The 56,504-nt window shown below is 67.1% G+C and carries 52 protein-coding genes and 1 riboswitch (1 of these 53 running past the window's edge); of the genes, 25 read left to right on the top strand and 27 right to left on the bottom strand.

Annotated features, from left to right (window positions below; all coding sequences use genetic code 11):
- Nucleotides 1–166, bottom strand: the 5' end (the start) of a protein-coding gene (locus tag LDO11_RS14885; protein ID WP_232142236.1) for a LemA family protein. It extends 437 nt beyond the left edge of the window; 166 of the gene's 603 nt are visible here — the first part of the coding sequence; the start codon lies at nt 164–166; its stop codon lies off the left edge, out of view.
- Between the two features lie 81 nt (nt 167–247).
- Here LDO11_RS14885 and LDO11_RS14880 point away from each other — a divergent pair, with 81 nt between their 5' ends.
- Entirely contained in the window at nt 248–1,636 is a 1,389-nt protein-coding gene (locus tag LDO11_RS14880; protein ID WP_232142235.1) for a serine hydrolase domain-containing protein, read from the top strand.
- 73 nt (nt 1,637–1,709) lie between these two features.
- Here LDO11_RS14880 and LDO11_RS14875 read toward each other — a convergent pair whose 3' ends face one another.
- From LDO11_RS14875 to LDO11_RS14855, 5 genes are all read right to left on the bottom strand, one after another.
- Complete coding sequence (locus LDO11_RS14875; RefSeq protein ID WP_129137182.1) at nt 1,710–2,243, bottom strand: histone H1-like repetitive region-containing protein; 534 nt, start codon at nt 2,241–2,243, stop codon at nt 1,710–1,712.
- 790 nt (nt 2,244–3,033) lie between these two features.
- Complete coding sequence (gene gcvH / locus LDO11_RS14870; protein WP_129135166.1) at nt 3,034–3,426, bottom strand: glycine cleavage system protein GcvH; 393 nt, start codon at nt 3,424–3,426, stop codon at nt 3,034–3,036.
- Nucleotides 3,427–3,533: 107 nt separating this feature from the next.
- Entirely contained in the window at nt 3,534–4,640 is a 1,107-nt protein-coding gene (gcvT, locus tag LDO11_RS14865; RefSeq protein ID WP_232142234.1) for a glycine cleavage system aminomethyltransferase GcvT, read from the bottom strand.
- A 98-nt stretch (nt 4,641–4,738) separates the two neighbouring features.
- Nucleotides 4,739–5,188: an NfeD family protein gene (locus tag LDO11_RS14860; RefSeq protein ID WP_232142233.1), complete on the bottom strand. Its 450-nt coding sequence runs from the start codon at nt 5,186–5,188 to the stop codon at nt 4,739–4,741.
- A gap of 4 nt (nt 5,189–5,192) precedes the next feature.
- A complete protein-coding gene (locus tag LDO11_RS14855) occupies nt 5,193–6,155 on the bottom strand; it encodes an SPFH domain-containing protein (protein WP_232142232.1) in 963 nt (320 codons plus the stop codon).
- 120 nt (nt 6,156–6,275) lie between these two features.
- Between LDO11_RS14855 and LDO11_RS14850 the strand changes: the two genes are divergently transcribed.
- The 3 genes from LDO11_RS14850 to LDO11_RS14840 are packed head-to-tail and all read left to right on the top strand — an operon-like array spanning nt 6,276 to nt 8,499.
- Complete coding sequence (locus LDO11_RS14850) at nt 6,276–6,905, top strand: RNA polymerase sigma factor (RefSeq protein WP_232142231.1); 630 nt, start codon at nt 6,276–6,278, stop codon at nt 6,903–6,905.
- Nucleotides 6,902–7,432 (top strand): hypothetical protein, encoded by a 531-nt coding sequence (locus LDO11_RS14845; protein ID WP_232142230.1) that lies wholly within the window; start codon nt 6,902–6,904, stop codon nt 7,430–7,432. The genes LDO11_RS14850 and LDO11_RS14845 overlap by 4 nt, the downstream gene beginning before the upstream one ends.
- 32 nt (nt 7,433–7,464) lie before the next feature.
- Nucleotides 7,465–8,499, top strand: coding sequence for a PDZ domain-containing protein (locus tag LDO11_RS14840; RefSeq protein ID WP_232142229.1), 1,035 nt, complete (start codon nt 7,465–7,467; stop codon nt 8,497–8,499).
- Between the two features lie 3 nt (nt 8,500–8,502).
- Here LDO11_RS14840 and hemP read toward each other — a convergent pair whose 3' ends face one another.
- The gene (gene hemP, locus LDO11_RS14835; protein WP_232142228.1) at nt 8,503–8,712 is read right to left on the bottom strand and encodes a hemin uptake protein HemP; all 210 of its coding nucleotides are present in this window, start codon (nt 8,710–8,712) and stop codon (nt 8,503–8,505) included.
- Nucleotides 8,713–8,811: 99 nt separating this feature from the next.
- Nucleotides 8,812–9,783: an aldo/keto reductase gene (locus LDO11_RS14830; protein ID WP_232142227.1), complete on the bottom strand. Its 972-nt coding sequence runs from the start codon at nt 9,781–9,783 to the stop codon at nt 8,812–8,814.
- 90 nt (nt 9,784–9,873) lie between these two features.
- Here LDO11_RS14830 and LDO11_RS14825 point away from each other — a divergent pair, with 90 nt between their 5' ends.
- The 5 genes from LDO11_RS14825 (at nt 9,874) to LDO11_RS14805 (ending at nt 15,394) form a co-directional block, all read left to right on the top strand.
- Nucleotides 9,874–11,001, top strand: a complete 1,128-nt coding sequence (locus LDO11_RS14825) for a GGDEF domain-containing protein (RefSeq protein ID WP_232142226.1) — start codon at nt 9,874–9,876, stop codon at nt 10,999–11,001.
- 99 nt (nt 11,002–11,100) lie between these two features.
- Entirely contained in the window at nt 11,101–12,396 is a 1,296-nt protein-coding gene (locus LDO11_RS14820) for a NupC/NupG family nucleoside CNT transporter (RefSeq protein WP_232142225.1), read from the top strand.
- A 7-nt stretch (nt 12,397–12,403) separates the two neighbouring features.
- Nucleotides 12,404–13,366: a ribokinase gene (locus LDO11_RS14815; protein ID WP_232142224.1), complete on the top strand. Its 963-nt coding sequence runs from the start codon at nt 12,404–12,406 to the stop codon at nt 13,364–13,366.
- 47 nt (nt 13,367–13,413) lie between these two features.
- A complete protein-coding gene (gene dusB, locus LDO11_RS14810) occupies nt 13,414–14,427 on the top strand; it encodes a tRNA dihydrouridine synthase DusB (protein ID WP_232142223.1) in 1,014 nt (337 codons plus the stop codon).
- 133 nt (nt 14,428–14,560) lie between these two features.
- Entirely contained in the window at nt 14,561–15,394 is an 834-nt protein-coding gene (locus tag LDO11_RS14805) for a class I SAM-dependent methyltransferase (protein WP_232142222.1), read from the top strand.
- On the opposite strand, the gene LDO11_RS14800 is transcribed toward LDO11_RS14805, so the two are convergent.
- Together LDO11_RS14800 and LDO11_RS14795 are read right to left on the bottom strand one after the other, a co-directional pair.
- Nucleotides 15,388–16,443 carry a metal-dependent hydrolase gene (locus LDO11_RS14800; protein WP_232142221.1) on the bottom strand — a complete coding sequence of 352 codons (1,056 nt, stop codon included), beginning with the start codon at nt 16,441–16,443 and terminating at the stop codon, nt 15,388–15,390. The genes LDO11_RS14805 and LDO11_RS14800 overlap by 7 nt on opposite strands.
- A gap of 6 nt (nt 16,444–16,449) precedes the next feature.
- The gene (locus tag LDO11_RS14795; protein WP_232142220.1) at nt 16,450–17,193 is read right to left on the bottom strand and encodes a UPF0149 family protein; all 744 of its coding nucleotides are present in this window, start codon (nt 17,191–17,193) and stop codon (nt 16,450–16,452) included.
- A gap of 127 nt (nt 17,194–17,320) precedes the next feature.
- Between LDO11_RS14795 and metK the strand changes: the two genes are divergently transcribed.
- Nucleotides 17,321–18,547: a methionine adenosyltransferase gene (gene metK / locus LDO11_RS14790; protein WP_232142219.1), complete on the top strand. Its 1,227-nt coding sequence runs from the start codon at nt 17,321–17,323 to the stop codon at nt 18,545–18,547.
- 77 nt (nt 18,548–18,624) lie between these two features.
- On the opposite strand, the gene LDO11_RS14785 is transcribed toward metK, so the two are convergent.
- The gene (locus LDO11_RS14785) at nt 18,625–20,343 is read right to left on the bottom strand and encodes a LysM peptidoglycan-binding domain-containing protein (protein ID WP_232142218.1); all 1,719 of its coding nucleotides are present in this window, start codon (nt 20,341–20,343) and stop codon (nt 18,625–18,627) included.
- A 220-nt stretch (nt 20,344–20,563) separates the two neighbouring features.
- Nucleotides 20,564–23,071: a S9 family peptidase gene (locus LDO11_RS14780; RefSeq protein WP_232142217.1), complete on the bottom strand. Its 2,508-nt coding sequence runs from the start codon at nt 23,069–23,071 to the stop codon at nt 20,564–20,566.
- A gap of 471 nt (nt 23,072–23,542) precedes the next feature.
- A riboswitch (S-adenosyl-L-homocysteine riboswitch) is annotated at nt 23,543–23,656 on the top strand.
- Between the two features lie 37 nt (nt 23,657–23,693).
- Between LDO11_RS14780 and ahcY the strand changes: the two genes are divergently transcribed.
- A complete protein-coding gene (gene ahcY, locus LDO11_RS14775) occupies nt 23,694–25,151 on the top strand; it encodes an adenosylhomocysteinase (RefSeq protein ID WP_232142216.1) in 1,458 nt (485 codons plus the stop codon).
- A gap of 187 nt (nt 25,152–25,338) precedes the next feature.
- On the opposite strand, the gene LDO11_RS14770 is transcribed toward ahcY, so the two are convergent.
- The 3 genes from LDO11_RS14770 to LDO11_RS14760 all read right to left on the bottom strand — a co-directional run bounded on the left by LDO11_RS14770 (nt 25,339) and on the right by LDO11_RS14760 (nt 27,613).
- A complete protein-coding gene (locus LDO11_RS14770; protein ID WP_232142215.1) occupies nt 25,339–25,749 on the bottom strand; it encodes a hypothetical protein in 411 nt (136 codons plus the stop codon).
- A 26-nt stretch (nt 25,750–25,775) separates the two neighbouring features.
- A complete protein-coding gene (locus LDO11_RS14765) occupies nt 25,776–26,936 on the bottom strand; it encodes a zinc-dependent alcohol dehydrogenase (RefSeq protein WP_129135146.1) in 1,161 nt (386 codons plus the stop codon).
- Nucleotides 26,937–27,055: 119 nt separating this feature from the next.
- Complete coding sequence (locus LDO11_RS14760) at nt 27,056–27,613, bottom strand: DUF3228 family protein (protein WP_232142214.1); 558 nt, start codon at nt 27,611–27,613, stop codon at nt 27,056–27,058.
- A 97-nt stretch (nt 27,614–27,710) separates the two neighbouring features.
- Here LDO11_RS14760 and LDO11_RS14755 point away from each other — a divergent pair, with 97 nt between their 5' ends.
- From LDO11_RS14755 to LDO11_RS14740, 4 genes are all read left to right on the top strand, one after another.
- On the top strand, nt 27,711–28,034 hold the full coding sequence (locus LDO11_RS14755) for a BolA family protein (protein WP_232142213.1): 324 nt from the start codon (nt 27,711–27,713) through the stop codon (nt 28,032–28,034).
- A gap of 64 nt (nt 28,035–28,098) precedes the next feature.
- On the top strand, nt 28,099–28,923 hold the full coding sequence (metF, locus tag LDO11_RS14750; protein WP_232142212.1) for a methylenetetrahydrofolate reductase [NAD(P)H]: 825 nt from the start codon (nt 28,099–28,101) through the stop codon (nt 28,921–28,923).
- A gap of 191 nt (nt 28,924–29,114) precedes the next feature.
- Entirely contained in the window at nt 29,115–29,657 is a 543-nt protein-coding gene (locus LDO11_RS14745) for a DUF4124 domain-containing protein (protein WP_232142211.1), read from the top strand.
- Nucleotides 29,658–29,731: 74 nt separating this feature from the next.
- Complete coding sequence (locus LDO11_RS14740; protein ID WP_232142210.1) at nt 29,732–30,643, top strand: branched-chain amino acid transaminase; 912 nt, start codon at nt 29,732–29,734, stop codon at nt 30,641–30,643.
- 227 nt (nt 30,644–30,870) lie between these two features.
- On the opposite strand, the gene LDO11_RS14735 is transcribed toward LDO11_RS14740, so the two are convergent.
- Nucleotides 30,871–31,458: an alpha-ketoglutarate-dependent dioxygenase AlkB family protein gene (locus LDO11_RS14735; protein ID WP_232142209.1), complete on the bottom strand. Its 588-nt coding sequence runs from the start codon at nt 31,456–31,458 to the stop codon at nt 30,871–30,873.
- Nucleotides 31,459–31,552: 94 nt separating this feature from the next.
- On the opposite strand from LDO11_RS14735, the gene LDO11_RS14730 reads away from it, so the two are divergent.
- Nucleotides 31,553–33,184 (top strand): electron transfer flavoprotein-ubiquinone oxidoreductase, encoded by a 1,632-nt coding sequence (locus tag LDO11_RS14730; RefSeq protein ID WP_232142208.1) that lies wholly within the window; start codon nt 31,553–31,555, stop codon nt 33,182–33,184.
- Between the two features lie 50 nt (nt 33,185–33,234).
- Nucleotides 33,235–35,289, top strand: coding sequence for a glycoside hydrolase family 99-like domain-containing protein (locus LDO11_RS14725; protein WP_232142207.1), 2,055 nt, complete (start codon nt 33,235–33,237; stop codon nt 35,287–35,289).
- On the opposite strand, the gene LDO11_RS14720 is transcribed toward LDO11_RS14725, so the two are convergent.
- From LDO11_RS14720 to rfbB, 7 genes are all read right to left on the bottom strand, one after another.
- Nucleotides 35,286–36,623: a UDP-glucose dehydrogenase family protein gene (locus LDO11_RS14720; RefSeq protein WP_232142251.1), complete on the bottom strand. Its 1,338-nt coding sequence runs from the start codon at nt 36,621–36,623 to the stop codon at nt 35,286–35,288. The genes LDO11_RS14725 and LDO11_RS14720 overlap by 4 nt on opposite strands.
- Nucleotides 36,624–36,675: 52 nt before the next feature.
- Nucleotides 36,676–37,302 (bottom strand): CoA transferase subunit B, encoded by a 627-nt coding sequence (locus LDO11_RS14715; RefSeq protein ID WP_232142206.1) that lies wholly within the window; start codon nt 37,300–37,302, stop codon nt 36,676–36,678.
- A complete protein-coding gene (locus tag LDO11_RS14710; RefSeq protein WP_232142205.1) occupies nt 37,302–38,045 on the bottom strand; it encodes a CoA transferase subunit A in 744 nt (247 codons plus the stop codon). The genes LDO11_RS14715 and LDO11_RS14710 overlap by 1 nt, the downstream gene beginning before the upstream one ends.
- Before the next feature lie 70 nt (nt 38,046–38,115).
- Nucleotides 38,116–39,021, bottom strand: a complete 906-nt coding sequence (gene rfbD, locus LDO11_RS14705; protein WP_232142204.1) for a dTDP-4-dehydrorhamnose reductase — start codon at nt 39,019–39,021, stop codon at nt 38,116–38,118.
- Nucleotides 39,018–39,578 (bottom strand): dTDP-4-dehydrorhamnose 3,5-epimerase, encoded by a 561-nt coding sequence (gene rfbC, locus LDO11_RS14700; RefSeq protein ID WP_129135134.1) that lies wholly within the window; start codon nt 39,576–39,578, stop codon nt 39,018–39,020. Before rfbC ends, rfbD begins: the two co-directional genes overlap by 4 nt.
- A complete protein-coding gene (rfbA, locus tag LDO11_RS14695) occupies nt 39,575–40,462 on the bottom strand; it encodes a glucose-1-phosphate thymidylyltransferase RfbA (RefSeq protein WP_129135133.1) in 888 nt (295 codons plus the stop codon). Before rfbA ends, rfbC begins: the two co-directional genes overlap by 4 nt.
- Complete coding sequence (gene rfbB / locus LDO11_RS14690; protein ID WP_232142203.1) at nt 40,459–41,514, bottom strand: dTDP-glucose 4,6-dehydratase; 1,056 nt, start codon at nt 41,512–41,514, stop codon at nt 40,459–40,461. Before rfbB ends, rfbA begins: the two co-directional genes overlap by 4 nt.
- Nucleotides 41,515–41,703: 189 nt before the next feature.
- Here rfbB and LDO11_RS14685 point away from each other — a divergent pair, with 189 nt between their 5' ends.
- Complete coding sequence (locus LDO11_RS14685) at nt 41,704–42,450, top strand: electron transfer flavoprotein subunit beta/FixA family protein (protein WP_232142202.1); 747 nt, start codon at nt 41,704–41,706, stop codon at nt 42,448–42,450.
- 107 nt (nt 42,451–42,557) lie between these two features.
- Entirely contained in the window at nt 42,558–43,499 is a 942-nt protein-coding gene (locus LDO11_RS14680) for an electron transfer flavoprotein subunit alpha/FixB family protein (RefSeq protein WP_232142201.1), read from the top strand.
- An 80-nt stretch (nt 43,500–43,579) separates the two neighbouring features.
- On the opposite strand, the gene LDO11_RS14675 is transcribed toward LDO11_RS14680, so the two are convergent.
- On the bottom strand, nt 43,580–43,945 hold the full coding sequence (locus LDO11_RS14675) for an EamA family transporter (RefSeq protein WP_232142200.1): 366 nt from the start codon (nt 43,943–43,945) through the stop codon (nt 43,580–43,582).
- Between the two features lie 86 nt (nt 43,946–44,031).
- Here LDO11_RS14675 and LDO11_RS14670 point away from each other — a divergent pair, with 86 nt between their 5' ends.
- Together LDO11_RS14670 and LDO11_RS14665 are read left to right on the top strand one after the other, a co-directional pair.
- On the top strand, nt 44,032–46,287 hold the full coding sequence (locus tag LDO11_RS14670) for a DUF7657 domain-containing protein (RefSeq protein ID WP_232142199.1): 2,256 nt from the start codon (nt 44,032–44,034) through the stop codon (nt 46,285–46,287).
- On the top strand, nt 46,284–47,330 hold the full coding sequence (locus LDO11_RS14665) for a glycosyltransferase family 2 protein (protein WP_232142198.1): 1,047 nt from the start codon (nt 46,284–46,286) through the stop codon (nt 47,328–47,330). Before LDO11_RS14670 ends, LDO11_RS14665 begins: the two co-directional genes overlap by 4 nt.
- Nucleotides 47,331–47,367: 37 nt before the next feature.
- On the opposite strand, the gene LDO11_RS14660 is transcribed toward LDO11_RS14665, so the two are convergent.
- The 3 genes from LDO11_RS14660 to LDO11_RS14650 form a co-directional block, all read right to left on the bottom strand.
- Nucleotides 47,368–49,635 (bottom strand): glycosyltransferase family 2 protein, encoded by a 2,268-nt coding sequence (locus LDO11_RS14660; RefSeq protein WP_232142197.1) that lies wholly within the window; start codon nt 49,633–49,635, stop codon nt 47,368–47,370.
- A 155-nt stretch (nt 49,636–49,790) separates the two neighbouring features.
- Entirely contained in the window at nt 49,791–51,581 is a 1,791-nt protein-coding gene (locus LDO11_RS14655) for a sulfotransferase family protein (protein ID WP_232142196.1), read from the bottom strand.
- A gap of 35 nt (nt 51,582–51,616) precedes the next feature.
- Nucleotides 51,617–52,924 carry an ABC transporter ATP-binding protein gene (locus LDO11_RS14650; RefSeq protein WP_232142195.1) on the bottom strand — a complete coding sequence of 436 codons (1,308 nt, stop codon included), beginning with the start codon at nt 52,922–52,924 and terminating at the stop codon, nt 51,617–51,619.
- Nucleotides 52,925–53,020: 96 nt separating this feature from the next.
- Here LDO11_RS14650 and LDO11_RS14645 point away from each other — a divergent pair, with 96 nt between their 5' ends.
- The 4 genes from LDO11_RS14645 (at nt 53,021) to LDO11_RS14630 (ending at nt 56,377) form a co-directional block, all read left to right on the top strand.
- Nucleotides 53,021–53,815 (top strand): ABC transporter permease, encoded by a 795-nt coding sequence (locus LDO11_RS14645; protein WP_164972106.1) that lies wholly within the window; start codon nt 53,021–53,023, stop codon nt 53,813–53,815.
- Nucleotides 53,816–53,907: 92 nt separating this feature from the next.
- Nucleotides 53,908–54,765: a glycosyltransferase gene (locus tag LDO11_RS15885; protein WP_232142194.1), complete on the top strand. Its 858-nt coding sequence runs from the start codon at nt 53,908–53,910 to the stop codon at nt 54,763–54,765.
- Nucleotides 54,762–55,607, top strand: coding sequence for a sulfotransferase (locus LDO11_RS14635; protein WP_232142193.1), 846 nt, complete (start codon nt 54,762–54,764; stop codon nt 55,605–55,607). Before LDO11_RS15885 ends, LDO11_RS14635 begins: the two co-directional genes overlap by 4 nt.
- On the top strand, nt 55,604–56,377 hold the full coding sequence (locus LDO11_RS14630; protein ID WP_232142192.1) for a sulfotransferase family protein: 774 nt from the start codon (nt 55,604–55,606) through the stop codon (nt 56,375–56,377). The genes LDO11_RS14635 and LDO11_RS14630 overlap by 4 nt, the downstream gene beginning before the upstream one ends.
- The last annotated feature ends 127 nt before the right edge of the window (nt 56,378–56,504 follow it).

Below are 56,504 nucleotides of genomic sequence, written 5' to 3'. Positions count from 1 at the left end.
GGTTGGGGATCAGGTCGAAGCGACGCTGCAGCTGCACGTCGATCTGGGCGAAGGCGTTCTTGAATGCGTTGCGGGCGGTGACAAGGCTGTTGTAGATGCCCACACCCCACACCGCGACAACCACTGCCAGGCCGACAATTACCAGCAGGATCAGCATGCTACCCATCAAAGCTCCCCTTATTCATGCAAGACAGGAATCAGGCGTTATGATCGGCCCGCAAGCAAGCATACGCAGGGGACAGACCCGATGAAAGACAAGGTGCTTCGCCGTCGGTGGGGACGCGCATGGCAACTTGGGCTGGTCGGCATGCTGATGCCGCTGGCCCTCGGCACCACCGCACAGGATCTCCCGCAGCACGCGCAGGTCCTTCCGTCCGCTGCGGAACCGATGCCGGTATTCCCGCGTCCGACCGACGGCCGTCCCGAACAGCGGCCACCGCCGGTGGATGCGAAGCCGCTGCCAGCGTCCTTCAATGTGCGTGAATTCGAGGCGATGGCGCAGGCACTGGTGGCCGACCAGCGCGTGCCCGGACTGGCCATGGCCATCGTCCACAACGGCCGCGTGCTCAGCGCGCGCGGTTACGGCATCACCGACGTGCGCGCCGCCGAGCCGGTGGATGCACACACCGTGTTCCGGCTGGCATCGCTGTCGAAGTCGTTCGCCGGCACCATTGCCGGCGTGCTCGTGTCCGAAGGCGCGCTGCGCTGGGACAGCAAGGTGGTCGACTACATGCCGGGCCTGCGCTTGGCCGACCCCAATGCGGCCCAGCAGGTCACCGTTGCCGACGTGCTGAGCCACCGCGTCGGCCTGCCGCGCCATACCTACGACCGCGACATCGAGGCCGGCACCGACTACACCACCCTCGTGCAGCGGCTGTCGTCGGCCAACATGGCCTGCGCGCCGGGCGACTGTTACGGCTACCAGAACGTCGCCTTCAGCCTGGTCGGCGACGTGGTGTTCGCGACCTCCGGGCAGTTCTTCAGCGAAGCGGTATCACGGCGCCTGTTCAAGCCGCTCGGCATGAACGATGCCAGCTATGGCCTCGACGGCATCCAGGCAAGCCCGCGCTGGGCCAAGCCGCACGTGCGCGCCAACCGCGGCTGGACATCGCTGATGCCCAAGCCCACCTACTACCGGGTGGCGCCCGCCGCAGGCGTCAACGCCAGCATCAGCGACATGGCGCAGTGGCTCATCGCGCATACCGGCCATCGCCCGGACGTGCTGCCTGCACCGCTGCTGGCAACGCTGCATTCGCCGATCGTCGGCACGCCCGGCGAAATGCGCAGCCGCGCGGGATCGTGGCGCAGCGAACGCCTCAATGCCGCCGGCTACGGGCTCGGCTGGCGCGTCTACGATTACGCCGGCCATCGCGTGGTCTTCCATGGCGGTGCGGTGCAGGGCTACCGCGGCGTGATGGCGATGGTGCCGGAGAGCGACTTCGGCATGGTGGTGCTGTGGAACAGCGAGAGCAGCTTGCCGTCCGGCCTGATGCCCACCATCCTCGACCGCGCGCTCGGCCTGCAGCACCACCGCTGGCTGGATGTCGATATCGACGACCTGCTCTACGCCGACCGCGCCGGCGACAGCACCGCACCAGGTGCGGCAGCGTCCAGCGCACACGCCCGGCCGCACTGACCCGCATAAACAAGAACCCCCTCCGCCTGGGCAGCGGAAGGGGTCCGGGATGACGCCGCCTTCTGGGTGCGGCTTACATCAGCGGAGCCGGTGCTGCCGGGATGGCAACCGGCGCAGGCTTCTTGGCCGCACGACGCGGCATCTTCTTGGCAACGGCCTTGCGCGGCGCCGCCTTCTTGGCGGTTGCCTTGCGCGCGGTCTTCTTCGCAGGCGTCTTGCGGGTCGCGGCCTTCTTCGCCGTCGACTTGCGTGCGGTTGCCTTCTTCGCTGCCGGACGCTTGGCGACGGCCTTCTTCGCGGTCTTGCGGGTCGCCGCCTTTTTCGCGGTCGACTTGCGGCCGGTCGCGGCCTTGCGGGCCGTCGACTTCTTCGCTGCCGCCTTGCGCGCGGTGGTCTTCTTGGCTGCCGACTTGCGGGCCGTGGTCTTCTTGGTTGCGGCCTTGCGTGCGGTGGTCTTCTTGGCTGCAGCCTTGCGCGCGGTGGTCTTCTTCGCCGCCGCCTTGCGGGCGGTTGCCTTCTTGGCAACCTTGCTCACGCGCTTGGTGGCCGCGGCTTTCTTGGCAGTCTTCTTGGTTGCCGATTTCTTGGTGGCTTTCTTCGTGGCCATGGGATGGCTCTCCTCGTCAATGGAACTTCGGGTACTACGTGCCCAGTTCGCGAACGCCGCGGGGATCGGACCCGCGACCAACCGCCGACGCGCGACGCGCATCGGAACGGATACCTGCGTCGCGACCCGGCCGGCACGCACTGCCGATTCGATGTCCGACGCACCCGCAGGAAAACGCCCGTGCCTGGATGGCGCGGGCGTGTCCGAAACGGGGTGCTGTTTTTGCATGGGAGACGAGGACCGGTTCCACCTTCTGGAATTTCTGGGCGGAAGGTTGCGTTGTCGCGTGCGATGTCGTCCCGGCCTTGATCACTCGTCCCTGCGGTTGCGTGGTTTCGGCGAAACCTAATCACGCTTTTTTTAACTGTCAACACCTGTCGTTGCATGTGCCCGCGCACGTCTGCACGCGTTCTCGACATCGGGCATCACGCTGCCGGCGCGGCGGGTCCCCGACATGCGTGCGCGCAGCGCACGTCGAGCGCGACACGTTGTCGGCCGATGCTGTTTTCAAGTGCTTTTCGGATGCACGCCGCATTGCATGCGTACATCGCCCATCGCGCGTCATGCCGGCGATCGGCAACGGCAACGTCGTCGTGCAGCCGGTCATGCCATTGCGGAACAACTCAGCGAAAGGATGCATCTTGCGCGCTGCAGCGACACCTTTGCGCGGAACTGCGCGAACAGAAACCGCGCTTGCGCGGTCATGCATGCCCGCACGCACGTCGAACGCGGCAACGAAAACGCCGCCTCGTGGGCGGCGTTTCGATGCAGCGTCCAGTGCTTTCGCCGATCAGTCGGCGTCATCGAGCAACGACGCGTAGTCGTCGGGATCGAGCAGTTCGTTGAGCTGTTCGCTGTCCTCGATTTCCACCGCGAAGATCCAGCCTTCGCCGAACGCATCCTCGTTGATCGTCTCCGGCTTGTCGGCCAGATCGGAGTTCACCGCGACCACGGTGCCAGTGACCGGCGAATAGACATCGGAGGCGGCCTTGACCGACTCGACCACGGCGGCACCGGTGCCGGCTTCGACGCGATCGCCGACGCTGGGAAGGTCGACATAGACGAGGTCACCCAGCAGGCCCTGGGCATGGTCGGAGATGCCGACCGTGACCCTGCCGTCGCCCTCGACGCGGGCCCATTCGTGGGATTTGAGGAACTTCAGGTCGCCGGGAATCTCGCTCATGTCGGGGCTCCGAATCAGGGGGTGGTGAGTGCGGCCAAGTGTAGCCGGGGAGGCGCGCGACGCGCAGGCCGTTCGCGTCGTACGCCAGGGTGTGCAGGAGCCGCGCGTCAGTCGAGGATGCCCGGCTGCGGCTGGCCGTCGCGCACGAACGGGAACTTCACCGTGCGCACCGGCACCTCGCGGCCGCGGATATCCACGCGCACCTGGCCGGCGTCTCCAGCGGGGACGCGCGCGAACGCGATCGCCTTGCCCAGGGTCGGCGAGAACGTGCCGGACAGGATCTCGCCGTCACCGGCATCGCTGAGCACGCGCTGGCCATGGCGCAGCACGCCCTTCTCGTCCATGACCAGACCGATCAGCTGACGCGCATCGCCATCGGCCTTCTGACGCTCCAGGCGCTCGCGCCCGATGAAGTCACGGCCGTCGTCGAGCGAGACCGTCCAGCCGAGTGCGACCTCGTACGGGGTGACCGATTCGTCCATGTCCTGGCCGTACAGCGCCAGCCCGGCTTCCAGGCGCAGCGTGTCGCGCGCACCCAGCCCGGCAGGCTTCACTCCTGCGCCCAGCAATGCATCCCACAGCGCGACGGCGCCACCCTGCTCCAGCACGATCTCGAATCCGTCCTCACCGGTGTACCCGGTGCGCGCGACGAACAGTGCGGTGCCCTGCGCGGAGCGCACGTCGATCGCGGCGAAGCGGCCAAGTCCGGCCAGCGCATCGCGGTCGGCGGTATCGACGAGACCGAGCACGCGCTCGCGTGCGTTCGGGCCCTGCACGGCGATGATCGCAAGTTCGGAGCGTTCGGCCACCTCGACGCCGAAGGCTTCGGCATGGCGGCCGATCCACGCCAGGTCCTTGTCGCGGGTGCCGGCATTGACCACCAGCCGGTACCAGCCGTCGTCCATGTAATAGACGATGAGGTCGTCGATCACGCCGCCGTTGTCGTCGAGCATGCAGCTGTAGATCGCCTTGCCCTTCTTCTTCAGCTTGTCGACCGAATTGGCCAGCAGGCGGCGCAGGAAGTCGCGCACGCGCTCGCCGCGCAGGTCGACCACGGTCATGTGGCTGACATCGAACATGCCGGCATCGCGGCGCACCTGGTGGTGCTCCTCGATCTGCGAACCGTAGTTGAGCGGCATGTCCCAGCCGCCGAAATCCACCATGCGCGCACCGAGGGCGCGATGGCTGTCGTTGAGGATGGTCTTGCGGGTCATGGGGGGACGCCTTCGCTGCGAAAGAGCCCGATTATCCCAGACCGGTCGCGGCCGTGCCCCGGGCCGTTGGTCTACCCCCGGGGCACGCCCGTGGTCGTTTACCCGGTGTGTTCCGGGCCCGCGTACTCGACCAGCAGCACCAGCCCGTCGGCGCCGGTCACCCGCACCGGCGTGCCGACCGGCAGGTCCGGCCCGGCAACCACCCAGAAGGCGTCGCCGATCTTGACGCGTCCGCGCCCATCGACGATCGCGGTTTCCACCGGCACCACGCGCCCGAGGTGATGGGCCGCACGGCGGTTGAGCGTGGGGTGGTCGCTGACGCGCCCGCGGCCGCGGAACCAGGTGCGATAGACCTGGATCGACACGAAGCACAGGACGACGAAAGCCACGACCTGCCACAGCAGGTCGATGCCCGGCACCAGCAGCACGCCGAGGAACACCGCGGCCGCGGCGAAGCCCATCCACAGCATGAAGGCACCCGGCGCGAGTGTCTCCGCCGCGAACAGCAGCAGCGCCACCGCCGCCCATGCCACCACTTCCCAGCGCATGGGCTCAGCCCCCGCGCGGCGTCTGCACGCCGCGCGCCACCGCACCGGCCTGCTGCTTGCCGAGCGCTTCGCGCGCGAGCTCGGCAATGCCGCCGATCGACCCGATCACGCCACTGGCTTCCATCGGCATCAGCACGAACTTCTGGTTGGGCGCGGTGGCGAGCTCGCGGAATGCCTCGACGTACTTCTGTGCGATGAAGTAGTTGATCGCCTGCACGTCGCCATTGGCGATGGCATCCGACACCATCTGCGTGGCCTTGGCTTCCGCCTCGGCAAGGCGCTCACGCGCCTCGGCTTCGCGGAACGCGGATTCCTTCTGGCCTTCGGCCTGCAGGATCGCCGCCTGCTTGTCGCCCTCGGCGCGCAGGATCTCCGACTGCCGATGGCCCTCGGCCTCCAGGATCACCGCGCGGCGCTCGCGCTCGGCCTTCATCTGCCGGGCCATCGAGTCGACCAGGTCACGCGGCGGCTGGATGTCGCGGATCTCGATGCGGGTGACCTTGATGCCCCACGGGTTGGTGGCCTGGTCGACCACGTTGAGCAGCTGCGCGTTGATGGTCTCGCGGTTGGACAGCGATTCGTCCAGGTCCATCGAGCCGATCACGGTACGGATGTTGGTCTGCACCAGCGCGATGGTGGCGATCTCGAGGTTGGCGACCTCGTAGGCGGCCTTGGCCGCATCGAGCACCTGGAAGAACACCACCCCGTCCACGCGCACCACCGCGTTGTCACGGGTGATGACGTCCTGGCTGGGCACGTCCAGCACCTGCTCCATCATGTTGACCTTGCGGCCCACGCCGTAGACCACCGGGACCAGGAAGTGCAGGCCCGGATCGAGCGTGTGGGTGTACTTGCCGAAGCGCTCGACGGTCCACTCGTAGCCCTGCGGCACCATGCGCACGGTCTTGAACAGCACGATGATGCCGGCCAGCAACAGGACCGCGGTGAGAAAACCGGTCGCTCCCATGTGTATCTCCTCGCTGTGATTGTTCCCCGGGGACGGAGTATAGGGGTCGGGTGTGACCCGGCGTCCGCGGTTGCGACGCTTTCTCCAGCTGCCGCATCTAACCCTTCGATGCCACTGACCATGCACTCACTGCAGGCCACGCCCGCACCCGCACCCGGGCCGCCGCCGGCCGCGCCGACCTCGGCGTCCGGCTTCGCGATCGAGGTGCCCGGCACGTTGCTGCAGCGCGCGCGAGCCGGCGAACGGGCGGCGTTCGAGCAGCTGTATCGCTGGTTCGAACGTCCCACGTTCACGCTGGCGCTGCGCATCTGCGGCGACCGCGACACCGCCGCGGATGTGCTGCAGGACACCATGCTGAAGATGATCGACCGCATCGGCGACTTCCGCGGCGCCTGCCCGTTCTGGGGCTGGCTGCGGCAGATCGCGGTCAACGAGGCACTGATGCGCCTGCGTCGCGGGCGTCGTTTCGAGGGGCATCTGGATGTCGACGAGCACGAGCCCGCCGGCGACACCCCGCCACCGAGCGCCGCTGCCGACGCCGCGGCACTGCAGCGTGCGCTGGCCGGGCTTCCGGTGATCACCCGCAGCGTGCTGTGGCTGTACCACGCCGAAGGCTTCACCCATGAGGAGATCGGCACGCTGATGGAACGCACGCCGAGCTTCTCCAAATCACAGGTCTCGCGCGGCACCCGCCGCCTGCGTGAACTGCTCGATACCCCCAATCCCACCCTCACCGGAGCGTCGCCATGACCGACCCCCGCACGCCCCCGCCCGCGACCTGGCAGGAGGCGTTTTCGCGCCTTCCGCTGGCCAGCCCGCCGGCGCAGGGCTGGGACGCGATCGCCGCACGGCTGCCGCAGCCATCACGACCGCGCCGCTGGCCGGTGTGGACCGCGCTCGCGGCGTCGCTGCTGCTGGTGGTCGCGCTGCCGCTGCGCTGGCTGGCACCCGATGCACCTGTCGGCACCGCGCCAGCGGACGACAGCGCGGTCGCCGCGTTGCAGGACGAATCCGCCCGCCTCGAGGCGCTGCTGCCGCTGCTGGCCGACGACCGCGTGGCGAGCGGCAGCGCGGCACTGATGTCCGGCGAACTCGAGTTGCGCTTGGCTGCGATCGACGCCCGTCTGCGCGACCCGGCGCTAGATGCACGCGCCCGCGAGGAACTGTGGCGCTCGCGCGTGGACACCCTGCTCGCGCTGGTGCAGTTCGAAGGCGAACGCTCGTGGCTTGCCGCACAGGGCTCGCGCTTCGACACCGCACTGGTCCAGATCGACTGACCTCCCAACCAACCGCCTGCTGGAGAACCACCATGATCCGCCGCCCCCCCGCCCTCGCCATGCTTGCGCTCGCCGTTGCGCTGGCCACCGGTACCGCCAGTGCCCAGGGCACCGACAACCGCAGCCTCGAGCAGGCGCGTGCCGACCTGCAACGCGCCGCCGCGCGGGTCGCGGAGCTGTCCACCGACAGCGCCGCGGATGTCGTGCACCGGCGCACGCGGCCGGTGCTGGGCGTGGTGCTGGCAGCCGATGCCGATGCGGGCGTGCGCATCGCCGCGGTCACCCCCGGCAGCGCCGCCGACGATGCCGGGCTGCGCAGCGGCGACCGCATCGTCGCCATTGGCGGCACCTCGATCCTCGGCCGCGACGGCGAGCTGCGACTGGACAACGCACGCGGATTGTTGCGCGGGATGGCCGGCGGCACACCGGTGCGGGTGGACTACGAGCGCGGCGGGCGCCGCGCGTCGGTGGACATCACCCCGCGCCCGGGGACCGGGGTTGCGGTGCTGTCGGGCGCCGATCTGGCACGCACGCTTGAAAACGTACGCGAAGGGATCGATGGCGTGGACATGCAGCGCATCGGCGAGCAGGTGCGCATCGCCACCAGTGGGATCGGCGCAGAGGTCGAACGTGCGCTGGCAGCGGCGGGGCTCGACGCCAACTGCGAAGGCACGGCCTGCGGCACCCCGCGGCTGCTGTCGGCGATGCGCTGGAGCGGGCTCAACCTCGCGGCGCTGGATGGCGACCTCGGCCGCTACTTCGGCACCGACCGCGGCGTGCTGGTGTTGTCGACCGGCAATATCGACGGCCTGCGTGCCGGCGACGTGATCCAGCGAGTGGATGGCCAGGCGGTCGCCACCCCGCGCGACGTGATGCAGCGCCTGCGCGGCCGCGACGAAGGCGAACGGGTGACGATCACCTACCTGCGCGACCGCAGGAGCGGCACTGCCCAGGTGATGGTCCCCGCGCAGCGCTCGCTGCGGCTGGTGGCGCCGCCGGCACCTCTGGCGCCGCCACGGCCACCCGCGCCACCGAAGGCGCCGGCCGCTCCTCCGGAGGCGGCCTGAGGGCTACTTGGTCAGGATCAGCTTGTCGTTGCGGGTATGGCGCAGCCGGTAGAGCTCGTTGCCATGGCGGATGCAGATCTCGCGCTGGCCGGCCAGCAGGCCCGCGCTGTCGACCAGCACCTGTGCCGGCGCTGTCTGCGTCGCGGTGCAGGAGGTCGGGCGGGTTGCGGACGGATCGGCGGGGAGAGGGTCGTGCGAGCGATCGAGCGACATTCTGCTGCCTCGGGACGGGGACGCCGCAACAGTAATGATTCTCATTAACCAGTCAAGGGGTGGCGTCGTCCCGGGCGAGCAGGGGCGGACCCGCAGGTGTCAGCGCTCCTGCGTCACCGCCTCGATCCGCCGCCACACCGACGGCTCGAGGCGCTCGAGCAGATCCAGCGCCTGCAGATTTTCCAGCAGCTGCGACACCCGGCTGGCACCGGTCAGCACGGTCGACACATGCGGGTTGCGCAGGCACCAGGCGATCGCCAGCGGCGCCGGTGCAACGCCCAGCTCCGTCGCCAGCGCGGTGAAGGCGCGCGCACGCTCCAGCCGCGACGGGTCCTGCAGCAGCAGTTCGCGCAGCCACGCGTAGCCGGGCTGGCCGAGGCGGCTGTCGTCACCGATGCCATCGTTGTACTTGCCGGTCAGAAGCCCGGAGCCCAGCGGCGACCACACCGTGGCACCGAGGCCCAGTTCGCCGTAGAGCGGCGCGTATTCCAGCTCCACGCGCCGGCGGTGCAGCAGGTTGTACTCGGGCTGCTCCATCGTCGGCGGGTGCAGCCGGTGCCTGCGGGCGAGATCGGCGGCTTCCATCACCCGCTCTGCCGGCCATTCCGAAGTGCCCCAGTACAGCACCTTGCCCTGGCGGATCAGCGTATCCATCGCCCACACGGTCTCGGCCACGGGGGTGTCCGGGTCCGGGCGGTGGCAGAAGAAAAGATCGAGATAGTCGACGCGCAGCCGCCGCAGCGCGGCATGGCAGGCGTCGTGCACGTGCTTGCGCGACAGCCCGCGCTGGGTCGGGCGCGGATCGGCGGCGGAACCGAAATACACCTTGCTGGAGACGCAGTAGCCATCGCGCGGCAGGCGCAGGTCGGCAATGACGTCGCCCATGATCCGCTCGGCGTCGCCATGGGCATACCCTTCGGCGTTGTCGAAGAAGTTGATGCCGTGGTCCCACGCCGCGGCGACCAGCTCGCGCGCCTCGCCGCGGCCGATGCGGCTGCCGAAGGTGGCCCAGGCACCGAACGACAGCGCGGACAGCTGCAGGCCTGACTGGCCGAGTCGGCGGTACTGCATCGCGGGCGCTCCGGGGATGGTGCTCCAGTGTAGCGAGCCGCGGCCCCGGCCCGGCGCTATGCTCGGCGCGGGGCAGCGCGCGGGGAGGCCATGGGCGACGCATCGAAAGCCGGGCGACGACGGGCGCCGGGGCTGTTCGCCCGCCCGGACGCACTGCTGCTCGACACCGGCGCGGACGGCGAGCTGCTGACCGCGCGCGTGCGTGCGCTGCTGTCGCTGCTGGTGCTGTCGCTGCCGCTGCTGGCCGCGCTGGATGGCGACGGCCGCGAAGTGGCGATCGGGCTGGGTGCGGCGGTGGTGATCAACGCGAGCGCGCAGCTGTGGCTGGCGCTTGCGCGACGCCGGGTGCGCTGGCTGCCGCTGGCCACCGCGACCCACGATGTCAGCGTGACCTCGCTGGTGCTGTTGCTGCTCGCGCGCGACGATCCGGCCGCGGGCCTCAACAGCATGGTGGTGTGGTGCTTCTACGCGGTGGCGATCGTGCTGACCGCGCTGCGCAACGACGTGCGGCTGGCGCTGTACACGGGCGCGCTGGCGATCGCCCAGTACGCGCTGCTGTGGTGGATGGTCACCGCGATGGCACCCGGCGACGCGCTGCCGGCGTCCTATGCCTACGGCGTGGTGTCGCCGGGCACGCTGGCCCAGCGGTTGGTGCTGCTGGCGATCATCACCGCGATCACCGCGCTGGTGGTGCGGCGCATCCAGCGGCTGATCACCGCCGCCGGACACGATGCACTCACCGGTCTGCCCAACCGGGCCTGGCTGCTGCAGCACCTGCCGCGCGATGCGGCCGACGCACGGGCCAGCGGCCGCAGCCTGAGCGTGGCGCTGCTGGACCTCGACCGCTTCCGCCGCATCAACGAAGCGGCCGGGCATCCGGCCGGTGACCGCGCGCTGCGCCACTTCGCGGCGGGGCTGACCGCCCTGCTCGAGGACGGCGAGCACGCCGCGCGCATCGGCGGGCAGGAATTCGTGCTGCTGCTGCGCGGCCCGATCGGCAGTGCCTGGGAGCGCCTGGACGGGCATCGCCGCGCCCTGGCCGAACAGGCGTTCCAGCCCGGCCGCGGCCGTGACGGCGTGACCCTGCGTTTCAGCGCCGGGCTGGCGGCCTGGCCACAGGACGGCGCCGACACCTCGGCCCTGCTCGGCACCGCCGACCGGCGCCTCAAGCAGGCCAAGCGCGATGGCGGCGACCGGGTGTGGGCCCGCGACTGCTGAATGAATATGTCCTTCACGAGAATGTGAAGAATCCGTGATATTGCCCCGACCGCCCGCCTCCCCTAACCTGCGCGGTCTGCTGGCGCCCTGGGGCACTCGATGGAAGTACTGGCACGGGTCGGTTTCGGCCTGTTCGGACTGGTGGTGCTCCTTGGCATCGTCTGGCTGTTCTCCAACAACAAGCGTCGCGTCGACTGGGTGCTGGTCGGCACGGGCGTCGCGCTGCAGATCGCGTTTGCCGCGCTGGTGCTGCTGGTGCCGGGCGGTCGCGAGGTGTTCGACTGGCTCGGCCACGGCTTCGTGAAGATCCTGGGCTTCGTCAACGCCGGCTCGAGCTTCATCTTCGGCAACTTGATGGATGTCGACACCTACGGCTTCATCTTTGCCTTCCAGGTGCTGCCGACGATCATCTTCTTCGCCTCGCTGATGGCGGTGCTCTACCACCTCGGCGTGATGCAGGCGGTGGTGCGGGTGATGGCGCTCGCCATCACCAAGGTGATGCGTGTGTCAGGCGCCGAGACCACCAGCGTCTGCGCCAGCGTCTTCATCGGCCAGACCGAGGCGCCGCTGACGGTGCGCCCGTACATCTCGCGGATGACCGAGTCCGAACTGATCACGATGATGATCGGCGGCATGGCGCATATCGCCGGCGGCGTGCTGGCGGCCTATGTCGGCATGCTGGGCGGCGGTGACCCGGTCGAGCAGGCGTTCTACGCCAAGCACCTGCTGGCGGCGTCGATCATGGCGGCGCCGGCGACGCTGGTGATCGCCAAGATCCTGATCCCGGAAACCGGCGAGCCGCTGACCCGCGGCACGGTGAAGATGGAAGTGGAGAAGACCACCAGCAACATCATCGACGCCGCCGCGGCCGGTGCCGGCGACGGCCTGCGGCTGGCGCTCAACATCGGCGCGATGCTGCTGGCCTTCATCGCGCTGATCGCGATGATCAACGCGCCGCTGACCTGGCTGGGCGAGATCACCGGCCTGCAGGAAACCCTGGGCCGCCCGCTCGACCTCGCCACCATCTTCGGCTTCGTGCTGGCGCCGATCGCCTGGGTGATCGGCGTGCCGTGGGCGGATGCCGGGGTGGTCGGCTCGCTGATCGGCCAGAAGGTGGTGATCAACGAGTTCGTGGCCTACCTGCAGCTGGCCGACATCGTCAACGGGCGCGTGGAAGGCGTGGTGCTGAGTGAACAGGGCCGGCTGATCGCCACCTATGCGCTGTGCGGCTTCGCCAACTTCAGCTCGATCGCGATCCAGATCGGCGGCATCGGCGGGCTTGCGCCCGACCGTCGCCAGGACCTTGCCCGCTTCGGCCTGCGCGCGGTACTGGGCGGCACCATCGCCACGATGATGACCGCCACGATCGCCGGCGTGCTGACCACCTTCGCCTGAGTCCGGCATGGCAGGGGCACGCGCAGGCGTCATCGTCGTCGGCTCGTTCAATGTCGACCATGTGTGGCGCGCGACGCGCCTGCCGCGGCCAGGCGAAACGCTGGCCGGTGCCTACACCACCGGCCCCGGCGGCAAGGGCTTCAACCAGGCGGTCGCCGCGCGCCGCGCCGGTGCGGACGTACGCTTCGTCTGCGCGCTCGGTGATGACGCCGGTGGTGCCCTCGCCCGTGATCTCGCAGCTGCCGACGGCATCGACCTGCAGGCACGCGCAAGCGATGCACCCACCGGCACCGCCGGCATCTACACCGATGACGCCGGCCGCAATTCGATCGTGATCGGGCCGGGCGCGAACGCCACCCTGGATGCGGCGTTTGTCGAAGGCCATGCCGGGGCGTTGGCGGCTGCGGCCGTGGTACTGGCGCAGCTGGAATCACCCCGCGACGCGATCGCCGCCGCGCTCGCACAGGCGCGCCGCGGTGGCGCGCTGGCAATGCTCAATCCGGCGCCGGCGGATGCCGTCGTGGACGCGGAACTGCTGGCCTGCTGCGACCTGCTGACGCCCAACGAGAGTGAATTCGCCGCGCTGCTGGCGGCACACGGCCATGGCCGCATCGACGACGACGCGGTGGCGGCGCTCGACGATGGCGCATTGCACGCGCTGTGTCGCGCGCTGCTGCCGCAGGGCACGGTGGTGGTGACCCTTGGCGGCGCCGGTTGCTTCGTCTCGCATGCCGACCCGGCACGCTTCGGTGATATCGCGCCGCACGCACGGCTGCCGGCGCATCCGGCGCGGGTCGTCGACACCACCGGTGCGGGCGACGCCTTCAACGGTGCACTCGCCGCGGCCATCGCGCTGCAGCCGCAGCGTGCCTTCAGCGCGCAGCTGCGCTTCGCCAGCCGCTACGCGGCCGCCTCTACCGAGCACCCCGGCGCCGCGTCGGCAATGCCACTGCTGCGCGCCGACGGCTGACGCGCGCGTCCGCCGGGTCCGCAGGCGCCAGCGCCTACAATGCCGCCATGCAGATCGGCCCGCACCGCATCCACCCCCGCGTGATCCTGGCCCCGATGGCCGGGGTCACCGACAAGCCGTTCCGCCAGCTGTGCAAGCGGCTGGGCGCCGGGCTCGCGGTGTCGGAGATGACCACCAGCGATCCGCGCTTCTGGAACACGCGCAAGTCGCTGCACCGCATGGACCACGTCGGCGAGCCCGACCCGGTGTCGGTGCAGATCGCCGGCACCGAACCGGCGGTGATGGCCGAGGCCGCGCGCCACAATGTGGGGCACGGCGCGCAGATCATCGACATCAACATGGGCTGCCCGGCGAAGAAGGTGTGCAACGCCTGGGCGGGTTCGGCGCTGATGCGCGACGAGGCGCTGGTCGGCCGCATCCTCGAGGCCGTGGTCGGCGCGGTGGACGTTCCCGTCACCCTGAAGATCCGCACCGGCTGGGACGCGGACAACCGCAACGCGCCGGTGATCGCACGCATCGCCGAGGCCGCCGGCATCGCCGCGCTGACCATCCACGGCCGTACCCGCGACCAGCAGTACAGCGGCCAGGCCGAGTACGACACCATCGCCGCGATCAAGGCGCAGCTGACGATCCCGGTCATCGCCAACGGTGATATCGATTCGCCCGACAGGGCGGCCATGGTGCTGCGCCATACCGGTGCCGACGCGGTGATGGTGGGGCGCGCCGCGCAGGGCCGGCCGTGGATCTTCCGCGAGATCGCGCACTTCCTGGCGACCGGCGAACGCCTGCCACCGCCGACCCTGGCCGAGGTCCGCGACGTGCTGCTCGGCCATCTCGAGGCCCTGCACGCCTTCTATGGCGAGCAGAGCGGCGTGCGCATCGCGCGCAAGCACCTGGGCTGGTATGCGAAGGACCGCCCGGAGCATTCGGCCGAACAGCGCGCGGCGTTCCGCGCCGTGGTCAACCGCGCCGAGACCGCGCAGGCCCAGCTGGCGCTGACCCGCGACTATTTCGACGCACTGATCGCGGGCGTCGCCCCGGAGTGGGCGGACGCGGCCTGAGCCCCTCGTGGGCCCACGGTGACTGCCAGGCGGGGCCCGGCGCCCGGCAACGCACCATGCTGTTGCAAACGCGCCGCAGCGCGCAGACGCCGGGATTCCTAGAATGGGCCCTGCCCTTCAACGCGCCACGCCCATGAGCGACCTTCCCGCCTGCGTCGACTTCCCCTACCTGCACGGCTTCTCGCCCACCGAGCAGGCACGCCTGGTGCGCCAGGCGCGGCTCGCCGAGTCGACGATCTTCCGCAACATCGATTATCCCGGCGCGAAACGGCTGCTCGAGGTCGGCAGCGGAGTCGGCGCGCAGACCGAGATCCTGCTGCGACGTTTCCCCGACCTGCACGTGACCGGGGTCGACCTCAGCACGGCGCAGGTCGACGCCGCCCGCGCACGACTCGCGCAACAGCCATGGCTCGATGGCCGCTACGACTTCCGCCAGGCCGACGCCACCGACCTGCCCTTCGAGCCGCGCAGCTTCGATGCCGCCTACCTGTGCTGGGTACTCGAACACGTGCCGAAGCCTGCGCGCGTGCTCAGCGAAGTGCGACGGGTGCTGGCGCCGGGTGCGCCGGTCTACGTCACCGAGGTCATGAACGCGTCGTTCGTGCTCGACCCGTACTCGCCCAACGTCTGGCGCTACTGGATGGCGTTCAACGACTTCCAGTACGACAGCGGCGGCGATCCGTTCATCGGCGCCAAGCTCGGCAACCTGCTGCTGGCCGGTGGCTTCCGCGACGTCTCGACCGAGGTCAAGACCTTCCACTTCGACAACCGCGAGCCGGCGCTGCGCAAGACCATGATCGCCTTCTGGGAGGAACTGCTGCTGTCGGCGGCCGACCAGCTGATCGCCGCCGGTTGCGTCACCGCGGAGGTCGTCGAGGGCATGCGCCGCGAGATCGCCCAGGTGCAGAACGACCCGGACGCGGTGTTCTTCTACGCCTTCATGCAGGCACGCGCGACGGTCTACTGAGCGCCGGCCGCGGGTTGCATGGCGGCCGGCACGCCCGCCGCGGGCTGCTGCCAGATGCGCTGCCACAGCCCGGCGAGCTGTTCGCCCCGGCCGGCGTCGCCGGGCAGCTGTCGCGGCGGCGCCAGTGCCTGCCAGTTGCCATCGCCAGCGCGCCGGGCCACGGCGAAGTTGAAGAAGTAGCCCGGCTCCAGGCCCATGCGCAGGTCGCTGAGCACCAGGGTGCCGTCACGCACCTGCGCGCGCATGAAGCCATGGTTGAACCATTGCAGCCGCTGCACCGCCGGCAGGTCGCCGGCCGCGGCGAGCGCCTGCATGTCGGACCCGTGCGCGCGGAAATGGATCGGTCCACGATCGGCCACGACCGAACGCTCGCCTTCCAGGTAGCCGTCGGGCGTCATCACCACCACCCGCCACAGCAGCGTGTTGAGTGGCATCGGCACCGAGAAGCGCGGCGCATCGGCGAGCCCCATCGTCGCCAGCGTGCGCGTCGCCTCGCGCTCGACCATCGCCTTGGCCGCCAGCGACCAGCCGATGTAGCCGCTGCTCAGCACCAGCCCGGCGACCAGCGCGGTGCGCGCCACCGGTTTCGCGCCGGCCCACAAGGCCACCAGCACCCCACCGAGCAGCCATACCGTATAGGCCGGATCGATGATGAACAGGCTCGACCACATCACCGGCGGTGCCGGCAGCGGCCACAGCAGCTGGGTGCCGTAGACGGTGAACGCATCGAGCAGCGGGTGGGTCACCAGCGCCAGCTGGATCGCCCAGAACCACGCCCGCGGCGCTTCGGCCACGCGTCCGCCACGGCGGCGGAACCATGCCCACAGCGCCCATGCCACCAGTGGCAGCACGAACAGCGAGTGCGACAGGCCGCGGTGCAGGGTCATCTGCGCGACCGGGTCGTCGGTCAGCAGCCACAGCGGCAGCGAGTCGAGGTCCGGCAGCGTGCCGAGCACCGCGCCTGCCCCCATGGCGGCGCGCCGGTGCCGCGCCGGCACCACGGCCGCGGCCACCGAGGCGCCAAGCAGGATCTGGGTCAGCGAATCCATGCGCGGTCAGTGCACCGTGCTGCCGCAGCACTTTTTCCATTTCTGGCCACTGCCGCAGGGGCAGGGATCGTTGCGGCCCGGCAGCGCTTCGCGGCGGATGGGTTCGCGCGGGCGCTGTGCCTCGAAGCGCATCAGGTCGAGATCCTGCAGCAGCGCCGGCACCGAGGCGAGCAGCCCCCAGCGGTCGTCGAAGTCGAGCAGGTCGTCGGCGTCGAGCTCCATTTCCGCAGCATGCTCCGGCGTCGCCACCGACATCCGCATCAGGTCCTGGATGTCGAGCGCGAGGTCGGCGTCGGCGTCCATCCACTTCGTCCACGCGTCGGCGCGCAGCGACATCCCCTGCAGGAATCCGGCCGCCCACAGCGCACCCACCGGGAAGTCGCGCGGGATCGCGTCGATGTCGTCGTCTTCGCCGTCCTCCAGCTCGGGCAGGCCGACGAACGGCATCAGCTCGTAGGCGGCATCGGCATCGTCATCCACGGGCAACGGCTGGCGCACGCGCCAGGTGATGTGGTCCCACAGCTTGCGCAGCAGTTCGACCAGTTCCGGCGCCGCTTCACCGTCGCCCAGCACCTGCGGCAACGCCTCGTCGGGCAGCACCGGCTCGGGGCCGACGATCAGCGCCGAGAAAAGCCCGTCCACGGCCTCCAGCGGCATGCCGTCGCCATCGCCAACGTGGTCGTACAGCAGTGCTTCGAGCCTGGCGAGGTCGTCGTCGCCGAACGGCGACGTTTCGGGGGTGGGGATCATGGCGATTCTCCGGCAGCGGCCAGCCAGTTTAACCAACGCGCAACGCCGCACCGGCGAACATGCGTGCGGGCGCGCGGAGCTGTATCATCCGCGGCCATCTTTTCATCCGAATACAAGGATATTGCCGATGTCGAGCTACCTGTTCACCTCCGAATCGGTGTCCGAAGGCCATCCGGACAAGGTCGCCGACCAGATCTCCGACGCCGTGCTGGACGCGATCCTCACCCAGGACAAGCGTGCCCGCGTGGCCTGCGAGACCATGGTGAAGACCGGCGTGGCGATCGTCGCCGGCGAGGTGACCACCAGCGCGTGGGTCGACATCGAGGAGCTGACCCGCAAGGTCATCAACGGCATCGGCTACACCAATTCCGACGTCGGCTTCGACGGACACACCTGCGGCATCCTCAACCTGATCGGCAAGCAGTCGCCCGACATCGCCGCCGGCGTGGACGGCACCGACCGCAAGGCGAAGAAGCCGGAGGAACAGGGTGCGGGCGACCAGGGCCTGATGTTCGGCTATGCCTGCAACGAGGCGCCCGAGTACATGCCGGCGCCGATCTACTACAGCCACCGGCTGGTGGAGCAGCAGGCCAAGGTGCGCAAGAACGGCAAGCTGAAGTGGCTGCGCCCGGATGCCAAGAGCCAGGTCACGCTGCGCTACGACGAGAACAACCAGGTCGCCGGGCTGGATGCCGTGGTGCTGTCGACCCAGCACGACCCGGGCATCAAGCAGAAGGACCTGATCGAGGCGGTGCGCGAGTTCATCCTCAAGCCGGTGCTGCCGAAGAAGTGGATGGACACGCTGCCGAAGAACAAGGTGCATATCAATCCGACCGGCATCTTCGTGATCGGCGGACCGGTGGGCGATTGCGGCCTGACCGGGCGCAAGATCATCGTCGACACCTACGGCGGCATGGCCCGCCACGGCGGCGGCGCGTTCTCCGGCAAGGATCCGTCGAAGGTGGACCGTTCGGCGGCCTACGCCGCGCGCTACGTGGCCAAGAACGTGGTCGCCGCGGGTCTGGCCGACAAGTGCGAGGTGCAGGTGTCCTACGCGATCGGCGTCGCCGAGCCGACCTCGATCTCGGTCACCACCTTCGGCACCGGCCGTATCCCGGATGCACAGATCGAGAAGCTGATCCGCACCCATTTCGACCTGCGCCCGTACGGCATCATCAGGATGCTCGACCTGATCCACCCGATGTACCAGGCGACCGCCGCCTACGGCCACTTCGGCCGCAAGCCGAAGGAGTTCACCTACGTGGATGCCGACGGCAACACGGTGTCGGCGACCGCGTTCTCGTGGGAGCGCACCGACCGCGCCGATGCGCTGCGGGCCGACGCCGGGCTCTGAGCTGGCAGACCGTTGCACATGAAGAGGGCCGCGCAAGCGGCCCTCTTCGTTTCCCGCACGTCACAAGGGTCTGCGGATCAGGACGTGCTGACCTCGACATCGATGCGGTCGTGCTGCTGGTTGGCATTGTCGCCATCCGAACCCGACGCGATCCGGAACAGCTTCTCGATGAAGCCGTAGGGTTCGTTGTTGAGGTTGCGCGCCAGCGAGATGGCGAAGTCGGTCGGCGTCGGCGAATAGCCGTCGCTGCCCAGCATCACGGCGAGATCCGGGTGCGCGCCGCCGTACCCGACGCCGTCGACGGTCGATTGCGTCTGCTCCATCAGCGCCTGCATCTGCGACTCGCTGAAGGTCAGGGTGACGGTGTCACCCGCGTCCACCGGCCCGCTCCCGTCCACCGAGCCGGTCAGGGCGACGTTGAGCAGGGTTGCCATGGCCTCCTCCTCGGAGGCCTCGTTGGCGCCCATGAAGCGGTCGAACCAGCCGTAGGCCGGGCGATCCGTGTTCACCTCGAAGCTGTAGCTGCGCTCGCCCGGCAGCTCGTGGTCGTCGGCATCGAAACGCTGCTCGATGGTCAGCGGCACGTTGCCGCCATAGCCCAGGTCGGTGGTGAGCGAGTACGAGCCGTCGGGGTAGGTGATCTTGACCGAACTGCCGGTATTGGCCTGGCCGCCCAGGGTGAGGTCGACATGCTTGCCGAACTCCGCGCGCAGCTGCGTCTGCGAGGAGAAGTCGATGCGCTCGATCGTGGCCACGTCGGAAACGCCCGCGGTCTCGTGTGGCACCTGGCCGGTGGCATTGAAGTGCTGCAGCGCGGCCTGGCCTTCCGGCGTGGTGATGTCGAACTGCGCGGTCTGCAGAGTGGCACCGTGCAGCTGGTCCTCGCGCCCGGCCATGACCTTGACGTCGCCGACCGACACGCCGACACCGTTGAAGGCGTTGATGGTCTCGGTGGGGCCGGCGGTCACGCGCACCGTGTTCTCGTCCACCCGCTCCATGACGTAGCTGGTGCCCTCGGCGTTGTTCACCCTGGTCTGCGTGCCGATGTAGCGGAACGAGGCATCGAACGAGGTGTTGACGTAATCGCTGCCGTTCAACGTCACGCTGCCGCCGACCGGGAGGGTCGTCGGGTCGAAGGGATTGACCTGCGCGGCCTGCTCGACGGTGGCCTCGCCCGGCAGCGATACCTTGTATTTCGCCTCGATGCCGGTGGTAATGCCGCCGCTGACGTCCAGGCCGCCCTTGCCGCCACCGGCGCTCACCTCGCCGGACACGCCGACCTGCGCCTGGGTGGCGATGGTGAAGCTGGAATGGGTGTTGCTGTGGCTTTCGGTGACCGTGACCGAGGACTCTTCGGAGACGCTCACCGAGAAACCGGCGGTGTCGCGGCGGTTGCTGCCTTCGGGGCGGCTGTTGTCGAGTTCGGTCTTCTGCTTGTCGGTGAGCTTCACCGACAGGCTGTCCGGCTTCCATGTGATGGAGCCGTCGTCGTTCTTGAGGGTGACCTTGACGTCGGTGGTCGAGTGGGTGGCGCTACCGGCGTCGATGTCGCCGGTGACGCTCTGCGGCGGCGGCGGGATCTCGAGTACATCGCCGCGGGCGATATTGCCGCCCTGCCCCAGCTGCGGATTGGCGGCGCGGATCGCCTCCGGGCTCACTGCGTACTGCTCGGCCAGCGACTGCACGGTGTCGCTGCCGGTCACGCGGTGCTGTACCGGCTGCGTGCGTTCCGCCGGTGGCGGCGGCGGCGGCGGTGGGACATAGGCGCGCCCACCGTCGTGGATCATGTGCACCATCTTGGAACTCCGGCGATCGGAATGGATGGTGGCAAGTGTCCGACGCGGGGTCCCGCGAGGCAGCTGGGGATGACCCTAGGAAACCGGGGCGGCATCGAGGCCGCCCCGGGATGTCATCGCGAATTCCACGTCGTGCTCACGCACCTCGATCGCCGAGCAGCTTTCCGGCTGCTGAGCGCCGCCCGCACGGCGATCACGAACGCCGAGCGTGGCTGCCCCCTCAGCGCGCGGCGGCCTTCTGCGCGCGCGGTGGCGCGTTGCGCACGTGCGTCTCCAGCCACTGGTGGGTCTCGTGCAGCATGTGCAGGATCGATTCACGTGCGCGGTAGCCGTGCGACTCGCGCGGCAGCATCACCAGCCGCGTGGTGCCGCCCAGGCCCTTGATGGCCGCGTACATGCGCTCGCTCTGCATCGGGAAGGTGCCGGAGTTGTTGTCCTCCTCGCCGTGGATGAGCAGGATCGGCGCGCGGATCTTCTCCGCATGGTTGAACGGCGACATCTGCTGGTAGGTGTCCTGCGCCTGCCAGTAGTTGCGCTCCTCGGCCTGGAAGCCGAACGGCGTGAGCGAGCGGTTGTAGGCGCCGCTGCGCGCGATGCCGGCGCGGAACAGGTCCGAATGCGCCAGCAGGTTGGCGGTCATGAACGCGCCATAGGAATGCCCGCCCACGGCGATGCGGTCGCGATCGGCCACGCCACGGCGCACCACCTCGTCCACCGCCGCCTGCGCGCTGGCGACCAGCTGCTCGACATAGGTGTCGTTGGGCTCGGCATCGCCTTCGCCGACGATCGGCATCGCCGGGTCGTCGAGCACCACGTAGCCGGTGGCCAGATACGCCAGTGGGCCCCAGTAGCTGACGGTGTTGAAGCGGTACGGCGAATCGGTGACCTGGCTTGCAGCGTCGGCGGATTTGAATTCCTGCGGGTAGGCCCACATCAAGAGCGGCCGCGGGCCGTCGCGCTGCGGGTCGTAGCCCGGCGGCAGGTACAGCGTGCCGGTGAGTTCGACGCCATCGTTGCGGCGGTAGCGGATCTGCTCCTTGACCACGTCGCGCAGCTGCGGCGTGGGATGCTCGAACGCGGTCAGCGCGACCGGCTCCGCGCTGGCATTCGCCAGCGTGCGCACGAAGAAGTTCGCCGGTTCGGTGGGCGCTTCGCGGGTGGTGAGGATGCGGGTGGCGTTGTCGTCGAGCAGCGCGCGCGGCATCTCGTACCACGGTGCGCTGGAGTGGAACAGGCGCTCGCTGCGGCCGTCGGCAAGGCTCTGGCGGTCCAGGAACGGGCGGTCGCCCTCGGGCGATGCGCCCTCGCCGATGCGGTAGATGCTGTTGCCATCGGCGCCGACCAGCAGACGTGAGAAGCCGTTGGCATCGGGCACCATCACCGGCGAGCCCGGATCGGCGTAGCGGTCCTCGTAGGAGCCTTCGCGGATCAGCTGCGGCGCGCTATTGCCATCCGGTGCCAGCCGCCATTCGCGGATCTGCCGGGTGCGCCACCAGTACTCGTTGAGCAGTGCCAGTTCGCCATTGCCCCACGCGGCACCGGCATAGCGCATCGACAGCTCGGCCAGTACCCGAGGCTCATCGCGGAACGGTGCGGCATGCATGTACACGCGATCGCGCACGTCGGTCTGTACAGACGGATCGCCGCCATCCTGTGCTTCCGCCCACACCAGGGTGGCCGGTGCATCCGCGCGCCAGGCGATGCGGCGCACGCCGGTGGCCACGGCGTCGTTGCCGGTCGGCAGGCCTTCCACCAGCGGCAGCCTGGCCACGGTGTGCACCACGCGGCCGTCGAGCGCGACCACGTCGATCACCCGCGGGAAGCGCGAATACGGCACCAGGTAGGAGAACGGGCGCTCGAGGCGCTGGCGCAGGATGTGCCGGCCATCGGGCGAAACCGCCATGCCCACATGCAGGTCGGGCGCACCGACCGGCGTCACCCCACCGCGCAGGTCGACACGCGCGATCTGGGTGGTGAGAAAGTGTGCAAACACCGCCTCGTCATGCGGATTGCGCAGCAGGTCCTGGAAGGTGCGCAGGCTCTGCACCACGCCGCCGCTGGCGGTTTCCTGGATATTGGGACCGGCGGGGATGCCGGCATCGGCCGGCGGCTCGCCCTGACCCTCGGGGCGCAGCTGCACCAGCAGGCCCTGGCTGTCGGGCAGCCACTCGAAGCCGCTGCCGACCACGGTATTGAGCGGCTGCTCGATCAGGCGGCGTGCGCGCGCGGCGGCGACGTCCACGATCCACAGCTCGACGCGACCGGCGCGCGCGTCCACCCGGGTGAAGGCGATATGGCGCTGGTCGGGCGACCAGCTCATGGTGTCCAGCGACAGCGGCTGCGGCAGGCCGGCGATGCGGCGTTCCTCGCCACCTTCGACGGTCTGCAGCCAGAGGTCGTCGACGAACGAGAAGCGGCTGGCGGCATAGGTGCGCGGATGGATACGCAGGCCGCCAAGCTTGAGTTCCGGCTGGGCGACCACGTCGATGCCCGGCAGTGCCGGACTGCGCAGGTAGGCGGCAAGGTCGCGGCGTGGTGAGAGCGACAGTCGCGGTGCGCGCGGTGCATCGACCAGCACCTGCAGCTCGGGCGGTGGCAGGCGATAGCCACCCGCATCGGAGGCAGTCGCGGCGTCGGCGGCCGGTGTGCGCGCAGGCGCATGTGGCGGCACCGCCAGCAGTGCGACGAGAAGCAGGGGGCCGGCGAGGCGATGCAGGCGAGAGGTCATGTCGGGTCCCGGAATGGCGACCGTCGAGGATAGCCGGTGGCCAATGGCGCTGGCCCGTGAGGTTGGTCATGCCAAAGGACTGGGTGCTCCTGTCTCCCGCACCGTCCGGTAGGTGCTGCGCTTTGCTTCCGGCGGTGATCGTGGCTGGTTTCAGCTCGATACGCGACAACAGCGAGATCTGCGGGCGCACTGCTCGAGGGGATGTTCGACTGGCTTGTCTCCGGGAAAGCCGGAGGAAGGCCGCCTGCGGGGGCGACGCGGCATTCCACAGCAGGACATCGGGCACCGTGGCGGCCCACTACGCGTCGCATGGCTCCGCTCAACCGAGACAGGTGCGCACTGGGAGATTTCCAGGGCCGTGCCGGCCTCCCGGATCGGCGAGCGCACTCCGTGCTGCAAATGACCGCAGGCCGTACGGCACCCGACACGGCACGACTGCAGCGGTGCGCTGCGCGTTTACAATGCCCGGGCCGTGGCGAGGGGCGCTGCGACCGGATCCGCGGGTTGCTCCGCGAGGCCGCATCGACGATGCGGCGCATCCGGCCAGGCTCGCCACATGCTTCCCGACAACCGCGCCCGACGATTGCGCATCGCATGCGATGCCTGACGACGGAGCCACACCATGAACGCACAGATCAAGCCGGACGCGCGCCGGTTCTCCACCGAGGGTGACTACAAGGTCGCCGACATCTCCCTGGCCGACTGGGGCCGCAAGGAGATCGACATCGCCGAGCACGAGATGCCGGGCCTGATGTCGATCCGCCGCAAGCATGCCGCCGAGGCGCCGCTCAAGGGCGTTCGCGTCACCGGCTCGCTGCACATGACCATCCAGACCGCGGTGCTGATCGAGACGCTGAAGGATATCGGCGCCGACGTGCGCTGGGCCTCCTGCAACATCTTCTCGACCCAGGACCATGCCGCCGCGGCGATCGCCGCCACCGGCACCCCGGTGTTCGCCTGGAAGGGCGAGACGCTGGAGGAATACTGGGACTGCACGCTCGAGGCGCTCTCGTTCCCCGACGGCAAGGGCGGCCTGATCGGCCCGGAACTGGTCGTCGACGATGGCGGCGACGTGACCCTGCTCATCCACAAGGGCTACGAGCTCGAGCAGGGTGACGAGAGCTGGGTCAACGCCCCGGCGGGCAGCCACGAGGAACAGGTGATCAAGAACCTGCTCAAGCGCGTGCGCAGCGAGCGTCCCGACTTCTGGACCCGTACCGTCGCCGAGTGGAAGGGCGTCTCCGAGGAGACCACCACCGGCGTGCACCGCCTGTACCAGCTGGCGCAGGAACAGAAGCTGCTGATCCCGGCGATCAACGTCAACGACTCGGTCACCAAGTCGAAGTTCGACAACCTCTACGGCTGCCGCGAGTCGCTGGCCGATGGCCTGAAGCGCGCAATGGACGTGATGCTGGCCGGCAAGGTGGCGGTGGTCTGCGGCTACGGCGATGTCGGCAAGGGCTCGGCGGCTTCGCTGCGCGCCTACGGCGCCCGCGTGATCGTCACCGAGATCGACCCGATCTGCGCCCTGCAGGCGGCGATGGAAGGCTATGAGGTCACCACGATCGAGGACACCCTCGGCCGCGGCGACATCTATGTCACCACCACCGGCAACAAGGACATCATCCGCCTGGAGCACATGCAGGCGATGAAGGACCAGGCGATCGTCTGCAACATCGGCCACTTCGACAACGAGATCCAGGTCGACGCGCTGTACAACTCGGGCGCCACGCGCACCAACATCAAGCCGCAGGTGGACAAGTTCACCTTCGCCAATGGCAACAGCATCTTCCTGCTGGCCGAAGGCCGGCTGGTGAACCTCGGCTGCGCCACCGGCCACCCGAGTTTCGTGATGTCGAACTCGTTCGCCAACCAGACGCTGGCCCAGATCGACCTGTGGGCCAACAGGGACAGCTACGAGAAGAAGGTCTACCTGCTGCCCAAGCACCTCGACGAGGAAGTCGCGCGCCTGCACCTGGAGAAGATCGGCGTGAAGCTGACGAAGCTGTCGAAGGAACAGGCCGACTACATCGGCGTGCCGGTGGAAGGCCCGTTCAAGCCGGACCACTACCGCTACTGATCTGCCCGCTACGGTGGATACGGAAACGGGCGCCTCGCGGCGCCCGTTTTCGTTCCAGTCCAACAGTTGTTCCTGCTCCGGTCATCCGCTTGAGCGCAGGAGGACGCTACCTTCCGGTCCGCGTTTACGTCCATGGACTCCCGCCTTCGCGGGCGGGACGTCCAGGGGTGGCATCGCGTAGACAGCCTCAGTCGTCGCGCAACAGCCACCATGCGACCAGCGCAGCGCCGGCGCCCACGGCGAGCGCCTTGCCCGGGTTGTGCCGCACGTCCTCGCAAAGTCCCTCGACCACGTTGACGCGGTCGGCGGCCATCAGCATCAGCCAGTGGCCGATGTCGTTCTCACTGCGCTTGAACGCGGCACGTCGGATCACGCCGCTCAGACCCTTCGGCGGCAGCCGGGTGCCGAAGGTGCGCGAGTGCTCCGGGCGCTCGACCGACTTCAGCACCTCGACGGTACGGGGCTGCTGTGGCGGCGGATCGCTCCACGGCACGTCCAGCCGCGGCGGCGTGCGCTCCATCGGTACCGCAGGACGGTTCTCGCGCGCCAGGTCTGCACCCCAGCCGGGGATGTGGGCGAACTTGCTTGCGTTATCCATGGTCGTCTCCCGTTCGTTGCCGGCCATCACGCCGCCCCGCGCGCGGACGGCGGGATCAGCACCGGCTTGATGCAGTTGTCGCGCTTGTTGACGAAGATGTCGTAGCCGTCGGCCACGTCTTCGAGCGGAATGCGGTGGGTGATGATCTCGCGCGGGGAGATATGCCCGGCGCGGATGTGCTCGATCAGCCGCGGCAGATGGCGTTTCACGCTGGCCTGGTTCATGCGCAGGGTCAGGCCCTTGTTCATCGCATTGCCGATCGGAATCATGTTGAAGGTCGGCCCGTACACGCCGACGATCGAGATGCGCCCACCCTTGCGTGCGCTGTTGATCGCCCAGTGCAGGGCGATGGGCGAACCGCCCTGCAGCATCATCACCTTGCCGGTGACGCTGTGGAACGCGCTGCCGGTGGCGTCGCAACCGACCGCGTCGATGCACACGTCGGCGCCCAGCCAGTCGGTCATCTTCTTCAGATGCGTGGCCATGTCGTCGACCTCGCGGAAGTTCACCGTCTCGCAGTGGGCGAACTTCTTGGCGAACTCCAGGCGGTAGTCCTCGCAGTCGACCACGATCACCCGGCCGGCGCCGAAGAACCACGCGCTCTTGGCCGCGAACAGGCCGACCGGGCCGGCACCGAACACGACCACGGTGTCGCCCTCGCGGATGCTGCCCATCTCCGCGGCCTGGTAGCCGGTGGGGAAGGCATCGGTCAGCAGCACCGCGTCCTCGATGTGGATGTCGTCGGGGATCACCGTCGGGCCGACATCGGCGAACGGCACGCGCACGTACTCCGCCTGGCCGCCGTCGTAGCCACCGGCGGTGTGGGTATAGCCGTAGAAGCCGCCCATCGCGCTGGCTTGCGAGTTGACGTTGTGGCAGTTGCCGTACAGCTCCTTCTGGCAGAAGTAGCAGCTGCCGCAGAAGATGTTGAATGGCACCAGCACGCGGTCGCCGACTTTCAGGTTCTGCACCGACGGGCCGACCTCTTCCACCACGCCGGTGAACTCGTGGCCGATGATCTGGCCGACCCGTGTATCGGGCACCAGGCCGTTGTAGATGTGGATGTCGGACCCGCAGATGCAGCTGCGGGTGACGCGGATGATCGCGTCGTTGGGATGCTCGATCTCGGGCTCGGCGACGTGGGCAATGCGCATCGTGCGCGGGCGCCGGTAGGTGGTGGCCAGCATGGACAGGTCTCCGGTGGGGGTCGGAAGCGCCGGACGGATCCGGCGCGGTTTCCGACCTTCTCGCGGGAGCCGTGAACGCAGCGCGTGGAGGATGTCGTGATTGCGTGGAGGCGGCGCGTTCAGGGACGCCAGTTGGCGTTTCGCTCCCAGAAATCCACTGCACGGCGATAGGCGTCGCGATCCAGCGCAATGCCCGAACCGCCCTCCTCCACGCCGAGCGCGTTGCGCATCATCGTGATCGGCGCCATCGGGATCTCCTCCGGCTCCATCGTGTACAGGCAGCCGACAACGCCCCAGTCGGCGTCGATCGCCGCGCCTTCCCTGGCCAGCTGCTCGCGGCTGTAGAGGATGGGGATGAGCCAGCGCGCGACCGGCGCCTCCACGCCCTCGAACCAGCGCACCAGCACCGGCAGTTCCTCGCGCGTGCGCGCCTCGTAGGCCGAGCGCAGCCGGTGGCGGTTGGCATCGGTGATCGGCACCGTGAGGCAGCGGGTGGACGTCCAGTTCGCGTGCACATGCAGCTGGCAGAACGGCGCATAGCCGGGCAGCACGCGTTCCGGCGCTTCGTCGTTGAGGCGGCGCTCGAATTCCCCGGGGCTGCAGTCCTGGATGGTGTTGGCGCGCATCGGCGAGGGAAATAGCCGTGCACGGGCGAACGGGGTAAGGACGATGGACATGTGGATGCTCGGCGGAAAAACCCCGAGGTTAGCCGCTACGGACAGGCCGCCGCGAACGCCATGGCATCATCGGCTTCCCCCGCATCACGCCATTGCCATGACCGCGACCATCGACCGCCTGCGCACCGCGCTGCAGGTGCTTCAGCCCCGCCACCTCGAGCTGCTCGACGAAAGCCACATGCACAGTCGCGGCACGCAGACGCACTACAAGGGCGTCATCGTCAGCGACGCGTTCGCCGGCCTGCGTGCGGTGCAGCGTCACCAGAAGGTCTACGCCGCGCTGGGTGGACTGATGCAGGAGATCCATGCACTTGCCCTGCACGCGTGGACGCCAGAAGAGTGGGACGCGCGCGAAGGCGCGGTGCCTGACTCGCCGCAGTGCCGCGGCGGTAGCCGCCATGACGTCGGCAGTCCGGGCTGAGCGGACGCCCCCCTTCTATCGCGATAAAGAGATAGACTTCGGCGACGCCACCACGGCCGCCGCGATGATCCCGCTCAGCTTCGAGTTCTACCCGCCCAAGACCGACGAACAGCGCGAGCAGCTCGACCGCACCGCGCGCAGGCTGAAGGCGCACGGGCCGGAGTACGTGTCGTGCACCTTCGGCGCCGGCGGCTCGACGCTGAGCTACACCCCCGAAACCGTGCGCAGGCTGCGCCAGGAGCATGGCTTCGAGGCCGCGCCGCACCTGTCGTGCGTGGGCGGCACGCGCGAGGAGATCCGCGAGCTGCTCAAGCTCTATCGCGCGATCGGATGCCGCCGGCTGGTGGCCCTGCGCGGCGACATGCCGTCGGGCATGGGTCATGCCGGCGAACTGCGCTACGCCGCCGACCTGGTGGCCTTCATCCGCGACGAGACCGGCGACCACTTCCATATCGAGGTGGCCTGCTACCCGGAAACCCACCCGCAGGCGGACGATGCCCACCTCGACCTGCGCAACTTCAAGGCCAAGGTGGATGCCGGCGCCAACGGCGCGATCACCCAGTACTTCTACAACGCCGACGCCTATTTCCAGTTCGTCGACGATGCCCGCAGGCTGGGCGTGGACGTGCCGATCGTGCCCGGGGTGATGCCGATTTCCAATTTCTCGCAGCTTCGGCGGTTCTCGGAGTCCTGCGGTGCGGAGATCCCGCGCTGGATCACCCGCCGCATGCAGGGCTACGGTGACGACGCCGACGCCATCCGCGAGTTCGGCGCCGACCTGGTCGCCCGCCTGTGCCGGCGCCTGGTCGACGGCGGGGCGCCCGGGCTGCACTTCTATGCGCTCAACCTGGCGCGCCCGACGCAGGCGGTGCTTGCGCGCCTGGGCTGACCCGCCCTTCGCCACCGTCCATACGCGGGAATCGAGTACCCGCCAGGGGGTGTGTCCCCGCCCCCCCCCCCACGCGCTCACGTCGCCAGGCGCATGGCCGCACTCCCCTCCCCGCGTTACGCTTCCGGCGGATGCGCCGTCCCTCCGCCCTCCTTGCGCTTCTGGCCGCTACCCTGACGGGGGCTCCGGCCATGGCGCCGGCGTACGCGCAGTCGATCAACCGTTGCACCGGTGCGGATGGCACCACCATCTACACCGACCGTCGCTGCAGCGACGTCGGTGCCGTCTCCACGCCGCAGCGCGGTGCCGCGCCCGGCCCGGCCCCGCGTGCGTATCGCGGCTGCCCCCGCAACGTGCAGGACCTCATGCACGAGGTCAGCACCGCCATCGACAGCCGCGACGTCAACCGGCTGGCCGGCGTCTACCACTTCGCGGGCGTATCGCATCGCAACGGCCACAACGTGATGGATCGCCTCGAGGTGATCGTGCAGCGGCCGCTGGTGCGGATCGTGCCGGTGCAGGCGCAGGCCACGGCGCCCGCATCCGCTCCCTCGGCCGAATACAGCGGGTCCACGTTTCCATCCCGGGCGACCCAGCCGCTGGCGACCGCAGCTGCGGCGCGGCGGCGTCCGGTGGCATTGCGGCTGGAACAGACCGTGGGCGACCGCATCACCCCGCGCAGCACCGTGCTCGGCCTGCGCCGGCATATGGGCTGCTGGTGGGTGAGCCTGTAGCCGCCCGGGTTGCACCGGGAACACCCGTTCCGCAGCTCTGCCAGAATGGCCTCCCGCCCCGGTGAGGTCGCGCCATGCAGTATCCCGAATGGATCTGGCACAACGGCACCATCAAGCCGTGGGCCGAGGCCACCACCCACGTGATGGCGCACGCACTGCATTACGGCTCGTCGGTGTTCGAGGGCATCCGCGCCTACCGCACGCCCGCCGGCACCGCGATCTTCCGCCTCGCCGACCACAACCGGCGCCTGTACGCCTCGGCGAAGATCCACGAGATCGACATTCCCTACGACCTCGACACGCTCAACGAGGCGACCCGCGAGGTGCTGCGGCGCAACCGCCTGGATAGTGCATACATCCGCCCGGTGGCCTTCCGCGGGCTGGGCGGCTTCGGGCTGTCGGCGGAAACGCCCGTCGACATGGCCATCGGTGCGTGGCCCTGGGGCGCGTACCTCGGCGAAGGCGTGCTGGAGACCGGCATCGATGCCTGCGTGTCGAGCTGGCAGCGCTTCGCGCCCAACACCATTCCGGCCGGTGCCAAGGCGGGCGGCAACTATCTTTCCGGGCAGCTGGTCGCGCGCGAGGCGCGCCGGCTGGGCTTTGGCGAGGGTATCGCGCTGGCATCCACCGGGCTGCTGTCGGAAGGCGCCGGCGAGAACCTGTTCCTGGTCTTCGACGGCGTGCTGCATACGCCGCCGGTCAGCGCCGCGCTGCTCAACGGCATCACCCGCCACACCCTGATCACGCTGGCCCGCGACGCCGGGCTGGAGATCGTCGAGCGCGACCTGCCGCGCGAATACCTGTACCTGTGCGACGAACTCTTCATGTGCGGCACGGCCGCGGAGATCACCCCGATCCGCTCGGTCGATGGGCGTGCCGTCGGCGATGGCCGGGTCGGGCCGGTGACGCGGCAGCTGCAGGGGCTCTATTTCGGCCTGTTCGACGGCAGCACCCCGGACCGTTACGGTTGGCTGGACCGGTTGTAATGCCGGCGCGCAAGGCGCCCTTCATCCGGCGCTTCGCACCACCTTCTCCCGCGAGCGGGAGAAGGATTCCATCCGCGCGTGTCACCGGATTGCGAGCCTTTCCAGCCTTCGTCCTTCGCGCCTTCCCAATCTGCCGATCTCAGGCTTTCCCGCTTCCCTTCCCCCGCCTGCGGGAGAGGGTGCCCACAGGGCGGATGAGGGCAGGCACCACACGCCCGCCGGCGCCCTCACCCACGCGCCTGCACCCACCGGAATGTCAGGTTGATCCGCGGGCCCACCGGCCGCGCGGTCTTCGGCAGCGCGTGGCGGTACACCCGTTGCGTCTCGCCCGCCATCAGCAGCAGGCTGCCGTGCGGCAGCGTCAGTGCGAGCCGCGCATCTCCCGCGCGCGCCCTGAACGCGAAGCGCCGCGGCGCACCCAGGCTCAGCGAGGCGATCACCGGCTGTGGGCCCAGCTCCGGCTCGTCATCGCTGTGCCAGCCCATGCCATCGCGGCCGTCACGATAGAGGTTCGCCAGCACGCTGTTGAAGCGCGCGCCGCTGACGGCTTCGAGCCGGGAGGCCAGCGCGCGCAGTTCCGGTGTCCATGGCCGCGGCACGAACCGGGTTCCCGAATAGCGGTAGACCGCCTCCGCATCCCCGATCCACACGCTGCGCCGCGGGCTGTCGATCTCGCGCCCGAACAGCCGCACCCTGTGGGTTTCCCAGGCCAGTCCGTCATGCAGGGCATCGAACAGCGCGCCGGCCTCGGGCTCCGCCAACCATGCCGGATCGAAGCGGACATCGGCACCGGGGAGGTCGAGCGGTTCCAGCATCGGCGTAAGGGGACGGGCCAGCGGAACGTCAATTTGCCGCGTTCACCGCGAAAACGCGACAATCGCATCCTGTGACCCGGGAGTACGAGCCAGCATGAACCAGCCAGCCGACGCCATCGAACGCGACGTGATGGAGTACGACGTCGTCACCGTGGGCGCCGGCCCGGCGGGCCTGTCGTTCGCGATCCGCCTGAAGCAGCTCAACCCGGAGATCTCGGTCTGCGTGATCGAGAAGTCCAGCACCATCGGCGCACACATCCTCTCGGGTGCGGTGATCGAACCCGGCCCGCTGGATGCGCTGCTGCCCGGCTGGCGGGACAACCCGCCGCCGGTGTGCGTGCCCGCGGGCGAAGACGAGTTCTGGCTGCTGACGAAGGATGGCGGCCGCAAAGCGCCGATCGTGCCGCCGGGCATGCGCAACCATGGCAACTTCATCGTCAGCCTCGGCGCGATGTGCGCATGGCTGGCACCGCAGGCCGAAGCACTGGGGGTCGAGATCTACCCCGGCTTCGCCGCCGCCGAGACCCTGCATGCCGACGACGGCACCGTGCTCGGCGTGCGCATCGGTGACATGGGCATCAGTAAGGACGGTTCGCACAAGCCGGGCTATACGCCGGGCATCGATATCCGCGCGAAGGTGACCGTGCTGGCCGAGGGTGCGCGCGGGCACCTCACCAAGCGCCTGGTGCGCCGCTTCAACCTCGATGGCGACAGCGATCCGCAGGCGTACTCGATCGGCATCAAGGAACTCTGGCAGCTGCCGGCCGGGCGCGCCACGCCAGGGAAGATCGTGCACACCCTCGGCTGGCCGGCCGATACCAGCACCTATGGCGGCAGCTTCCTGTACCACCTGGAGAACGACCAGGTCGCCATCGGCTATGTCAGCGGCCTCGACTACCAGGACCCGGACTACGCGCCCTACGAGGCGTTCCAGCAGTGGAAGCACCACCCGATGATCAAACCGCTGCTGGATGGCGGCACCATCCTTTCGGCCGGCGCGCGCGCAATCGTCACCGGCGGCTGGCAGTCGCTGCCGAAGGTGGAGATGCCCGGCGCGCTGCTGATCGGCGACACCGCGGGACTGCTCAACGTGCCCAAGATCAAGGGCACCCACCAGGCGATCCGCAGCGGCATGCTCGCCGCCGAACACCTGGTCGCCAGCGCACTCGCCCCTGAAGGTTTCGACGCCAGGCTGCGCGCATCCGATGCGGTCGCCGAGCTGCGCAAGGTCCGCAACATCAAGCCCGGCTTCAAAAAGGGCATGTGGTTCGGCCTCGCCAACGGTGCCTGGGAAACCGTGACCGGCGGGCATTCGCCGTGGACCCTGAAGGTCAACGCCGACTGGTGTTCACTCGACAAGGTCGGCGAACACGAGCAGCCGAACCGCGACTACGTGCAGCGCGACCTCCCCCCACGCGACCGCCTCGCCGGCGTGTACTTCGCCGCCACCGAGCACGACGAGGACCAGCCCGTGCACCTGCACGTGCACGACACCTCGATCTGCGTGACCCGCTGCGTCGAGGAATACAACAACCCCTGCACCCGGTTCTGCCCGGCGTCGGTGTACGAGATCGTCGAGGACGCGCAGGCCGAACACGGCAAGCGCCTGCAGATCAACGCCGCCAACTGCGTGCACTGCAAGACCTGCGACATCAAGGACCCGTACGAGATCATCACCTGGGTCACGCCCGAGGGTGGCTCGGGGCCGAATTACCAGAATCTGTGAGCACAGGCAGTCAGACGCTCCGCGACCGTGCCCACCGGGGCGCGTTCGCGATGCTGCGTTGGGTCTTTCGTGCAATGCCGATGCCCGAGGCCATGCGCGACCGGGTCCGTCAGCGCGTCTTGAACGCCGCACCTGCGCTCATTCCTCCACCCGAGGCCGGGCAATGGCACGGCGACGATTCGCCACAGCGCCCCCGCCGCCACGCAGGCGGTCGCGCGATCGGTTATCGCGAGCGTACGGACGCTCCGTTGCCTGATCCGCTCCCCGCGCGCCTGGTGGCGTTCTACCTGCCGCAGTTCCACCCGATCCCCGAGAACGATGCCTGGTGGGGCCCCGGCTTCACCGAATGGCGCAACGTCACCCGGGCACTGCCGCAGTTCGAAGGCCATGCGCAGCCAAGGCTGCCGGGTGACCTCGGCTTCTATGACCTGCGCCTTCCGGACACGCTGCGCGCGCAGACCGAACTTGCACGGGCGTACGGTATTTCGGCGTTCTGCAGCTACTTCTACTGGTTCGGCGGCAAGACGTTGCTGGACACCCCGCTGCGGCAGTGGCTCGGCGACACTTCGATCGACTTCCCGATCTGCCTGTGCTGGGCCAACGAGAACTGGTCTCGCCGCTGGGACGGGCGCGAGCAGGACATCCTGATCGGGCAATCCCACAGCCCGGACGACGATCTGGCATTCATTGCCCACATCGCGGCGTATCTTCGCGACCCGCGCTACCTGCGGGTCGATGGCAGGCCCGTGCTGCTGGTCTATCGCACCGGTCTGTTGCCCGATCCCCGCGCAACGGCCGAGCGTTGGCGTGGGTGGTGTCGGGAAAACGGCGTCGGTGAGATCCACCTCGCATGCGTGCATTCCTTCGAGCGCGATGATCCGCGGTCGATCGGCTTCGATGCGGCGGTGGAGTTCCCCCCCAATCTCTCCTCGCCAGCGTCGCTGACAGCCGAGCAGCGGTTGTTGAATCCGGACTACCAGGGGGAAGTGCTGGACTGGCGCGAACTGGCGGGCGACTGGGCGAAGCGCGGAATCCCCGCCTACCCGATGCATCCAGCGGTGAACTGCGGCTGGGACAACGAGCCGCGCCGCCCGGGTCGCGGACGCACCTACCTGCATGCGTCTCCGCGGGGTTATCGCGACTGGCTGGAGGCAACTCTACGTAATCGTCTACCTCGCAGCGGCTCCGATCTCGTGTTCATCAACGCATGGAACGAATGGGCCGAAGGCGCCGTGCTGGAACCGGACCTGCGGCTGGGGCATGCGTGGCTCGAGGCGACCCGGGAGGCGTTATTCGCCGGCACGACCCCGCGCCGCACGGTCGCCGCGCGCCGCGCGCCCCCGGAGAATGTCGCGATCGTCGTACATGCGTGGTATCCGGACGTTCTCCCCGAGATCCTCGGGATCCTGGGAGATGCGGCGCACGAGTACCGGCTCGTGATCACGGTCCCAGCGGAGCGGCGTCTGGCGGTCGAAACGGTGTTGCGGCAACAGGACACGCATGCCGAGATCGTCGAGGTCGAGAACCGTGGTCGCGACATCCTGCCCTTCCTGCAGGTCGCCGGCCGCTTGCTGGATGAGGGGGTGGACGTTGTCCTGAAGCTCCACACCAAGCGTTCCACACACCGGGAGGATGGCGATACGTGGCGCCACGAACTGCTGCAGCGTCTCGCCGCGCCGGACCGGTTCCGCGCAGTGCTGGCGGCATTTGCGGAAGATCCTGCCCTGGGTGTGGTCGGCCCTGAAGGTCATATGCAGCCGCTCCACTACCACTGGAGTGCAAACGAAAGGCGCTGTCTCTACCTCTGCCGGCGGACTGGAATTTCCGCGCCGGCCACCGATGCCGACCAGTTCATCGCGGGCAGCATGGCCTGGTTCCGGCTGGCCAGCCTCAGGCCGCTGCTCGATGCGCATCTACAGGTCGATGAGTTCGAGGATGAGGAGGGGCAACTCGATGGGACGCTCGCACATGCCATCGAGCGCGTTTTTTTGCTGATCATGAAAGATGCAGGCTTTCGCGTGATGGCCGCCGCGGAGTGCGCCGGGCTGCCCCCCCAACCGGAAAGCACAGGGTACCGGTTCGCCGGCCGCCCCCGGAGTCGCTAGGGCACCAGCGAGCGCCCCCGCCCGACACCGAAATACGCGATACCGGCGTCCTCGATTTCCGCGGGGTCATAGATGTTGCGTCCGTCGAACATGACGCTGTCGCGGATGCGCTCCCGCATCAGCGCCAAGTCAGGACTGCGGAACTCGCGCCATTCCGTCAGCACTGCGAGGGCGTCGCAGTCCTCCAGCGCCGCCGCAGCGCTGTCGCACAACGTGAGGTCGTCTCGCGTGCCGTAGAAGCGCTGCAGTTCCTTCAGCGCCTTCGGGTCGTATACCCGGACCCGCGCCCCTGCCGCCCACAGCTGTTCGATGAGCGTAAGTGCCGGAGCACCGCGGATGTCGTCGGTATTCGGCTTGAAAGCGGCGCCCCAGATGGCCATGACCTTGCCGGTCGGCGTGCCGCCGTAGTGGCGCTCCATGAGCGCATAGAGGTGTCGCTTCTGTGCATCGTTGACAGCATGCACGGCGGCCAGCAGGTCGGCAGGCACCTGCGCGTCGCGTGCGGCCTGCGCCAGGGCGAGCACATCCTTGGGGAAACATGCGCCTCCGTAGCCGGCGCCGGCGTAGATGAAGTGCCATCCGATGCGCGGGTCCGGGCCGATGCCCAGACGCACCTGTTCGATATCGGCGCCGACCTGCTCGGCGATGCGCGACATCTCGTTCATGAAACTGATCTTGGTGGCCAGCAGCGCATTCGCGGCGTACTTCGTCAGCTCCGCCGAGCGCGCATCCATCTCGACGAAGCGGTCGTGGTTGCGAACGAACGGGGCATACAGCCGACGCAGACTCTGGATGGTGGACGCGCGCGACGCACCGATCACGATGCGATCCGGATGCATGCAGTCCTTGACCGCCGCGCCTTCCTTGAGGAACTCCGGGTTGGATGCGACATCGACATCGAACGCCACGCCACGACGAGCCAGCACCTCGTCGACGATGGACGCCACCTGCTCCGCGGTACCGACCGGCACGGTGGACTTGTTGACCACGATCGCATCGCCACTCAGGTGTGTGCCGATGGTTCGCGCGGCGTCGAATACCTGGGTCAGGTCGGCGCCGCCATCCTGCGTCGGGGGCGTCCCCACCGCGATGAACACGATCGCCACGTCCTCGAGCGCCATGGCCGGATCGGTGGTGAACCGCAGTCGCCCGGCGCCCGCATTGGCCTGCACCAGCGACGCCAGCCCGGGCTCGTAGATGGGGATTTCGCCACGCTCTAGGCGAGCGATGCGCCCTGCGTCGACATCGACGCAGGTGACGTCATGGCCGATCTCCGCCAGGCAGGTTCCGGTCACGAGACCGACGTAGCCGGTCCCGAACATCGCCACTTTCATCCGTCGCGCACGCATGGGTCGAAGCGCCGACGATAGCCGACGGACATGTCAATCAGGCGAACGGCACGCCGGTTTTCGCGCGCAGCTCGTCCACGGTGACTCCCTCCGCGGCCTCGACCAGCACCAGCCCCTCCGGCGTCACGTCGAACACCGCGAGGTCGGTGATGATGCGGCTCACTACGCCCACGCCAGTCAGCGGCAGCGTGCACTCGGGCAGGATCTTGTGGCTGCCGTCCTTCGCGACGTGCTCCATCAGCACGACCACGCGCTTGACGCCGGCGACCAGGTCCATCGCGCCGCCCATGCCCTTGACCATCTTGCCGGGCACCATCCAGTTGGCGAGGTCGCCGGTAGCGGTGACCTGCATCGCACCGAGGATAGCGAGGTCGATATGGCCGCCGCGGATCATCGCGAACGAATCATGGCTGCCGAAGTAGCTCGCGCCCTCGCGGGCGGTGACGGTCTGCTTGCCGGCGTTGATCAGGTCGGCATCGACTTCGTCCTCGGTCGGGAACGGGCCGATGCCGAGCAGGCCGTTCTCAGACTGCAGCCAGACGTCGACGCTATCCGGGATGTGGTTGGCCACCAGGGTCGGCAGGCCGATGCCGAGGTTGACGTACGCGCCGTGCGTCAGCTCGCGCGCGGCGCGCTTCGCCATCTGGTCACGGGTCCAGGCCATCAGTTCGACTCCTTGCTGCGGACAGTGCGCTGCTCGATGCGCTTCTCCGGCGTCGGGTTATGGACAATGCGATCGACATAGATGCCCGGCAGATGCACGTGGTCGGGATCGATCGTGCCGACCTCCACGATTTCCTCGACCTCGGCCACGCAGACCTTGCCGGCCATCGCGCAGGCGGGGTTGAAGTTGCGCGCGGTCTTGCGGAACACGAGGTTGCCGGCGGTATCGGCCTTCCACGCCTTCACCAGCGCCACGTCGGCGGTGAGCGCCGTCTCGAGGACGTAGTGCTTGCCGTTGAACTCGCGGGTTTCCTTGCCCTCGGCAACGACCGTGCCGTAACCGGTGGCGGTGAAGAAGGCCGGGATGCCGGCGCCGCCAGCACGCAGGCGCTCGGCCAGCGTGCCCTGCGGGTTGAACTCGAGCTCGAGCTCACCGGACAGGAACTGGCGCTCGAATTCCTTGTTCTCGCCCACGTACGACGAAATCATCCTGCGGATCTGCCGGGTCTCCAGCAGCAGGCCGAGGCCGAAGCCGTCGACGCCCGCGTTGTTGGAAATCGCCGTCAGGCCCTTGACACCGGAATCGCGTAGCGCAGTGATCAGTGCCTCGGGAATGCCACACAGGCCGAACCCGCCCACCGCGAGGGTCTGGTTGTCGGCAACGATGTCGGCCAGCGCGGACGGCGCATCGGGCCAGAGTTTGCCGGCGCGGGCCGGGCGCTCGGTGGAAATCGCTTCACTCATCGGGCGGACTCACGCGGGATGGAAGCCACCATTCTAGCCGCGCGCCCACCCGATGGCCTTGGACCTTCGGTCAATCCGCGTGCCGGGCTGCCAGCTGGTCGAGCACGCGGGAAAGTCCCTGCGTCCAGTGGGGCAGTTCGACACCGAAATCGCGCTGCAGGGTCGAGGTGTCCAGACGCGAATACGCCGGGCGCTTTGCAGGCGTCGGGTAGTCCGCCGTGGTGATGGGTTCGACGTGTGGTGCGCGCGGCAGCAGGCCACGTTCGACCGCGCCGGCGAAAATCGCGTCGGCAAACCCGTGCCAGCTGGTCTCGCCCTCGGCGGTGAGGTGCCAGGTTCCGCTTGCATCCGGATGGGCGAGCGCGCGGGCCGTGACATCCGCGATCAGCGCCGCCGGCGTCGGCGTGCCGACCTGGTCGGCCACCACGCGCAGCACATCGCGTTCCGCACCCACGCGCAGCATCGTGCGCAGGAAATTCTGCCCGTGCGCGGCGTAGACCCAGGCGGTGCGGAAGATCAGGTGGCGCCCGCCCGCTGAGCGGATCGCGTTCTCGCCGGCCAGCTTGGTGGCGCCGTAGACGCCTAGGGGTGCGGTGGCATCCCCGGGGTGATACGGCCGGGTGCCCGTGCCGTCGAAGACGTAGTCGGTGGAGTAGTGAACCAGCGGGACGTCGTTCCCAGCACACCAGGTCGCGATGGCGCCGGGTGTCGTGGCGTTGGCGACCTGCGCAGCTTCCGGCTCGTTTTCGGCACGATCGACCGCGGTATACGCGGCTGCGTTGACCACGATGCGCGGCTTGACGTCGTGGAGCACCTCGACCACAGCATCGGGCTCGCTGAAGTCCGCCCGGATGCACTCACGCCCATCCTCAAGCGCGCCACTGCGCGTGGTCGCCAGCACGGGTCCGGACACCTGCAGGGCCCGCAACAGCTCGGTGCCGACCTGGCCATTCGCGCCGAAGACCAGAACTGTCATGCGGCGAACACCGGAAGCCGCTCCGTGGCCACGTCCGCCAGCAAGGGCGCGTTCGCATCTTTCTCCGAAAGCAGCGGTGCGACGTCCACAGGCCAGTCGATGCCGACCGCGGGGTCATCCCAGCGGATGCCGGCATCGGCTTCCTTTACGTAGACCTCGGTGCAGAGATAGCTGAAGAGGGCGGTGTCGGACAGCACGAGGAAACCGTGAGCAAATCCTTCCGGAATCCAGAATTGCCGCTTGTTTTCGGCACTCAGCAGGACGCCTTCCCATGCACCGAACGTGGGCGAACCACGGCGGATATCCACCGCCACGTCGAACACCTCACCCTCCAGCACGCTGACGAGCTTCCCCTGCGGGCGTGGCCATTGGTAATGCAACCCGCGCAGCACGCCTTTCGACGACGACGACACGTTGCTCTGCACGAACGTCGTCGGCAGCCCGTGCTGGCCGAACCGTTCTGCGTTCCATGTCTCGAAAAAGAAGCCGCGCGCATCACCGAAGACCGCGGGCTCGAGAACCACGCAACCCGGCAACTTTGTTTCGATGATCTTCAACGCACGACTCCACGATGGATCAACGACAGCAGGTATTGGCCGTAACCGTTCTTGGCCAGGGGCTTGGCAAGCGCTTCCAGCTGCGCGTCGTCGATCCAGCCATTGCCCAGCGCGATTTCTTCCGGGCAACAGACCTGCAGACCCTGCCGGTCCTGCATGGTCTGGATGAAGTTGGACGCCTCATGCAGCGACTGGTGGGTGCCGGTGTCGAGCCAAGCGTAACCGCGGCCGAGCTGCTCGAGGTACAGCGCGCCTTCATCGAGGTAGCGGCGATTGAGGTCGGTGATCTCCAATTCGCCGCGCGGCGACGGCTTCAGTTCGGCGGCGTAGTCGCTGGCGTTGCCGTCGTAGAAATACAGGCCCGTTACCGCGTAGTGCGAGCGAGGATTCTCCGGCTTCTCCGCGATGTCGATCACCCTGCCCTCGGCATCGAACTCCGCCACGCCGTAGCGCTCCGGGTCGTTGACCCAGTAGCCGAACACGGTGGCACCGTCGGTGCGTGCATCGGCACGCTTGAGCGTCGCCGTAAGCCCGTGCCCATGGAAGATGTTGTCGCCCAGCACCAGGCAGCTCGGCTTGCCACCCACGAAATCGCGGCCGATCAGATAGGCCTGCGCCAGGCCATCGGGACTCGGCTGCACGGCGTACTGGATTTCCATGCCCCACTGCGACCCGTCGCCCAGCAGCTGCTGGAACAGCACCTGCTCGTGTGGCGTGTTGATGATCAGCACCTCGCGGATCCCCGCCAGCATCAGCACGCTGAGCGGGTAATAGATCATCGGCTTGTCATACACCGGCAGCAGCTGCTTGCTGACGCCTTTGGTGATCGGATACAGCCGCGTGCCGGAGCCGCCAGCCAGGATGATGCCCTTGCGCGCCGTCATGCCGCGGCTCCCATGCGCTCGAGCCGGTAGCTGCCATCCAGGATGTGCTGTACCCACGCCTGGTTTTCGAGATACCAGTCGACCGTGGTCGCGATTCCCTCCTCGAAGCTGTGCTTTGGACGCCAGCCGAGTTCTCCCTGCAGCTTCGATGCATCGATCGCGTAGCGGCGGTCATGGCCCGGGCGGTCGGCCACGAAGGTGATCTGGCTGCTTCGCGGCTGGCCGTCATCGCGCGGGCGACGCTCGTCGAGCAGGCGGCAGATCGTCTCGACGACTTCCAGGTTGCGCTTCTCCGCATCGCCGCCGACGTTGTAGGTCTCGCCCACCCGGCCCTTCTCAAGCACCGTGCGGATCGCCTCGCAGTGGTCGGTCACGAACAGCCAGTCGCGCACCTGCTGGCCGTCTCCGTATACCGGCAGCGGTTCGCCGGCCAGCGCCTTGGCGATCACCAGCGGAATAAGCTTCTCGGGGAAGTGGTACGGCCCGTAGTTGTTGGAACAGTTGGTGGTCAGCACCGGCAGGCCATAGGTGTGGTGGAACGCGCGGACCAGATGGTCCGAGGCCGCCTTGGATGCCGAGTACGGCGAATTCGGCGCGTATGGCGTGGTCTCGGTGAACTTTCCGGTCTCGCCCAGCGTGCCGTAGACCTCGTCGGTCGACACGTGCAGGAAGCGGAAGGCGTCACGGCGCGTCTCCGGCAGCGCCTTCCAGTAGTCGCGCACGGATTCCAGCAGCGCAAGCGTGCCGACCACGTTGGTCTGGACGAAAGCGCCCGGCCCGTCGATCGACCGGTCGACATGGCTCTCGGCGGCGAAGTTCAGCACCGCGTCGGGCTGGTGTTCGGCCAACAGGCGGTCGACCAGTTCCCGATCGCCGATGTCGCCGTGCACGAACACATGGTTCGAATCGTTCTCGATCGACGCCAGTGTCTGCAGGTTGCCGGCATAGGTCAGCGCGTCGAGGTTGATCACGCGATGTCCGAGACGAACCGCCTCGAGGACGAAATTGCCGCCGATAAAGCCGGCGCCGCCGGTCACGAGCCATGTGGCCACGAACACTCTCCTGGTGGGGGGCTGGAGTCCGCCGTCGATGGCGGGTGGCACAGGATACCGGCCCCGGTCAGCCGTTTCACTGCCGCGGCAACCCGGGGCGGTCGCCGCCGCCCGGCGTCCCCGGTAGAATCCACAGGCTGCACGCCCGGTCGGCCGGGCCTCCCCCGATCCCAAGGAACCAGACCTCCGATGAAGATCCTCGTCGCCTACAAGCGCGTGGTGGACTACAACGTCCGCATCCAGGTGAAGCCCGACGGCTCCGGCGTCGTCACCGACGGCGTGAAGCTCTCGCCCAATCCGTTCGACGAGATCGCGCTGGAAGAAGCGCTGCGCCTGCGCGATGCCGGCAAGGCGACCGAGGTGGTCGTGGCCACCATCGCCCCGGCCGACGCCCAGCCGCATCTGCGCAATGGCCTGGCGATGGGCGCCAACCGCGCCATCCACGTGGTCTGCGATCAGCCGATCCAGCCGCTGACCGCCGCCCGCACCCTGCTGAAGCTGGTCGAAAAGGAACAGCCGGACCTGGTGATCCTCGGCAAGCAGGCCATCGACGACGACGCCAACCAGACCGGGCAGATGCTGGCCACTCTGTGGGGCCGCCCGCAGGCGACGTTCGCCAGCAAGCTGGTCGTCGATGGCGACAAGGCCACCGTGACCCGCGAGGTCGACGCCGGCCTTGAGACGCTGGAAGTGGACCTGCCGGCGGTGGTCACCACCGACCTGCGCCTCAACGAGCCGCGCTTCATCAAGCTGCCCGACATCATGAAGGCGAAGAGCAAGCCGCTGGAGACGCTGCAGTTCGCCGACCTCGGCGTGGAAAGCGGTGATTTCCTCAGGACCACCAGCCACGCCGCACCGACCGGACGCACCCGCGGGGTGATGGTCAAGGACGCGGCGGAACTGGTCGCCGTCCTGAAGGACAAGGGGCTGCTGTAAGCGCCCGTCATCCCCGCGGAAGCGGGGATCCAGCGACCTTCGTCGCCCTCATCGCCAGACACCGGGTTCCCGCCACAGCGGGAACGACGGATCCAGGAGCACATCGCATGTCCAACATCCTCATCGTCGCCGAACACCTCAACGGCAAGCTCAACGGCGCCACCGCCAAGTGCGTGTCGGCCGCCCAGGCCATGCAGGCCGAGGCCATCGACATCGTCGTGCTGGCCGAAGACGCTGGCGCGGTCGCCGCCGAAGCCGCGCGCATCGCCGGTGTGCGCAAGGTACTGGCGGTCAGCAACCCCGCCAACGCCGCACCGGTCGCCCAGGTGCTAGGCCCGCAGGTGGCGAAGCTCGCGGCCGGCTACTCGCACGTGTTCGGCCCCTCCACCACCTTCGGCAAGGACCTGATGCCGGTTGTCGCCGCCCTGCTCGGCACCGCGCAGGTCTCCGACGTGATGGCGGTGGAAGGCAGCCACACGTTCAAGCGGCCGATCTATGCCGGCAATGCCATCGTGACGGTCGAGGCCCCGGCCGACCGCCCGGTGGTCGCCACCGTGCGCACCGCGTCCTGGAAGGAAGCCGCAATGGATGGCAACGCCAATGTCGAGGCGACCACCGTCGAAGCGGAGCTGCCGTCGCACACGCGCTTCGTCGAGCTCGCCGCCGGTCGCAGTGATCGCCCGGACCTGCAGAGCGCCAAGCGCGTGGTGGCCGGCGGCCGCGGCGTCGGCTCGGAAGAGAACTTCAAGATCGTGTTCGACTTCGCCGACAAGCTCGGCGCCGCCGTCGGCGCCTCCCGCGCGGCGGTGGATGCGGGCTACGTCCCCAACGAGATGCAGGTCGGCCAGACCGGCAAGATCATCGCACCGGAACTCTACGTCGCCATCGGCATCAGCGGCGCAATCCAGCACCTGACCGGCATCAAGGACGCCGGCACGATCGTCGCGATCAACAAGGACCCGGACGCGGCGATCTTCGAGGTTGCGGATATCGGGCTGGTGGGAGATCTGTTCCAGGTCCTGCCGGAGCTGGTGGCGCATCTCCAATAACGCCAAGCAGGCGAAGCTTGGGGCTGTCGACGCTGATCGATCAATTCCGAGGCACGTCTACCAGGTCACGCGCAACACGCTCACCGCTCCCAAGAAGCAATAAGGATTCCGATGCCTATCACCGCGCCTCCAATCCAGACCCTGGATGGTATGGCTTCGCCTAGGAACAGCCGGGCAAACATCGGAACCAGGAGGAAGGAAAGTCCGTAGAACGGGAATGCTTGTGACAGGGGAACGCGAGCGAGCACAGCCAGCCAGAGCACGGTGGCGAGCCCATAAATGGCCAGCGCGACCAAGAGCGTCCACGACAGGAACGTCTCCGGGCGGGTGAACGAGATGGCCCCTGATGCAAGTTTGAAAAGGACCTGTCCACACGCAAGCATGGTCAGAGTCACGAGGATCATCGCAACCGTAGTGATCGTCATTGTGTCGTCCTCTTTTGCCATGCAACGTACTCCCGACTTCATGCCGCCCCCCAGGCACCGGACAAGCGACTGACGTCCCCGCCCCATCACCCAACGAGATCCAACCCGTGAATAACCGATTATCGCGCAGCTTCGCGCGGTTGCCACAGCCCGTTGGCCGGATGTCGCATCTTTCAGCTGCCGTGCGGTGGGATTGGCGCTGGTGCCTTCTCGTCGCGTTGGCATGCGTGTGCTACGTCGGATTTGCACTCAGCCCGTCTTCCTATGCTGCGGGACTGGAGATGCTGGGACAGCCGGTGACGGGGACAATCCTCGGCTCTGCGCGCGGCATCCGTTCCGACGAATGGATGGTGTTGACTCCGTACATGCAGATTGCGGTGGAGAACGACTTCGCGACAGCGAATTCGATCTCTCCGTACCAGGAAAGTCTTCGTACCTTCCAGGCTCTACCCTTGCGCGACTGGGCATTGTTGTTCAAGCCCTATCACTGGGGCTTTATCGTCGCGCCGCCAGCCTATGGCTACTCCTTCTATTTCTTCTTCCTCGCAGCTGCGTTCATCGTGGGGTGGGCGCTGTTCGTACGCAAGCTCGGACTGTCCGTCTGGGTCTCCGTGCCAATTGCCGTCGCCCTCTACTTCTCCCAGTACGTGCAGGCATGGTGGACGACCAACGCTGGTGCGTTCGCCCTTGCGCCATGGGTAGCGCTCGCATGGATGTACTCAGGCAACCGTCTCGCGCGGATCGGTTTGACCGCCTACGCCATCCTTGTCTGGCTGTTGTCATGCGCGTATCCGCCGTTCCTCTATTCCATCGCCCTGGCGATCGGTTTCCTCATCCTGGGCTTCAGGCGTGACGCAATCCGCGTGGGGACCCTCTTCGACGCCACGGTTGCCGGCAGCATCGCTCTCGCGCTGTTCATCGGATACTTCCACGAGCTGATCGATGTGATGCAGCAGACCGTATATCCGGGGCGCCGCATCGCCGCCAGCGGAGGAGTCGGCCTGGAGCGTCTTCTCGGCCACTTGGCCCCAACTGCGCTGATCAATGGTTACGAGCCGTTGCCACGCTTCACCAATTCCAACGCTTGTGAGATCGCGGTCCTATCCACCCTTCTGCCGCTGTTCGCGGTGTGCCTTGCGGATCACCGCCGATTCCGCGCCTGGATGCAGGATCACCGCTGGAGCATCTTCGCGATCCTGGTCGGGCTGGGGGTGTTCGCGGCATGGATGTTCTTGAGCGTCAACCCGCTGATTGCGCGCGTCTCCGGGCTGTACCTCGTACCACCCGCCCGCGCTCTTGTCGGTTTCGGGCTCCTGGTGAACATTCTCGCCGCCGCCTATCTGGCTATCGCGGGGGTACGCGTCTCCACCGTTCGCGCCCTGCTTCTAGCTGGCGCGGCCGCAGGAGCTGTCGCCGTGAAATATCTTCTCGGCGATGGATCCATCAGCGGGACCTTTTCCCGACTCGACTTGGTGCCACTCGCAGCTGTCGTCGTGGTGCTCGGCGGTATGGCAATCGTGCACTCCGCCAACGCACGCACCGTCCTGGTTTGCTGGGTAGCAGCGGGGGCGAACCTGGCCATGTTCGGTCTGTTCAATCCTGTGCAGGTCGCCCATCCCATCTTCAACCTTGATCGGGAACTAGTGCGCTCGACGCTGCTCGAGCGCGGAGCCGTGCTGGACGAACGCGGCACGCTCGTGGCGCCCGGCCACTATGGGGCGCTGATCGCCGGCGCCGGGATTTCAAGCATCAATCACGTGCTTTATGCCCCCCAGCTCGATTTCTTCCGCGGATACTTCGGAGACATGGAGCCCGCAAGGTTCAATGAAATCTTCAATAGGTACGCCCACGTTTCAGTAATCGAAGGAAGCGAACCGGTGCTGATGGCTGCGGATTCCGTGGGCGTGCCCTTCGGCGTCATGGCGGGCCGGATGGAGCGCGCTTTGACGCCCAAGCCTGAGCCGGAGCAGGTCGCCCTCATGAGCGAGCGACCCGATGTCGCAGCCGATCTCGCCAATGGCCACATAGACGACATGATCATTGACCAGCACGGCCGGTTTCGCCTTGCTGGCTGGTCCCGAACGCCCCCCGGCGCGCAATCCATGATCGGCCTGTGGTCGAACGCGGGGATGCAGGACGTGCTGGTAAAACGGGTGCCTCGCCCAGACGTTGCCGCTGCCGTTTCAACGGCGCTTGCCCACTCCGGCTTCATCGTCGAAGGATTCCTCGAAGATCCGAGCGCTGACACCGAGTTGTGCGTTGTTGGATTAGCGTCGGGTGCCGTGGATACCACCATGGTTTTTCCCGACGGATCCCGCACCTGCACCCATCTCGGGATGCTAGATAAGGGGGAATCACCATGATCAATTCATCTCCAGCTGGGTTCGCCCCCCCCCCCTCCGTCGCCGTGGTGATTCCCTGTTACAGGGTGACCCGCCACGTGCTGGGCGTAATCGACCGCATCGGCCCCGAGGTCAACCGCATCTTCTGTATTGACGACGGATGTCCCGATGGGAGCGGCGATTTCATTGAGGCCCACTGCCGGGATCCGCGCGTGAACGTGATCAGGCATGCGCAGAACCGTGGCGTTGGGGGCGCCGTCATGACGGGGTATGCCGCAGCGATCGCCGCGGACAGCGACGTCATCGTCAAGATCGATGGCGACGGGCAGATGGATCCGGCGCTGTTACCTGAATTCGTCGCCCCGATCCTGAGCGGCAACGCCGATTACACCAAGGGCAACCGCTTCTGGGAGCTCGGCGAGATCCGTCGGATGCCGCCGGTTCGCCGGGTTGGCAACCTTGGCCTTTCGTTCATGGCCAAGGCTTCATCAGGCTACTGGGACGTTTTCGATCCCACTAATGGCTATACGGCGATACACGCGAGTGTCGCAAGCTATCTGCCATTCGACTCGATCAGCCAGCGGTACTTCTTCGAGACCGACATCCTGTTCCGCCTCAATACCCTCCGCGCAACGGTCAAGGACATTCCTATGACCGCGCACTACGCGGATGAGACGAGTCACCTGAAGATTTCGAAAGTGATCGGGGAGTTCGCCGTCAAACACGTGCGCAATGGACTGAAACGGATCGGATACAGCTACTTCCTCCGCGACATGCCGGTCGCTTCGATCGAACTGGCGATAGGCCTGCTGCTACTCACGTTCGGCGTGCTCTTCGGTGGATACCACTGGTACCAGTCCAGCGTTGCCGATACCAGCACGCCGGTCGGCACGATCATGATCGCGACCATCGCAATCATTTCAGGCTTGCAGTTTCTGCTTGCCTTCGTCAGCTACGACATCGCGAACACGCCTCGGACCCCAATGCACCCCGTCATCCGCCGGCGACCTGTGCCCATGCCCAATGCCCTGAAGGACGGGGGTATCAGGGATTCGGCCGGATAACAGGCACATCCCATCTCGGGTTGTGCCTGGGCATCACTTAACCCCGTGGAGGATAGGCAAGGGTGAACGGCGCATTGACCAGCGAGAAATTGACGTTGTAATAAGGGTCCGCGCTCAGCAAATGGCCCCAGCGCGCCTTCATAAGCGCCTCTTCCCGCTTGAAACGGGCGATCTTCTCTGGCGTATCCTCATAGCCGCGCGATGCGGATTCGTGGTGATAGAGTTCCGCGAAGGGTGTCCAAAGGTTGCGATAGCCCGCCTCCCTGACGCGGATGCAGAAATCGACATCGTTGAATGCAACGACGAGATCCTCGTCGAGGCCGCCGACCTGCTCAAACACGTCCCTGCGTAACACGACGCAAGCCGCAGTAACGGCGCTGAGGTTCTGCACAAGTCCTGCCCGATGCTTGTCGCCCGGATAATCGCGTGGCATCCCCACATAGGAATGCCCGGCCACACCGCCGATTCCCAGGACGACTCCAGCGTGCTGGATCGTGTCATTTGGGTAATACAACATGGCGCCGACCACACCGATTGCGGGGCGAATCGCGTGCGACACCATCTCCGTCAACCAGTCCGCGCTGATCACCTCGATATCGTTGTTGAGCAGACCGATCAATTCACCGCTGGTCTGTGCGACACCGAAATTATTGATCTTCGAATAGTTGAATGGCGCGTCGTACGGCAACACCCGCACGTTCGACATCGTTGCAAGTGAATCGAAATACTTGAGCGTTTCGGTTTCGACAGAACCGTTGTCCAGAATTACGATCTCGTAATTCCGATATGTCGTCAACTTCAGGATGGAATCCACGCACTGCCGCAGGAGATCGACCCGGTCACGCGTGGGGATCAGCAGGCTCACCTTCGGAGCGGGCTCCGGAATCGCATGACTGATCCGGTAGTAGCCGCTGAATCCGGGCATCTCCACCACCCGCGCAGGTGTGCCGGTACGGTCGAAGTGATCCTGGATTGCGCGCATAGCCGCAAGGTGGGCGTAGCTCTTCTCACCGGGAGCCAGCGCGGTCGAGCCTTCGATCATGCGCCAGTGGTAGAGCACCTTCGGGATATGCCCGATCTCATCCGCACCGAGTTTTTCGGTAACTCGCAGCGTCAGATCCCAGTCCTGTGCGCCGTCGTAACCTTCGCGGAACCCACCCACCTCCAACATGAGGTCGCGTTCGTACACCCCCAAATGACAGACGCAATTCTGTGACAGGAACAGGTCCGGGTTCCAGTCCGACTTGAAGTACGGGTCGCTGCGCTTGCCTGCCGAATCAATCTTGTCCTCATCGGTAAACAGCATCCGCCAGCGTGAATTCTTTTCGAGCTCGAGCGCGCACCACTGCAGTGCTAACGGATGCAATGCGTCGTCGTGGTCGAGCAGCGCAACATATTTCCCGGAAGCCAAGGCCAACGCGCTGTTCGAAGCAGCCGCGATGTGCCCGTTGTGCGAGCGCCTTACCGCCTTGATGCGCTCGTCGGCCGCGACGTACGACTGGACGATTTCCCACACATGAGGAGATGTCGACGCGTCGTCCGCGATACACAACTCCCAGTGCGGGTAGGTCTGCGCCAGCACGCTGTCAATACACGCTTTCAGCCACCGCGGGTCGGTGTTGTAGGTCGGCACCAGGATAGAGAAGACCGGCGAAGACGAGAGCTGCGGCATCGTCTCAAGTGTCAGCGCAATTCCATCGGCAGATACATCGTCGTAGAACTCGAGCCAGACGTCGTAGTCGGAAAAGCCGCCGACCGAGCCCTGCGACGAATACAGACGATAGAGCTTGTCTGCCATCCGCCGTGGTCCACCGGCCATCAGATCGGCCCCGCTCGCGGTGATGAGCTGCAGGCGCCCGGCGCTCGTTCGGGTGCCCCATAGCGCACGCAACATGCAAGCTGCCGCACCCACCTTCCCGAGGCGTCGAAGGGAGAAATCAGTGACCCGGAACTCGGAAGGCAGCGTAGAAGGATCGAATCGCAGCGCGGACAGCGTGTCCACGAAGCGCACAAGCCATTGGACACGATGGATTCCTTTGCGGGCATTGCCCAGCGGAAGCGCCAGCGCGTCGTCTTCCGTCACGAAGCCGCGTCGGTAGTCCGGGTACAGGACCGGCGCATGTACAGTACCCCTGAGCACCTCGATCTCGAGGTCAAGACGGTACCAGCCGCCATCCATGCCACCGGCCGGCAACGGAACGTCCAACGCAGGGTCGTTTCCTGATGCCCGCCAGAAGGCCTCCTGTCCCGCCGTTGTGACGCGCTCCACCTGATGAAGTGGAAGCAAGGAAGAATGCAATTTCATAGAGCCTCGGCTGGTATGAGTCTTCGGCGGACAGGTAATGACGGAGACCGTGTGACGTGAGCACCACCCGGTCAAGGTGGTGGATTCAAATGCATGGCGACGTCGGTCTACGTCGCCGCGAGTTGTGCAGGGAGGTGTTCGGGGCGAACGATGGCCTAACCCGAACGCCCGCGACGCGTGAGTCTGCGCCACCAGTATCCGAAGGAACGGCGACGAACCCATGTCAATAGCACTTCCTGCTGTTGCTCCATGCGTGCCAGGTCCAAGCGCCTGAGTTCGTCCACCTTTAGCGTCGTGGCCTCGACCAGGGAAACAAGCAGCTTCTGGCGCGCTACTACGTCAGGGATCGCATCGACAACTGGCTGCAATCTCGCTTCGCGCCTCTCGAGCTCCCGGAGTCCAGACTCCAGACCCTGGCGCATCCCTGCGAGCTCCTGCAGCGCAGCGTCGAGTCCCTGCTGCGTGTTGGCCAGTTCGCGACCGTGAGCCTGCAACGCCTCCCGATAGTCTTCGATGTGTCCACCGACCTCGGACAATACCGTCTCGACACGGTAGCGGACCTCGACACGGATCATCGTGCCCGGCTCGAACGTCTGCGTTTGGTCCTGCACATCCACGACGAAATGAGGGTCGTCGCCTATCGCCCCGATACGACATGCATCACTTGCGCGGATCGAAGGAAACGGAAACTCGTTGAGCCCGCTGATGCGCGAGTGCAGCGGCTCGACTGCGCGACCGCAGATCAAGAGCGATTCCAGCGCGTAAATGCCAGGCCGACTGTCGGGATCGATTCGCAAGGTATCAAATTTCTGGCCTTCAGGAATTTCGAAGACCACGACTCGGCGGTTGCCATCGCAAACCGGCTCCGCAGACACCGCCCGGTCCTCGATGAAGGGTTCGGTTCCGACCTGGAAGTAGAGTCGGGCCGCACCTGGTGCCAGCACCGGTAGCGATGGTCGCCAGAGTTCGCGCACAGCCGCGAACTGCAGCGTCGTATCCACCTGGACCTGATGCTCCCTCTGTCGCTGGATCTCCTGTTCCAGCGGCAGCGGACCCTCATGGTAATGCGCGGCCAGGGGTTCCAGCCGGCGGGCGATACTGTCGAAGGCCGCGGACAAATCGTCGGCCGGGTTGGCGGCCCCGCGCAGTGCAAGCCCGAACAACTCCAGGGCCAGCGGTTCGAAGGGAGACACACCCTCGTCCAGCTCCCCTACCTTCTGGCGTCGCAATGACGCGTCGAGGAACCCGTCGATCTCACCGATGGCTGTATCCGGCGTGTCGGGAACAATGTCGCCCAGCGCATCGCGCAAGCCGGCCAATGCCTGCCGCCAGCTGGACAGCAAGTGTTCGTATGACAGAAACGCACGTGCCACTCCCCTGCTACCCCGCTCCGCCTCCAGCAGGTACACCATCCAGAGGAGATGCGCCCTGGACCGCGACAGGCCATCGCGCTTGCGCAACGATGCGGCCACCTCATTCGGATGCCGCACCATCAAGACTGCGCCAACATCGAGTCGAAGCGCACGCGCCACATCCAGCCACAAGGGAACGAAACGGCTCGCCCGGGGATCCTTGACGGCAACGAAGCGCGCCTGCTTCGCCATCGAACGCACCAGCGCCGACAGCCCATCGAATGCCTTGTCCGCCTCCGCGGTCTCTCGCCATTGCGCGGACAGGGCCCGCGGATCCTGCCATCCGCGGGCAAGGCTATGCAGCAGCGACTCGTGCACGTCGACGATCCGGCTATTCTCGAAGTACCCTTTTGGATTGTCCGGCGTGGGAGCCAGGAGTTCCTCGCCGAGTTCGGCACCAAGCTTCTGCAGCACACCCGTCAAGGCTGATGTGCCGCTGCGATGCATGCCAAGCACCAGCAGCAACTTGCTGCCGCCTTCGCTCACAGTCGCGCTCGTGCCGGTGCCGTCGGAATCACCCAGAATATTCGCCATCTATACCCCCTGATCCAGTCTGCGCGCCGAGCCCATCAGAGCTGACGCACACTGATGTCCATCTGCAGCGGGAATACGCCTGTGAAGTCCGCCCTCCGATCATCCACGACTTCGAAAGAGAGCATTCCCTCCTGCCTGGAAAGCACCGTGGTCCGCTCGATCGAAGGCGCGTCGATCACGCGCGTCCTGATCCGGTAGACGCCCTGCTGAAAGGTGGCCGCGAACTCGAGGCCGACTTCGACGATGCCGTCATACGGGTCGAGTCGGATGCGTTTGCCAGACAGCTGCAAGCCCCGGTTGTCGAGAATGTCTACGATCACCCCGGGATGGCGGATGTCCTGGCCAAGCTGCACCCGGAGACCCACCCGGATCGCCTCGCCATACTGGACACCGATATGCTCGGTGCCATTCACCTCGGCACCAACGACGCAGGCGGTACCAAGGCCATACCCACCCTGCAGCGCGGACACCTTTGCGCGTCCAGCATCCTGCTTCGCAAGCGCATCTGCATGCGTGCGGTGCAGGTACTCCGTCACAACCTCCTCGGGCAATCCTTCCAGGATGATGCGACCGCGCTCCAGAAGCATCGCGCGATGGCAGAACGCCTTGACGGCATTGAGGTCATGCCCCACGAAAAGAAGCGTCGTACCACGCGAAAGGATCTCGTCGATCCGCGCCATGGCCTTGGCCTGGAAAGCCGCGTCGCCGACGGCAAGTGCCTCGTCGACGATGAGGATATCGGGATCGGTATGGACCTGGACGGCGAATGCGAGCCGCAAAGCCATGCCCGAACTGTATGACTTGACGGGTTCGTCGACGAAACTACCGATGTCTGCAAACGCAAGGATGTCATCCATCCGCTCGCGGATCTGCGCAGGATCGAGACCAAGGATGGCGGCGTTGACCCGCACGTTTTCGCGGCCGGTAAGTTCCGGATTGAAACCGGACCCGAGCTCCAGCAGCGCAGCCACCCGACCGTTCACCGATACGGTCCCGCGAGTGGGTTGCAGTACGCCGGCGATGATCTGCAACAGCGTGCTTTTGCCGCTGCCGTTATGTCCGATGATTCCCAGCGCTTCACCGCGCTTGAGCGTGAAACTGATCGAATGCAGCGCCTCGTGGCGATGCAGTCGCGCATGCGCGCGGTTCGCGAACCAGTTGGACACTGGCCGCGACGGTATGGAGTGCGCGACCCTCAGCAGCAACGGCACCCACAGGCGGCTCGCCGGCGTGCTCCACAGGTGATACGTCTTGCTGACCTCGCGTACCAGCAAGGCGGTATCGGAAGCGATCGCAGGCTCTGGTCGGGACGGAAGTTCCTCTTGAGCGAGCGTGGGGTTCATTTCATTGCCGCAACGACGAAAGCCGCCTATGCTACGCCATTACGTGAGGGCGCGCGCCGGTCGACGGCGCGATTCCCGCCGTCGGCACTGGATAGCATGAGCGCATCGCTGAACGCGTCTTTTCATCTCTGGCGGACACTGGTCGGCCAGGACCTGGCGACACGATATCGCGGCTCATTGCTCGGAAGGGCGTGGCCGGTTCTGCTGCCCATCGTGATGCTGACGATCTACGCGTTCGTGTTCGGCGTCGTGTTCCGTGCGCGATGGCCCGGCCTCGCTGAAGACGACCATCTGGGGTTCACCCTCAACCTGTTCGCCGGCCTGCTCGTCCACGCGATGTTGGCGGAGTCGGTGGGCCAGGCGGCCGGGCTCTTCATCCGTCACAGCAATTTCGTCCGGAAGGTCGTCTTTCCCCTCCCGGTCCTGGTGGCCGTGCCGTTGGGAAGCGCGGCATTCCACGCAGGCATCGGGTTGGGGATCCTGGTGGCCGTCAATGCCATCTGGGGCAACGGCCTGCATCCCAGCGTGCTGGCGGTACCTTTCATCCTCGCGCCCTACCTCGTCATGCTGCACGGCATCTGTCTCTGCCTCGCGGCATTGGGGGTCTACCTGCGGGATCTTTCGCAGATCACCGGCGCCGTGGTCACGATTGCGCTGTTCACGTCCACCGTGTTTTTCCCGCGGGAAATGGTGCCGCCGGTATTGGCCCATGTCGTTGACCTCAATCCCATCAGCTGGCCCGTGCAGGCGATTCGGGATGCGGTCCTGCGCGGCGAATGGCCCGTACCGACCCGGGATTACGTCACCTACTGGCTGGTGGCGCTGTTGCTGCTGGGCCTCGGACGGCTGTGCTTCGACCGGCTCCGGCGGGGCTTCGCCGACGTGCTCTGACGCTGGGCGAGATGCATCCCGAGGCGCGGCCACGGCCCCAACGGGTCCTCTTCCATCGATTCTTCGGCGGGTACACCGGAGGTCATGGCAAGGTGCACGATTACTTCAATCACGTCCGCAGCCACCCCGGCTGGTGGGCCCAGGTCCACATGGACCCCGCCAGCAGCTGGGACGACAACCCATGGCGGGATGATCCTGACGCCCTGAGCCCGAGTTTCGATCCCGAGGCGGCCGATGTGCTGTTCCTCGGCGGCATGGACTGGTCGCAGTACCCGGTCGACCACCACGACAAGCCGGTGATCAACCTGGTCCAGCACGTGCGCCATGCGGATCCCGATGAGCCGTTGTTCCAGTTCCTCGACCGCCGCGCGATCCGTATCTGCGTCAGTGAGCCGGTCGCGCATGCGATCCAGCGCACCGGGCGCGTGCGCGGGCCCGTCGTGGTCATCGACGCAGCCCTCAACCTTCCTCCGGTGGCTCTGCCTGCTCACAGGTCGGGGGTCTTCATTGATGCGATCAAGCGACCCTCACTCGGCCGCCGGATCGCCGACCTGCTGTCCCCGCACTGCGATGTGCTGCTGTCCGATCGCAGGCTGCCGCGGTCCAAATACCTGGGTGCCATGGTAAGCGCGGAGGTTGTCCTCACCCTTCCCCACGATACGGAAGGCTTCTACCTGCCAGCCCTCGAGGCGATGTCGTTTGGATGCGCGGTGGTCGTTGGCGACTGCGTTGGCAATCGGGCGTATTTGCGGCCTGGCGTCAATGCCCTGATGGCCGATGATGCTGCAAGCTACGCGACAGCCGCGCGCACGCTTCTGGCCGATCCGGATCTGCGCACCCGACTGGAGCAGGCCGCCCGCCAGACCGCCACCGCGTTCGGACTGGAGCGCGAACGCAAGGCCTTCCATCGGGTACTCGACGCCGTGGATGAGCTGTGGAGCAACGCATGACCCCTCGCAATATCGCGGTGACCGGCGTGCCGCGTGGCGGCACCACGCTGGCGTGCCATCTGCTCGATGCCTGCGACGACACGGTGGCCCTTTTCGAACCGATGGACATCCACGCGCTGGACCCCAGTCCCGCGAAGGCCATCGGCCAGGTGGACCAGTTCTACTCCGACACCCGCCATCAACTCCTGGCGTCGGGCCAGGCCCTGAGCAAACACCGGGATGGAACGGTCCCCGACAATCCGTTCGACGAACCGGCCTCCGACGGCCGGCGGCGCCTGGTGGTGGAACATGGTGCGATCCATGTCGGCCGCCCGGCACAGGGCTTCACACTGGTCATCAAACACAATGCGGCGTTCACCGCGCTGCTGCCTGACCTGGCGGCGCGTCTGGAGTGCTTTGCGATCGTGCGCAATCCGCTGGCGGTGCTGGCGTCATGGAATACCGTGGAACTGCCCGTGTCGCAGGGCCGGGTGCCCGCGGGCGAACACTTCGACGCTGCGCTGCGTCTCCGTCTCGATCAAACGCCAGAGCGGCTCGCACGCCAGGTCATGGTGCTGGAATGGTTCTTCGCACGGTTTCGCGCGCATCTGCCGCCTACCCGTGTTCTCCGTTACGAGGACATCGTTGCGACCGGCGGAGCGTCGCTGCGCCAGGCCATGGCATTGACCGGCGCGGCGCGGGAGGACCTGACGCCACGCAACACGCGATCCATCTACCGCGCCACGCCGGTCAACCGCCTCGCTGAGGCCCTGCTGCGACAGGCCGACCCGTCGTGGACCCGGTGGTACGACAGCAATGCGATCGCGGAGCTTGCCGCTGCCCTCGAGACGCCGCCTGCATGAGCGCGCCCAGGATCGGCTTCATGATCGGGGGGGTGCAGAAGGGCGGTACCACGGCGCTTGCCCAGTATCTCGGACGACACCCTCAATTGCGGTTGCCAGCCTGCAAGGAAGCGCACGTCTTTGACGCGCCTGACTTCGATGAGCGATGGACGGCGGATGCGATCGATGCGCGCTTCGAACCATTGTTTCCAGGCGGGTTCGACATGGACTCGGGCATCCTGCACGGCGATGCCACCCCCATCTCCATCTTCCACCCCGCATTCGTGCGCAGGATCGCACGCTACAACCCCGGCATGCGGTGGATCGTGCTGCTGCGCGACCCGGTGGAGCGGGCCATCTCGCAGTACTACATGGAGCGGGGTCGAGGCGACGAATGGCTGCCGTTGCCATTGGCGCTGCTGGCCGAGCGCTGGCGGCTCAAGGGACACGAACACGATTTCGGCCATGGTTCGCCACTGCGCCACCATAGTTACCTGGCCCGGGGGCGCTATATCACCCAGTTGGACGTGTTGACCGCGGCATTCCCTCCATCCCAGGTGCTGCTGCTGCGTAGCCGCGATCTGCGCGAGTTCCCGCAGCAGACAGTGGAGCAGGTCGTCGACTTCCTGCAGCTGCCGCCGTTGAGGACCTCGCAGACCCACGGAACCGTCTTCGCGGGGGAGTGGCAGGGGCGGTGGCTGCCCAACGCGTTACGACCTTGGCTGGGGCTGCTTTACCGGGGCGAGCTGGAGGCCCTCCGCGCGCGTTATGGCATAACGCTCGCCCCCTAGGGATCATCTGAATAACACGCCCTGATGCTGCTTTTGCCGCCACACGAGCATCAATATTGTGTCGGGCAGCGATTTTCATCGATTTCAGGTCGGATTTCGGCCGTTTCCGGCCTGTTCTGGCGGGCTT

This window comes from Alterluteimonas muca (genome assembly GCF_021191595.1).
In the GTDB taxonomy this organism is placed as follows: Bacteria; Pseudomonadota; Gammaproteobacteria; order Xanthomonadales; family Xanthomonadaceae; genus Luteimonas; species Luteimonas muca.
The sequence above is the reverse complement of the archived record's forward strand: the minus strand, read 5'-3'. Positions and strand labels throughout refer to the sequence as shown.

Coding starts and splice junctions, on each gene's coding strand:
- LDO11_RS14650 (WP_232142195.1), bottom strand. CDS start 52,924: ATGAACCCCACGCTCGCTCAAGAGGAACTTCCGTCCCGACCAGAGCCT.
- LDO11_RS14630 (WP_232142192.1), top strand. CDS start 55,604: ATGAGCGCGCCCAGGATCGGCTTCATGATCGGGGGGGTGCAGAAGGGC.
- LDO11_RS14785 (WP_232142218.1), bottom strand. CDS start 20,343: ATGGTGCACATGATCCACGACGGTGGGCGCGCCTATGTCCCACCGCCG.
- ahcY (WP_232142216.1), top strand. CDS start 23,694: ATGAACGCACAGATCAAGCCGGACGCGCGCCGGTTCTCCACCGAGGGT.
- LDO11_RS14675 (WP_232142200.1), bottom strand. CDS start 43,945: ATGGCAAAAGAGGACGACACAATGACGATCACTACGGTTGCGATGATC.
- LDO11_RS14830 (WP_232142227.1), bottom strand. CDS start 9,783: ATGCAGTACCGCCGACTCGGCCAGTCAGGCCTGCAGCTGTCCGCGCTG.
- LDO11_RS14685 (WP_232142202.1), top strand. CDS start 41,704: ATGAAGATCCTCGTCGCCTACAAGCGCGTGGTGGACTACAACGTCCGC.
- LDO11_RS14860 (WP_232142233.1), bottom strand. CDS start 5,188: ATGCGCTGGGAAGTGGTGGCATGGGCGGCGGTGGCGCTGCTGCTGTTC.
- LDO11_RS14840 (WP_232142229.1), top strand. CDS start 7,465: ATGATCCGCCGCCCCCCCGCCCTCGCCATGCTTGCGCTCGCCGTTGCG.
- LDO11_RS14875 (WP_129137182.1), bottom strand. CDS start 2,243: ATGGCCACGAAGAAAGCCACCAAGAAATCGGCAACCAAGAAGACTGCC.
- LDO11_RS14735 (WP_232142209.1), bottom strand. CDS start 31,458: ATGCTGGAACCGCTCGACCTCCCCGGTGCCGATGTCCGCTTCGATCCG.
- LDO11_RS14725 (WP_232142207.1), top strand. CDS start 33,235: ATGCTGCGTTGGGTCTTTCGTGCAATGCCGATGCCCGAGGCCATGCGC.
- LDO11_RS14845 (WP_232142230.1), top strand. CDS start 6,902: ATGACCGACCCCCGCACGCCCCCGCCCGCGACCTGGCAGGAGGCGTTT.
- rfbD (WP_232142204.1), bottom strand. CDS start 39,021: ATGACAGTTCTGGTCTTCGGCGCGAATGGCCAGGTCGGCACCGAGCTG.
- LDO11_RS14765 (WP_129135146.1), bottom strand. CDS start 26,936: ATGCTGGCCACCACCTACCGGCGCCCGCGCACGATGCGCATTGCCCAC.
- gcvH (WP_129135166.1), bottom strand. CDS start 3,426: ATGAGCGAGATTCCCGGCGACCTGAAGTTCCTCAAATCCCACGAATGG.
- LDO11_RS14780 (WP_232142217.1), bottom strand. CDS start 23,071: ATGACCTCTCGCCTGCATCGCCTCGCCGGCCCCCTGCTTCTCGTCGCA.
- LDO11_RS14855 (WP_232142232.1), bottom strand. CDS start 6,155: ATGGGAGCGACCGGTTTTCTCACCGCGGTCCTGTTGCTGGCCGGCATC.
- LDO11_RS14755 (WP_232142213.1), top strand. CDS start 27,711: ATGACCGCGACCATCGACCGCCTGCGCACCGCGCTGCAGGTGCTTCAG.
- LDO11_RS14680 (WP_232142201.1), top strand. CDS start 42,558: ATGTCCAACATCCTCATCGTCGCCGAACACCTCAACGGCAAGCTCAAC.
- LDO11_RS14730 (WP_232142208.1), top strand. CDS start 31,553: ATGAACCAGCCAGCCGACGCCATCGAACGCGACGTGATGGAGTACGAC.
- LDO11_RS14660 (WP_232142197.1), bottom strand. CDS start 49,635: ATGAAATTGCATTCTTCCTTGCTTCCACTTCATCAGGTGGAGCGCGTC.
- LDO11_RS14800 (WP_232142221.1), bottom strand. CDS start 16,443: ATGGATTCGCTGACCCAGATCCTGCTTGGCGCCTCGGTGGCCGCGGCC.
- LDO11_RS14770 (WP_232142215.1), bottom strand. CDS start 25,749: ATGGATAACGCAAGCAAGTTCGCCCACATCCCCGGCTGGGGTGCAGAC.
- LDO11_RS14645 (WP_164972106.1), top strand. CDS start 53,021: ATGAGCGCATCGCTGAACGCGTCTTTTCATCTCTGGCGGACACTGGTC.
- LDO11_RS14880 (WP_232142235.1), top strand. CDS start 248: ATGAAAGACAAGGTGCTTCGCCGTCGGTGGGGACGCGCATGGCAACTT.
- LDO11_RS14655 (WP_232142196.1), bottom strand. CDS start 51,581: ATGGCGAATATTCTGGGTGATTCCGACGGCACCGGCACGAGCGCGACT.
- LDO11_RS14795 (WP_232142220.1), bottom strand. CDS start 17,193: ATGATCCCCACCCCCGAAACGTCGCCGTTCGGCGACGACGACCTCGCC.
- dusB (WP_232142223.1), top strand. CDS start 13,414: ATGCAGATCGGCCCGCACCGCATCCACCCCCGCGTGATCCTGGCCCCG.
- metK (WP_232142219.1), top strand. CDS start 17,321: ATGTCGAGCTACCTGTTCACCTCCGAATCGGTGTCCGAAGGCCATCCG.
- gcvT (WP_232142234.1), bottom strand. CDS start 4,640: ATGACCCGCAAGACCATCCTCAACGACAGCCATCGCGCCCTCGGTGCG.
- LDO11_RS14805 (WP_232142222.1), top strand. CDS start 14,561: ATGAGCGACCTTCCCGCCTGCGTCGACTTCCCCTACCTGCACGGCTTC.
- LDO11_RS14850 (WP_232142231.1), top strand. CDS start 6,276: ATGCACTCACTGCAGGCCACGCCCGCACCCGCACCCGGGCCGCCGCCG.
- LDO11_RS14820 (WP_232142225.1), top strand. CDS start 11,101: ATGGAAGTACTGGCACGGGTCGGTTTCGGCCTGTTCGGACTGGTGGTG.
- rfbA (WP_129135133.1), bottom strand. CDS start 40,462: ATGACGGCGCGCAAGGGCATCATCCTGGCTGGCGGCTCCGGCACGCGG.
- LDO11_RS14715 (WP_232142206.1), bottom strand. CDS start 37,302: ATGGCCTGGACCCGTGACCAGATGGCGAAGCGCGCCGCGCGCGAGCTG.
- LDO11_RS14665 (WP_232142198.1), top strand. CDS start 46,284: ATGATCAATTCATCTCCAGCTGGGTTCGCCCCCCCCCCCTCCGTCGCC.
- LDO11_RS14745 (WP_232142211.1), top strand. CDS start 29,115: ATGGCGCCGGCGTACGCGCAGTCGATCAACCGTTGCACCGGTGCGGAT.
- LDO11_RS14825 (WP_232142226.1), top strand. CDS start 9,874: ATGGGCGACGCATCGAAAGCCGGGCGACGACGGGCGCCGGGGCTGTTC.
- metF (WP_232142212.1), top strand. CDS start 28,099: ATGATCCCGCTCAGCTTCGAGTTCTACCCGCCCAAGACCGACGAACAG.
- LDO11_RS14815 (WP_232142224.1), top strand. CDS start 12,404: ATGGCAGGGGCACGCGCAGGCGTCATCGTCGTCGGCTCGTTCAATGTC.
- LDO11_RS14740 (WP_232142210.1), top strand. CDS start 29,732: ATGCAGTATCCCGAATGGATCTGGCACAACGGCACCATCAAGCCGTGG.
- hemP (WP_232142228.1), bottom strand. CDS start 8,712: ATGTCGCTCGATCGCTCGCACGACCCTCTCCCCGCCGATCCGTCCGCA.
- LDO11_RS14710 (WP_232142205.1), bottom strand. CDS start 38,045: ATGAGTGAAGCGATTTCCACCGAGCGCCCGGCCCGCGCCGGCAAACTC.
- LDO11_RS14720 (WP_232142251.1), bottom strand. CDS start 36,623: ATGAAAGTGGCGATGTTCGGGACCGGCTACGTCGGTCTCGTGACCGGA.
- LDO11_RS14760 (WP_232142214.1), bottom strand. CDS start 27,613: ATGTCCATCGTCCTTACCCCGTTCGCCCGTGCACGGCTATTTCCCTCG.
- LDO11_RS14635 (WP_232142193.1), top strand. CDS start 54,762: ATGACCCCTCGCAATATCGCGGTGACCGGCGTGCCGCGTGGCGGCACC.